The 55,139-nt window shown below is 72.5% G+C and carries 55 protein-coding genes (2 of these 55 cut by a window edge); 20 read left to right on the top strand and 35 right to left on the bottom strand.

All coding sequences use genetic code 11. The features are described 5' to 3' along the window. A protein-coding gene (locus tag ACIQ5Y_RS07080; RefSeq protein WP_403875967.1) for an MFS transporter crosses the window boundary here: on the bottom strand, positions 1–1,350 show its 5' portion. The gene continues 201 nt to the left of window position 1, outside the view; only the first 1,350 of its 1,551 coding nucleotides appear in the window; it begins with the start codon at positions 1,348–1,350; its stop codon lies off the left edge, out of view. Continuing rightward, complete coding sequence (locus ACIQ5Y_RS07075; RefSeq protein WP_403875964.1) at positions 1,350–1,898, bottom strand: TetR/AcrR family transcriptional regulator; 549 nt, start codon at positions 1,896–1,898, stop codon at positions 1,350–1,352. The genes ACIQ5Y_RS07080 and ACIQ5Y_RS07075 overlap by 1 nt, the downstream gene beginning before the upstream one ends. 100 nt (positions 1,899–1,998) lie before the next feature. Here ACIQ5Y_RS07075 and ACIQ5Y_RS07070 point away from each other — a divergent pair, with 100 nt between their 5' ends. Then, complete coding sequence (locus ACIQ5Y_RS07070; protein WP_403876540.1) at positions 1,999–2,514, top strand: HAD domain-containing protein; 516 nt, start codon at positions 1,999–2,001, stop codon at positions 2,512–2,514. 69 nt (positions 2,515–2,583) lie between these two features. Here the strand turns inward: ACIQ5Y_RS07070 and argH are convergent, their stop codons facing one another. Both argH and ACIQ5Y_RS07060 read right to left on the bottom strand, forming a co-directional pair. Continuing rightward, entirely contained in the window at positions 2,584–4,011 is a 1,428-nt protein-coding gene (argH, locus tag ACIQ5Y_RS07065; RefSeq protein ID WP_403875961.1) for an argininosuccinate lyase, read from the bottom strand. Between the two features lie 127 nt (positions 4,012–4,138). After that, entirely contained in the window at positions 4,139–5,341 is a 1,203-nt protein-coding gene (locus tag ACIQ5Y_RS07060; RefSeq protein WP_403875958.1) for an argininosuccinate synthase, read from the bottom strand. Between the two features lie 160 nt (positions 5,342–5,501). On the opposite strand from ACIQ5Y_RS07060, the gene ACIQ5Y_RS07055 reads away from it, so the two are divergent. The 3 genes from ACIQ5Y_RS07055 to ACIQ5Y_RS07045 are packed head-to-tail and all read left to right on the top strand — an operon-like array spanning position 5,502 to position 8,079. Then, a complete protein-coding gene (locus tag ACIQ5Y_RS07055) occupies positions 5,502–6,767 on the top strand; it encodes a HEAT repeat domain-containing protein (protein WP_403875955.1) in 1,266 nt (421 codons plus the stop codon). 28 nt (positions 6,768–6,795) lie between these two features. Then, on the top strand, positions 6,796–7,377 hold the full coding sequence (locus ACIQ5Y_RS07050; protein WP_403875952.1) for a pyridoxamine 5'-phosphate oxidase family protein: 582 nt from the start codon (positions 6,796–6,798) through the stop codon (positions 7,375–7,377). 6 nt (positions 7,378–7,383) lie between these two features. Next, on the top strand, positions 7,384–8,079 hold the full coding sequence (locus ACIQ5Y_RS07045) for a L,D-transpeptidase (RefSeq protein ID WP_403876537.1): 696 nt from the start codon (positions 7,384–7,386) through the stop codon (positions 8,077–8,079). Positions 8,080–8,109: 30 nt separating this feature from the next. Here the strand turns inward: ACIQ5Y_RS07045 and ACIQ5Y_RS07040 are convergent, their stop codons facing one another. From ACIQ5Y_RS07040 to argC, 5 genes are read right to left on the bottom strand one after another with little or no spacing between them, the layout of a single operon-like run. Further along, a complete protein-coding gene (locus tag ACIQ5Y_RS07040; protein WP_403875949.1) occupies positions 8,110–8,646 on the bottom strand; it encodes an arginine repressor in 537 nt (178 codons plus the stop codon). Positions 8,647–8,653: 7 nt separating this feature from the next. Next, the gene (locus tag ACIQ5Y_RS07035) at positions 8,654–9,850 is read right to left on the bottom strand and encodes an acetylornithine transaminase (protein WP_403875946.1); all 1,197 of its coding nucleotides are present in this window, start codon (positions 9,848–9,850) and stop codon (positions 8,654–8,656) included. Further along, the gene (gene argB, locus ACIQ5Y_RS07030) at positions 9,847–10,755 is read right to left on the bottom strand and encodes an acetylglutamate kinase (RefSeq protein WP_403875943.1); all 909 of its coding nucleotides are present in this window, start codon (positions 10,753–10,755) and stop codon (positions 9,847–9,849) included. The genes ACIQ5Y_RS07035 and argB overlap by 4 nt, the downstream gene beginning before the upstream one ends. After that, on the bottom strand, positions 10,752–11,909 hold the full coding sequence (gene argJ / locus ACIQ5Y_RS07025; RefSeq protein ID WP_403875940.1) for a bifunctional glutamate N-acetyltransferase/amino-acid acetyltransferase ArgJ: 1,158 nt from the start codon (positions 11,907–11,909) through the stop codon (positions 10,752–10,754). Before argJ ends, argB begins: the two co-directional genes overlap by 4 nt. Then, on the bottom strand, positions 11,906–12,934 hold the full coding sequence (gene argC, locus ACIQ5Y_RS07020; protein WP_403875937.1) for an N-acetyl-gamma-glutamyl-phosphate reductase: 1,029 nt from the start codon (positions 12,932–12,934) through the stop codon (positions 11,906–11,908). Before argC ends, argJ begins: the two co-directional genes overlap by 4 nt. Positions 12,935–13,019: 85 nt before the next feature. Between argC and ACIQ5Y_RS07015 the strand changes: the two genes are divergently transcribed. Then, a complete protein-coding gene (locus ACIQ5Y_RS07015) occupies positions 13,020–13,418 on the top strand; it encodes a helix-turn-helix domain-containing protein (RefSeq protein WP_403875935.1) in 399 nt (132 codons plus the stop codon). A 97-nt stretch (positions 13,419–13,515) separates the two neighbouring features. After that, complete coding sequence (locus tag ACIQ5Y_RS07010; protein WP_403875932.1) at positions 13,516–13,935, top strand: VOC family protein; 420 nt, start codon at positions 13,516–13,518, stop codon at positions 13,933–13,935. Between the two features lie 156 nt (positions 13,936–14,091). Here the strand turns inward: ACIQ5Y_RS07010 and ACIQ5Y_RS07005 are convergent, their stop codons facing one another. The 4 genes from ACIQ5Y_RS07005 to ACIQ5Y_RS06990 form a co-directional block, all read right to left on the bottom strand. Beyond that, positions 14,092–14,472 (bottom strand): hypothetical protein, encoded by a 381-nt coding sequence (locus tag ACIQ5Y_RS07005; protein ID WP_403875929.1) that lies wholly within the window; start codon positions 14,470–14,472, stop codon positions 14,092–14,094. 70 nt (positions 14,473–14,542) lie between these two features. Next, the gene (locus ACIQ5Y_RS07000) at positions 14,543–15,292 is read right to left on the bottom strand and encodes an N-acetyltransferase (RefSeq protein ID WP_403875926.1); all 750 of its coding nucleotides are present in this window, start codon (positions 15,290–15,292) and stop codon (positions 14,543–14,545) included. Between the two features lie 40 nt (positions 15,293–15,332). Further along, on the bottom strand, positions 15,333–15,908 hold the full coding sequence (locus ACIQ5Y_RS06995) for a histidine phosphatase family protein (protein WP_403875924.1): 576 nt from the start codon (positions 15,906–15,908) through the stop codon (positions 15,333–15,335). A 31-nt stretch (positions 15,909–15,939) separates the two neighbouring features. Continuing rightward, positions 15,940–17,388, bottom strand: coding sequence for a PLP-dependent aminotransferase family protein (locus tag ACIQ5Y_RS06990; protein WP_403875921.1), 1,449 nt, complete (start codon positions 17,386–17,388; stop codon positions 15,940–15,942). Here ACIQ5Y_RS06990 and ACIQ5Y_RS06985 point away from each other — a divergent pair. Together ACIQ5Y_RS06985 and ACIQ5Y_RS06980 are read left to right on the top strand one after the other, a co-directional pair. Beyond that, positions 17,387–18,319, top strand: a complete 933-nt coding sequence (locus tag ACIQ5Y_RS06985) for a DMT family transporter (RefSeq protein ID WP_403875918.1) — start codon at positions 17,387–17,389, stop codon at positions 18,317–18,319. The genes ACIQ5Y_RS06990 and ACIQ5Y_RS06985 overlap by 2 nt on opposite strands. 57 nt (positions 18,320–18,376) lie before the next feature. Continuing rightward, entirely contained in the window at positions 18,377–18,574 is a 198-nt protein-coding gene (locus ACIQ5Y_RS06980; RefSeq protein WP_376659210.1) for a DUF1918 domain-containing protein, read from the top strand. A 1-nt stretch (position 18,575) separates the two neighbouring features. Here the strand turns inward: ACIQ5Y_RS06980 and ACIQ5Y_RS06975 are convergent, their stop codons facing one another. Continuing rightward, entirely contained in the window at positions 18,576–19,835 is a 1,260-nt protein-coding gene (locus ACIQ5Y_RS06975) for a glycoside hydrolase family 10 protein (RefSeq protein WP_403875915.1), read from the bottom strand. A 138-nt stretch (positions 19,836–19,973) separates the two neighbouring features. Between ACIQ5Y_RS06975 and ACIQ5Y_RS06970 the strand changes: the two genes are divergently transcribed. Next, a complete protein-coding gene (locus ACIQ5Y_RS06970; protein ID WP_376659208.1) occupies positions 19,974–20,867 on the top strand; it encodes a 3-hydroxybutyryl-CoA dehydrogenase in 894 nt (297 codons plus the stop codon). A gap of 12 nt (positions 20,868–20,879) precedes the next feature. Here the strand turns inward: ACIQ5Y_RS06970 and ACIQ5Y_RS06965 are convergent, their stop codons facing one another. The 9 genes from ACIQ5Y_RS06965 to infC form a co-directional block, all read right to left on the bottom strand. After that, positions 20,880–21,419, bottom strand: coding sequence for an NUDIX hydrolase (locus tag ACIQ5Y_RS06965; RefSeq protein WP_403875911.1), 540 nt, complete (start codon positions 21,417–21,419; stop codon positions 20,880–20,882). A 53-nt stretch (positions 21,420–21,472) separates the two neighbouring features. Continuing rightward, complete coding sequence (locus ACIQ5Y_RS06960) at positions 21,473–22,813, bottom strand: transcriptional regulator (protein ID WP_403875908.1); 1,341 nt, start codon at positions 22,811–22,813, stop codon at positions 21,473–21,475. 582 nt (positions 22,814–23,395) lie between these two features. After that, entirely contained in the window at positions 23,396–25,924 is a 2,529-nt protein-coding gene (pheT, locus tag ACIQ5Y_RS06955) for a phenylalanine--tRNA ligase subunit beta (protein ID WP_403875905.1), read from the bottom strand. Then, positions 25,924–27,051 (bottom strand): phenylalanine--tRNA ligase subunit alpha, encoded by a 1,128-nt coding sequence (gene pheS, locus ACIQ5Y_RS06950; RefSeq protein WP_403875902.1) that lies wholly within the window; start codon positions 27,049–27,051, stop codon positions 25,924–25,926. The genes pheT and pheS overlap by 1 nt, the downstream gene beginning before the upstream one ends. Positions 27,052–27,198: 147 nt before the next feature. Further along, positions 27,199–28,440, bottom strand: coding sequence for an ATP-binding protein (locus ACIQ5Y_RS06945; RefSeq protein ID WP_403875899.1), 1,242 nt, complete (start codon positions 28,438–28,440; stop codon positions 27,199–27,201). Between the two features lie 54 nt (positions 28,441–28,494). Then, on the bottom strand, positions 28,495–29,355 hold the full coding sequence (locus ACIQ5Y_RS06940) for a TrmH family RNA methyltransferase (protein ID WP_403875895.1): 861 nt from the start codon (positions 29,353–29,355) through the stop codon (positions 28,495–28,497). A gap of 120 nt (positions 29,356–29,475) precedes the next feature. Beyond that, on the bottom strand, positions 29,476–29,862 hold the full coding sequence (gene rplT / locus ACIQ5Y_RS06935) for a 50S ribosomal protein L20 (protein ID WP_030157251.1): 387 nt from the start codon (positions 29,860–29,862) through the stop codon (positions 29,476–29,478). A gap of 103 nt (positions 29,863–29,965) precedes the next feature. Further along, positions 29,966–30,160 (bottom strand): 50S ribosomal protein L35, encoded by a 195-nt coding sequence (rpmI, locus tag ACIQ5Y_RS06930; RefSeq protein WP_030012385.1) that lies wholly within the window; start codon positions 30,158–30,160, stop codon positions 29,966–29,968. A 107-nt stretch (positions 30,161–30,267) separates the two neighbouring features. Then, entirely contained in the window at positions 30,268–30,981 is a 714-nt protein-coding gene (infC, locus tag ACIQ5Y_RS06925) for a translation initiation factor IF-3 (RefSeq protein ID WP_403875890.1), read from the bottom strand. A 325-nt stretch (positions 30,982–31,306) separates the two neighbouring features. Here infC and ACIQ5Y_RS06920 point away from each other — a divergent pair, with 325 nt between their 5' ends. Then, on the top strand, positions 31,307–31,669 hold the full coding sequence (locus ACIQ5Y_RS06920; protein WP_376662463.1) for a DUF1844 domain-containing protein: 363 nt from the start codon (positions 31,307–31,309) through the stop codon (positions 31,667–31,669). An 84-nt stretch (positions 31,670–31,753) separates the two neighbouring features. On the opposite strand, the gene ACIQ5Y_RS06915 is transcribed toward ACIQ5Y_RS06920, so the two are convergent. The 3 genes from ACIQ5Y_RS06915 to ACIQ5Y_RS06905 are packed head-to-tail and all read right to left on the bottom strand — an operon-like array spanning position 31,754 to position 34,516. Beyond that, positions 31,754–32,494, bottom strand: coding sequence for an SseB family protein (locus ACIQ5Y_RS06915; protein ID WP_403875887.1), 741 nt, complete (start codon positions 32,492–32,494; stop codon positions 31,754–31,756). Between the two features lie 40 nt (positions 32,495–32,534). Beyond that, positions 32,535–33,728 carry a type VII secretion-associated serine protease mycosin gene (mycP, locus tag ACIQ5Y_RS06910; protein ID WP_403875884.1) on the bottom strand — a complete coding sequence of 398 codons (1,194 nt, stop codon included), beginning with the start codon at positions 33,726–33,728 and terminating at the stop codon, positions 32,535–32,537. Then, positions 33,725–34,516 (bottom strand): hypothetical protein, encoded by a 792-nt coding sequence (locus tag ACIQ5Y_RS06905; RefSeq protein WP_403875881.1) that lies wholly within the window; start codon positions 34,514–34,516, stop codon positions 33,725–33,727. The genes mycP and ACIQ5Y_RS06905 overlap by 4 nt, the downstream gene beginning before the upstream one ends. Before the next feature lie 128 nt (positions 34,517–34,644). On the opposite strand from ACIQ5Y_RS06905, the gene ACIQ5Y_RS06900 reads away from it, so the two are divergent. Continuing rightward, on the top strand, positions 34,645–35,838 hold the full coding sequence (locus ACIQ5Y_RS06900) for an amino acid deaminase/aldolase (protein WP_403875878.1): 1,194 nt from the start codon (positions 34,645–34,647) through the stop codon (positions 35,836–35,838). Between the two features lie 1,019 nt (positions 35,839–36,857). Here ACIQ5Y_RS06900 and ACIQ5Y_RS06895 read toward each other — a convergent pair. The 4 genes from ACIQ5Y_RS06895 to ACIQ5Y_RS06880 all read right to left on the bottom strand — a co-directional run bounded on the left by ACIQ5Y_RS06895 (position 36,858) and on the right by ACIQ5Y_RS06880 (position 41,779). Further along, on the bottom strand, positions 36,858–38,123 hold the full coding sequence (locus ACIQ5Y_RS06895) for a haloacid dehalogenase-like hydrolase (protein WP_403875875.1): 1,266 nt from the start codon (positions 38,121–38,123) through the stop codon (positions 36,858–36,860). 79 nt (positions 38,124–38,202) lie between these two features. Further along, entirely contained in the window at positions 38,203–38,997 is a 795-nt protein-coding gene (locus tag ACIQ5Y_RS06890; RefSeq protein ID WP_403875872.1) for a 3-oxoacyl-ACP reductase, read from the bottom strand. Positions 38,998–39,002: 5 nt separating this feature from the next. Beyond that, on the bottom strand, positions 39,003–40,382 hold the full coding sequence (locus ACIQ5Y_RS06885) for an aldehyde dehydrogenase family protein (RefSeq protein WP_403875869.1): 1,380 nt from the start codon (positions 40,380–40,382) through the stop codon (positions 39,003–39,005). Between the two features lie 32 nt (positions 40,383–40,414). After that, the gene (locus ACIQ5Y_RS06880) at positions 40,415–41,779 is read right to left on the bottom strand and encodes a glutamine synthetase family protein (protein ID WP_403875867.1); all 1,365 of its coding nucleotides are present in this window, start codon (positions 41,777–41,779) and stop codon (positions 40,415–40,417) included. Between the two features lie 77 nt (positions 41,780–41,856). Between ACIQ5Y_RS06880 and ACIQ5Y_RS06875 the strand changes: the two genes are divergently transcribed. The 4 genes from ACIQ5Y_RS06875 to ACIQ5Y_RS06860 all read left to right on the top strand — a co-directional run bounded on the left by ACIQ5Y_RS06875 (position 41,857) and on the right by ACIQ5Y_RS06860 (position 45,919). Then, complete coding sequence (locus tag ACIQ5Y_RS06875; protein ID WP_403875864.1) at positions 41,857–42,603, top strand: FadR/GntR family transcriptional regulator; 747 nt, start codon at positions 41,857–41,859, stop codon at positions 42,601–42,603. 119 nt (positions 42,604–42,722) lie between these two features. Continuing rightward, a complete protein-coding gene (gene eat, locus ACIQ5Y_RS06870) occupies positions 42,723–44,192 on the top strand; it encodes an ethanolamine permease (protein WP_403875861.1) in 1,470 nt (489 codons plus the stop codon). 44 nt (positions 44,193–44,236) lie between these two features. Further along, positions 44,237–44,944 (top strand): gamma-glutamyl-gamma-aminobutyrate hydrolase family protein, encoded by a 708-nt coding sequence (locus ACIQ5Y_RS06865; RefSeq protein ID WP_403875858.1) that lies wholly within the window; start codon positions 44,237–44,239, stop codon positions 44,942–44,944. Positions 44,945–45,118: 174 nt separating this feature from the next. Beyond that, entirely contained in the window at positions 45,119–45,919 is an 801-nt protein-coding gene (locus tag ACIQ5Y_RS06860; RefSeq protein ID WP_403875855.1) for a hypothetical protein, read from the top strand. A 73-nt stretch (positions 45,920–45,992) separates the two neighbouring features. On the opposite strand, the gene ACIQ5Y_RS06855 is transcribed toward ACIQ5Y_RS06860, so the two are convergent. Next, complete coding sequence (locus tag ACIQ5Y_RS06855; protein WP_403875852.1) at positions 45,993–46,343, bottom strand: hypothetical protein; 351 nt, start codon at positions 46,341–46,343, stop codon at positions 45,993–45,995. Positions 46,344–46,743: 400 nt separating this feature from the next. Beyond that, entirely contained in the window at positions 46,744–47,667 is a 924-nt protein-coding gene (locus tag ACIQ5Y_RS06850; protein WP_403875849.1) for a LysR family transcriptional regulator, read from the bottom strand. Between the two features lie 70 nt (positions 47,668–47,737). Here ACIQ5Y_RS06850 and ACIQ5Y_RS06845 point away from each other — a divergent pair, with 70 nt between their 5' ends. Next, the gene (locus ACIQ5Y_RS06845) at positions 47,738–48,865 is read left to right on the top strand and encodes a TDT family transporter (protein ID WP_403875846.1); all 1,128 of its coding nucleotides are present in this window, start codon (positions 47,738–47,740) and stop codon (positions 48,863–48,865) included. Here the strand turns inward: ACIQ5Y_RS06845 and ACIQ5Y_RS06840 are convergent. Continuing rightward, the gene (locus tag ACIQ5Y_RS06840) at positions 48,855–49,571 is read right to left on the bottom strand and encodes a helical backbone metal receptor (protein ID WP_403875844.1); all 717 of its coding nucleotides are present in this window, start codon (positions 49,569–49,571) and stop codon (positions 48,855–48,857) included. The genes ACIQ5Y_RS06845 and ACIQ5Y_RS06840 overlap by 11 nt on opposite strands. Positions 49,572–49,575: 4 nt before the next feature. Next, positions 49,576–50,178, bottom strand: a complete 603-nt coding sequence (locus ACIQ5Y_RS06835) for a helix-turn-helix domain-containing protein (RefSeq protein WP_403875841.1) — start codon at positions 50,176–50,178, stop codon at positions 49,576–49,578. Between the two features lie 207 nt (positions 50,179–50,385). Here ACIQ5Y_RS06835 and ACIQ5Y_RS06830 point away from each other — a divergent pair, with 207 nt between their 5' ends. From ACIQ5Y_RS06830 to ACIQ5Y_RS06815, 4 genes are all read left to right on the top strand, one after another. Further along, on the top strand, positions 50,386–51,291 hold the full coding sequence (locus tag ACIQ5Y_RS06830; RefSeq protein WP_403876534.1) for a 5'-3' exonuclease H3TH domain-containing protein: 906 nt from the start codon (positions 50,386–50,388) through the stop codon (positions 51,289–51,291). A gap of 49 nt (positions 51,292–51,340) precedes the next feature. Beyond that, complete coding sequence (locus ACIQ5Y_RS06825) at positions 51,341–52,180, top strand: siderophore-interacting protein (RefSeq protein ID WP_403875838.1); 840 nt, start codon at positions 51,341–51,343, stop codon at positions 52,178–52,180. 192 nt (positions 52,181–52,372) lie between these two features. Further along, positions 52,373–53,905, top strand: a complete 1,533-nt coding sequence (locus ACIQ5Y_RS06820; protein WP_403875835.1) for a serine hydrolase — start codon at positions 52,373–52,375, stop codon at positions 53,903–53,905. A 34-nt stretch (positions 53,906–53,939) separates the two neighbouring features. Beyond that, positions 53,940–54,902: an RluA family pseudouridine synthase gene (locus ACIQ5Y_RS06815; RefSeq protein ID WP_403875832.1), complete on the top strand. Its 963-nt coding sequence runs from the start codon at positions 53,940–53,942 to the stop codon at positions 54,900–54,902. A 1-nt stretch (position 54,903) separates the two neighbouring features. Here ACIQ5Y_RS06815 and ACIQ5Y_RS06810 read toward each other — a convergent pair whose 3' ends face one another. Then, a protein-coding gene (locus ACIQ5Y_RS06810) for a helix-turn-helix domain-containing protein (RefSeq protein ID WP_403875829.1) crosses the window boundary here: on the bottom strand, positions 54,904–55,139 show its final stretch. The gene runs 418 nt beyond the window's last position; 236 of the gene's 654 nt are visible here — the last part of the coding sequence; its start codon lies beyond the right edge, outside the window; the stop codon is at positions 54,904–54,906.

Raw genomic sequence — 55,139 nt, 5'->3', positions numbered from 1 at the left:
GTGGGCCGCGTCGGCCACCGGGCCCGCGACGGACGCCGGGGCGGTGAAGCCCTGGTAGACGCCGGTGACGATGGAGCCGAGCAGGGCGATGCCGAGGGCCGCGCCGAGTTCGTACGCCGTCTCGGAGACGGCGGAGGCCGAACCGGCCTGCTCCTTGGGCACGCTGGAGAGGATCACGTCGGCGGTCACGGTGAAGGAGAAGCCGGCGCCGAGACCGACGACGAGCAGGGCCGCGCCCAGCAGCGGGTAGCCGGTCTCCTTGTGGAGCAGGGTCAGTGCGCCGAGGGCCAGGCCGATGGCGGCGAGGCCGCCCGTCACGACGACGCGGACCGAGTACTTGCGGGCGTAGCGGCCCGCGACGAGGCCGGTGACCACCGCGCCGATGGCGGCGGGCAGTTCGGAGAGGCCGGCTTCCAGCGGGTCGCGGCCCTGGACGAGCTGGAGGAACTGCGAGAGGAAGAAGACGAGACCGGAGAGGCCGAAGACGGTGAGCAGGTCGGCGAGGACGGCGCCGGAGAAGCCGCGGTGCCGGAAGAGCCGCATGTCGAGCAGCGGGGACGGCAGGGTGAACTGGCGCCGGACGAAGGCGTACAGGGCCGCCGCGCCGAGCACCGCGGTGGCCACGACCTCCCAGGTCAGGCCGTGCGTGGCGGCTTCCTTGACGGCGTAGACGACACCGATGACACCGACGAGGGACAGGCCGACGCTGACGAGGTCCCAGGGACCGGCGACCGGGTTCTTGGATTCGGGAAGCAGCTTGATGCCGACGATGACCAGGACGATCATCACGGGGAGGTTGATGAGGAAGACCGAGCCCCAGTAGAAGTGCTGGAGCAGGGCTCCGCCGACGACCGGTCCGACGGCGGCGCCGGCGGAGGCGGTCGCGCCCCAGATGCCGATGGCGAGGCTGCGTTCCTTCGGGTCGTGGAAGATGTTGCGGATCAGCGCGAGGGTGGAGGGCATCAGGGTCGCGCCCGCCACGCCGAGCAGGGCCCGGGCGACGATCATCATCTCGGGGCTGGTCGCGCAGGCGTTCAGGACCGAGAGGGCACCGAAGGCGGTGGCGCCGACGAGGAGTAGCTTCTTGCGGCCGATCCGGTCGCCGAGGCTGCCCATCGAGACCAGGAGTCCGGCGATGACGAAGGAGTAGATGTCGCCGATCCACAGCAGCTGGGTGCCGGACGGCCCCAGGTCCTCGGAGAGCGAGGGGGTGGCGAGGCCGAGCACGGTGGCGTCCACCGCGACCAGCAGCACGGCCAGCACGAGTACCGAGAGCGCCAGCCAGCGCCCACGGCCCCCGCTCCGCACCCCCGTCTCCTCGATCAGGCTCGACTGCTTGGTACCGCTCATCACTCCACGCTCCGTTTGACGCCACCGAGCAGCAGCTCGATGATCATGTACTGAAAGTCCTTGGCCGCGACCCGGCCGTCCATGACGGCCCAGGCGCCGGCACCGATGAGGCTGTAGAGGGCCTCGGTGAGCCAGGCGGGGCTCAGGTCGATGCGGATGTCGCCCTCTTCCTGGCCGCGCCGGAAGAGCGCGCCGACCCGGGCATCGAGCCGCGCCCAGCCCTCGTTGACCTGGTCGCCCTCGAACAGCTGGTTCTCGGTGACGAGGAAGGCCAGCAGCTCGGCATTGGGCTCCGATTCGGCGACGAGCCTGCGCAGCGCGTCGATCGCACTGCCCTCGTCGAGGCGGGCGTTGTCGAACGCCACCTCGAACTCTCTGATGCCGAGCTCTTCGAGGGCCCGTACGAGGGCGTCGCGCCCGGCGAAGTGCCGGTGGAGGGTCGCGCGGCCGATTCCGGCGGCGCGGGCGACCTCGTCCATCGTGGCGGTCGATTTCCGGGAGAGCAGGGCCGCCGCATCGCGGAGCACCTGGTCACGATCCATGGCCATGAGACAAGCGTACCCCAAATGAGACGCCCATGTCTCATTCCGAGGAAAAATCAGGCTGCCCCGGGGCAGCCGGAACGGAAGGATGCCGCACATGAAGCCGTTGAAGCCGCTCCTGCTGATCGACGTCGACGGGCCGCTGAACCCGTACGCGGCCAAGCCCCAGCGCCGCCCCGAGGGCTACCGCACCCACCGGATGCGCCCCACGGGCTGGACCGGGGCCGAGAGCGCGAAGCCCCTGCGGGTCTGGCTCAACCACGCCCACGGAGCCGAGCTGCTCGCGCTCGCGGACTCGTACGAGCTGGTCTGGGCCACCACGTGGAAGGACGAGGCGAACGACTGGATAGGCCCGCACCTGGGCCTGCCGAGGCTCCCGTACATCGACTGGCCGGTGATGCACGGCCGGGCGCCGCGCGGCACCTTCTGGAAGACGCAGTACGTCCTGGAGTACGCGGGCACCCGCCCGTTCGCGTGGATCGACGACGACATCACGGCCATGGACCACGAGTACGTCGACCAGCGCCACCCGGCGCGGGCACTGCTCATGCGGATCGACGAGCGGATCGGACTGACGCGCCCCGACTTCGACGCTCTGGCGGAGTGGGCGGAGGGTTGCTAGCGGTCGCGGGAACGCCGGAGGGGCGGCGGAGCCACCCGGCTCCGCCGCCCCTCCGGGCACGTCGTGCCGCTACTGCTTGTGGGCCGACCAGGCGTGCTGGATGACCAGGTCCGCCTTCAGCTCGGTGAGCTGGAGGGCGACGGCGGACGGGGCGGTGCCGCCGCGGCCGTTGCGGGACGCGAGGGCGCCGGGGACGTTGAGGACGCTGCGGACCTCGGGGGTCAGGTGCTCCGAGATCTTCGCGAACTGCTCGTCGGTGAGCTGGTCCAGCTCGATGCCGAGCCCCTCGCACTCCTTGACGCACTCGCCGGCCACCTCGTGCGCCACCCGGAACGGGACGCCCTGCTTGACCAGCCACTCCGCGATGTCGGTGGCGAGCGAGAAGCCCGCCGGGGCCAGCTCCTCCATCCGCTCCCGGTTGACCGTGAGGGTGGCCATCATGCCGGTGAAGGCGGGGAGCAGGACCTCGAGGGTGTCGCAGGAGTCGAAGACCGGCTCCTTGTCCTCCTGGAGGTCGCGGTTGTAGGCCAGGGGCAGCGCCTTGAGGGTCGCGAGGAGACCCGTCAGGTTGCCGATGAGCCGGCCCGACTTGCCGCGCGCCAGCTCGGCGATGTCCGGGTTCTTCTTCTGCGGCATGATCGACGACCCGGTGGAGAAGGCGTCGTGCAGGGTCACGAAGGAGAACTCCTTCGTGTTCCAGATGATGATCTCCTCCGCGATCCGGGAGAGGTTGATCCCGATCATCGCGGTGACGAAGGCGAACTCGGCGACGAAGTCGCGCGAGGCCGTGCCGTCGATGGAGTTGCCGACCGAGCCCCGCTCGAAGCCCAGGTCCGCGGCGACCGCCTCCGGGTCCAGGCCGAGGGAGGAGCCGGCCAGGGCGCCCGAGCCGTACGGGGAGACCGCGGTCCGGGTGTCCCACTGGCGCAGCCGCTCCGCGTCCCGGGACAGGGACTGCACGTGGGCGAGCACGTGGTGGGCGAAGAGCACCGGCTGCGCGTGCTGGAGGTGTGTGCGGCCCGGCATCGCCACGTCCGCGTGGGTCTCGGCGAGGCCGACCAGCGCGTCCTGGAGGTCGGCGATCAGGCCGCCGATGATCCGGGCGTGGTCGCGCAGGTACATCCGGAAGAGGGTGGCCACCTGGTCGTTGCGGGACCGGCCGGCCCGAAGCTTGCCGCCGAGGTCGGCGCCGAGCCGCTCCAGCAGGCCGCGCTCCAGCGCGGTGTGCACGTCCTCGTCGGCGATGGTGCCGGTGAAGGAGCCGTCGGCGACATCGGCTTCGAGCTGGTCCAGCCCGGCGATCATGCGGTCGAGTTCGTCGGCCGTGAGCAGCCCCGCCTTGTGGAGCACGCGGGCGTGGGCGCGGGATCCGGCGATGTCGTAGGGCGCGAGGCGCCAGTCGAAGTGGACCGACGCGGACAGCTTCGCGAGGGCCTCGGCGGGGCCGTCGGCGAACCGGCCGCCCCAGAGCCGGACGTCACCGTTGTTGCTGCTCACAGATACTGCTCCTCAAGACTGCATGGCTTTGACCGCGTTCAGGACTTCGGACGTGCAACCGCCTCCCCGCCGCGGAGGTAACGGGGAGGCGGTCAGGTACTGCTGGGAAGGTCAGCCGAGGTCGGCGTCAGGCTCCGCCTGCCAGATCACGCTTCGCGGCGATCTTCGCCGAGAGGGCGAAGATGTCGATGAAGCCCTGGGCCTTGGACTGGTCGAAGGTGTCGCCCGAGTCGTAGGTCGCCAGGTTGAAGTCGTACAGCGACTCCTCGGACTTCCGGCCGGTCACCACGGCGCGGCCGCCGTGCAGCGTCATCCGGATGTCACCGGTGACGTGCCGGTTGGCCTCGTTGATGAAGCCGTCCAGGGCGCGCTTGAGCGGGGAGAACCACAGGCCGTCGTAGACGAGCTCGCTCCAGCGCTGCTCGACCTGCCGCTTGTAGCGGGCCAGCTCGCGCTCGACGGTGACGCTCTCCAGCTCGGAGTGGGCGGCGATCAGCGCGATGGCACCCGGGGCCTCGTAGACCTCGCGGGACTTGATGCCGACGAGGCGGTCCTCGACCATGTCGATCCGGCCGATGCCCTGGGCGCCGGCGCGCTCGTTGAGCTGCTGGATGGCCTGGAGCACGGTGACGGGCTTGCCGTCGATGGCGACCGGGACGCCCTCCTTGAAGGAGATGACGACCTCGTCGGCCTCGCGCGGGGTGGCCGGGTTCGAGGTGTACTCGTAGATGTCCTCGATCGGGGCGTTCCAGATGTCCTCCAGGAAGCCCGTCTCGACCGCGCGCCCGAAGACGTTCTGGTCGATGGAGTAGGGGGACTTCTTGGTGGTCGCGATCGGCAGGTTCGCCTTCTCGGCGAAGGCGATGGCCTTGTCGCGGGTCATCGCGTAGTCGCGGACCGGGGCGATGCACTTGAGGTGCGGGCCGAGGGCCTGGATGCCGGCCTCGAAGCGGACCTGGTCGTTGCCCTTGCCGGTGCAGCCGTGGGCGACGATCGAGGCGCCGTGCTTGGCGGCGGCGGCGACGAGGTGCTTGACGATGGTCGGCCGGGAGAGGGCGGAGACCAGCGGGTAGCGGTCCATGTAGAGGGCGTTCGCCTTGATCGCCGGGAGGCAGTACTCGTCGGCGAATTCGTCCTTGGCGTCCGCGACCTCGGCCTCGACGGCACCGCAGGCGAGCGCGCGCTTGCGGATGACGTCCAGGTCCTCGCCGCCCTGGCCGACGTCAACGGCAACGGCGATGACCTCGGCGCCCGTCTCCTCGGCGATCCAGCCGATGGCGACGGAGGTGTCCAGACCGCCCGAGTAGGCGAGTACGACGCGCTCGGTCACGGGTTTCTCCTTACGGTGCATCCAATAGGCATAACTATGCATTACTCCGTATGTTTCGTCAATCGAGCCTCGCCGTCTGCTCTGACCAGCAGAAATATCGGAGGTGCCATGGCCACTCCCCTCACTACCCTCGACGTTAAGGACAACAGGGGGAGTACGCATGAGCGCAAGGCGGGAACGGGCGATGCGGGCGGGGCGCGAGAGCGCGGCGCGCCTGATGGACGGCGGGCACCCCGGCCACACTCCGGTCCCGCTCCCCGAGGGCGCGGCCGAAACGTGGATCACCTTCGACCAGGCAGTACGCGACATCCACCGGTTCCGGTACGGCACCTCCTACATCGGCCAGGACGTGGTGGCGCTGTGCCATCCGGACGGCTACGTCCGCGAAGGCGCGCTCCGGTCGCCGGAGCCGGCGCTCGAACTCGTCGCGATCCGCTGCACCGACTGGGTTCCCGCCGTACGGAAACAGGCCCGGCGCGTGCTGCACGCGGTGCTGGACGCCGACCCCGCGGGAACCGTGCTCCGCCTCACCCCGCTCCTGCTGCGGCTGGGCCGCCGCGAGCACGGCGCCTGGGCCCTGGAGCTGCTGCCCGCGGCGCTGCGCGGCGACCGGCTGCGGGCCGAGCTGCGCGAGAGCGCCGACCTGCCGACCCGGCGGTTCGCCGCGCGTCTGTCGCTGGAGAGCGGCGATTTCGGCGCACGGGAACTCGCCCGGCTCGCCTCCGCCGAGCTGGATCCGCCGACCGCCCGGATGTGGGCGGACGCCGCGCTCGCCGCCATGGCCGCCGACGGGCCGGACGACCAGGCCGTCGACTTCCTGCTCGGCGCCCACATCCCGATGGTCCGCGCCACCGGGGTCACCGCCCTGCGCCGAGCCGGCCGGGCCGCCGAGGCCGGGGAGCACCTCACCGACCGCTCGGGGCTGGTCCGGGCCTGCGCCCGCTGGGCGGTCCGTCAGGACGGCGGCGACCCGTACGCGAGCTACCGCGAGCTGGTCACGGACCCGGCCCGGGTCACCCCGTACGCGGTGAGCGGCTTCGCCGAGTGCGCCCGGCGCGAGGACGGCCCGTTGCTGCGCGCCCTGCTGGGGCATCCCGGCGGCCCGGTGCGGGCCGCCGCCGTCGCCGGGCTGCGCCTGCTGGACGCCGACGACGAGCAGCTGCTGCGGCCGCTGCTCGACGACCCCTCGCCGGCCGTGGCCCGCGAGGTCTGCCGGAGCCTGCGCGCCACGGCGGGGCCGCTGCCCGCCGACTGGCTGACGGCGCGGGTCGCCCCCGACCGTCCGACGCACACCCGCCGGGCCGCCTTCCACCTGCTCCGGGACCAGGGCGGCACCGCCGCGCTGCGGGCGGCCGTCACCCTGCTGGACGTGCGGGATCCCGGTCTGCGCCTGCTGGCCGAGGACACCGTAAGGACATGGAACTGACGGGGATCCCTGGCCGATAATCAGGATCATGGGAAAACTCCACGAACGCATAGACGGCCGGCTGCGCAAGTTCATCGAAGAGCAGCCGATCTTCTTCACGGCGACCGCCCCGCTCTCCGGTGACGGGCACATCAACCTGTCTCCCAAGGGTCGCGCCGGAACCCTCGTCGTCATCGACGACCAGACCCTCGCCTACCTCGACTTCGGCGGCAGCGGCGCCGAGACCATCGCCCACGTCCGCGAGAACGGCCGGATCACCCTGATGTGGTGCGCGTTCTCCGGGCCGCCGAACATCGTGCGCATCCACGGCGAGGGCGAGGCGGTCTTCCGCGACGACCCGCGCTGGGAGGAACTGGTCGCCCTGTTCGGCGACGCCGACGGTCCCGCCGCCCGTGCGGTCATCCTGGTCCACGCCCGCCGGATCGCCGACGTGTGCGGGTACGCCATCCCCTTCATGGAGTACCAGGGCGAGCGCACCCTGCACGCGGAGTACTTCGGCCGCAAGACGGACGAGGAGTTCAACGAGTACTGCGAGAAGAAGGAATTCATCGGGACGAGCCTCGACGGCCTGCCTGCGCTCCCCCTCCCCCTTCCGCCCCGTACCGTCTGAGATGTGCTGCGTACCGCTCTCGTCACGGGCTCACTGATCGTCACGGCCCTGCTCCCCCAAGGCCTTCCGGGCCAGGCCCCGCTGCCCGCCCGGCTCGCGGCGACCGGTGGCGGGAGTCAGCTGATCACCGCCGTCGCGCCCGCCGCCGGCTCCACGACCGGGCGGCTCACCTGGTGGGACCGGCGGGCGGGGCTCTGGTTCGAGGCCGGGAGCGCGCCCGCCCGGTTCGGGGCGAACGGCCTGGCCGAGGGTGCGACCCGCACTCAGGGCACCAACACCACGCCGGCGGGGCTCTACGAGCTTCCGTACGCCTTCGGGATCCGCCGCGCGCCGGCCGGCACGGCCTACCGGTACCGGCGGGTGACGGACCGTTCGTGGTGGTGCCAGGACAACGCCTCCACCGCCTACAACCGCTGGGTGGAGCCGCTGCCCGCGGACTGCGCTCCGGGCGAGGCCGAGCACCTGGTGACGTACGAGAAGCAGTACGCGCACGCGCTGCTCATCGCCTTCAACTACGACGAACCGGTGCGCGGCCGGGGCGCGGGCATCTTCCTGCACGTCAACGGCAAGGGCGCGACGGCCGGTTGCGTGTCCGTACCGGAGCGGGCGATGCGGGAGATCCTGCGCTGGGCGGACCCGCGGCGCCGACCGCACATCGCGATCGGCACCGCGTCGGGGGCCCTGGCCGTGACCCGGTACTAGGTACCGGGCACCGGGCTGAAGGGCCCCGGGTCAGCTCTCCTTCTGGGCCAGCCGCAGGAGGTGGTCGGCGAGCGCCTGGCCGCCCTCCGGGTCGCGGCTGATCAGCATCAGGGTGTCGTCGCCCGCGATCGTGCCGAGGATCGCGCGCAGTTCGGCCTGGTCGATCGCCGAGGCGAGGAACTGGGCCGCGCCCGGCGGGGTGCGCAGGACCACGAGGTTGGCGGAGGCCTCCGCCGAGATCAGCAGTTCCCCGGAGAGGCGCCGCATGCGCTCCTCCTTCGCCGACTCTCCCAGCGGTGCCTGCGGGGTGCGGAAACCGCCCTCGCTGGGCACCGCGTAGATCAGCTCGCCACCGGTGTTGCGGATCTTCACCGCGCCCAGCTCGTCGAGGTCGCGGGAGAGCGTCGCCTGGGTGACGCTCAGCCCGTCGTCGGCGAGCAGTTTGGCCAGTTGGCTCTGGGAGCGGACCGGCTGCCGGTTGAGGATGTCCACGATCCGGCGGTGGCGGGCGGTGCGGGTCTGCGGGACGGCCGGGCCGCCGTGCTCGTTGTCCTGCGGCTGACTCATCGTCGTCTCATTCTCCGGATCCGTCCCCATGGGCTGCGTCGAGGATGCCGGGCAGTGCCCGGAGGAACGCGTCCACCTCGGCCTCGGTGAGTACGAACGGCGGCATGAGCCGTACGACGTCGGGGGCGGGCGCGTTGACCAGGAAGCCGGCGTCCTGAGCCGCCTGCTGCACCCGGGGTGCGAGCGGCTCGGTCAGCACGATACCCAGCAGAAGCCCGGAGCCGCGGACGTGGGAGACGAGCGGGTGCCCGGAGGATTCGATTCCGGAACGCAGCCTCTCGCCCCGCTCCTTGACCCGGTCCAGCAGCCCGTCGCCCGCGATGGTGTCGATCACCGCGAGGCCGGCCGCGCAGGCGACCGGGTTGCCGCCGAAGGTGGTGCCGTGCTGACCGGGCTGGAGCAGGTCTGCGGCGGCGCCGAAGGCCGCGACGGCGCCGATCGGCAGGCCGCCACCGAGACCCTTGGCGAGGGTGACGAGGTCGGGCTCCACGCCCTCGTGGGCCTGGTGCTCGAACCACTGGCCGCAGCGGCCGATGCCGGTCTGCACCTCGTCGAGCACGAGCAGGGTGCCGGTGGCCCGGGTGATCTCCCGGGCGGCCGTCAGGTAGCCGGCGGGCGGCACGACGACGCCGTTCTCGCCCTGGATCGGCTCGATGACGACGATCGCGGTCTCCTCGGTGACGGCGGCCCGCAGGGCGTCGACGTCTCCGTACGGGACGTGCGTGACGTCGCCCGGCAGCGGCAGGAAGGGCTCCTGCTTCTTCGGCTGGCCGGTGAGCGCGAGGGCGCCCATGGTCCTGCCGTGGAAGCCGCCGTCGGTGGCGACCATGTGGGTCCGCCCGGTCAGTCGGCCGATCTTGAAGGCCGCTTCGACCGCCTCTGCACCGGAGTTGCAGAAGAACACCTTGCCGGGGCGGCCGAAGAGCTGGAGCAGGCGCTCGCCGAGCGCGATGACCGGCTCTGAGGCGAAGAGGTTGGAGACGTGCCCCAGGCTCTGGATCTGCGTGGTGACGGCCTCGACGATCGCCGGGTGGGCGTGGCCGAGGGCGTTGACCGCGATGCCGCCGACGAAGTCGGTGTACTGCTTGCCGTCCGCGTCCCACACCTGGGCGCCCTCACCGCGCACGAGGGCCAGCGCGGGGGTTCCGTAGTTGTTGGTCAGCGCACCCTGCCAGCGGGTCCGGTAGTCCTCGTTGCCGGTCACTGTGCTCCCCCTTGCCGTCCGTCCGGCACGACCATCGTGCCGATTCCCTCGTCCGTGAAGATCTCCAGCAGGATCGAGTGCTGGACCCGCCCGTCGATCACGCGGGCGGTGCCGACTCCGCCGCGCACCGCGTGCAGGCAGCCCTCCATCTTGGGCACCATGCCGCTGGACAGCTCGGGCAGCAGCTTCTCCAGCTCGCTGACGGTGAGTCGGCTGATGACCTCGTCGCTGTTGGGCCAGTCCGCGTAGAGGCCCTCGACGTCGGTGAGGACCATCAGCGTCTCGGCGCCGAGTGCGGCGGCGAGCGCCGCGGCGGCCGTGTCGGCGTTCACGTTGTACACGTGGTGGTCGTCGGCGCTGCGCGCGATGGAGGAGATGACCGGGATCCGGCCGTCCGCCAGCAGCGCCTCGATCGCGCCCGTGTCTATGGCGGTGATCTCGCCGACCCGCCCGATGTCGACGAGCTCGCCGTCGATCTCGGGGCTGTGCTTGGTGGCGGTGATGGTGTGCGCGTCCTCGCCGGTCAGGCCGACGGCGAGCGGTCCGTGCTGGTTGAGCAGCCCGACCAGCTCGCGCTGGACCCGGCCCGCCAGGACCATCCGTACGACGTCCATGGCATCGGGCGTGGTGACGCGCAGGCCGGCCTTGAACTCGCTGACCAGGCCTTCCTTGTCGAGCTGGGCGTTGATCTGGGGGCCGCCGCCGTGCACCACGACGGGCTTGAGGCCGGCCTGCCGCAGGAAGACCACGTCCTGGGCGAAGGCCGCCTTGAGCTCCTCGTCGATCATGGCGTTGCCGCCGAACTTGATGACGACGATCTTGCCGTTGTGCCGGGTGAGCCACGGCAGGGCCTCGATCAAAATCTCCGCCTTGGGCAGTGCCGTGTGCTTGCGTGCCGTGCTCATGACGAGTACGCCGAGTTCTCGTGGACGTAGTCGGCGGTCAGGTCGTTGGCCCAGATGACCGCGGACTCGGAGCCGGTGGACAGGTCCGCGGTGATGCGGACCTCGCGGTCCTTCATGCTGACCAGATCGCGGTCCTCGCCGACCGAGCCGTTCTTGCAGACCCAGACGTCGTTGATGGCGACGTTCAGCCGGTCCGGGTCGAACGCGGCCTTGGTGGTGCCGATGGCGGAGAGCACCCGGCCCCAGTTCGGGTCCTCGCCGTGGATGGCGCACTTGAGCAGGTTGTTGCGGGCGATGGAGCGGCCGACCTCGACCGCGTCGTCCTCGCTGGCCGCGCCGATGACCTCGATGCGGATGTCCTTGCTGGCGCCCTCGGCGTCGCCGATCAGCTGGCGGGCCAGGTCGTCGCAGACGGTCCGTACGGCCTCCGCGAACTCCTCGTACGCCGGGACCTCGCCGGACGCGCCGGAGGCGAGCAGCAGCACGGTGTCGTTGGTGGACATGCAGCCGTCGGAGTCGACCCGGTCGAAGGTGGTGCGGGTGGCGGCGCGCAGGGCCCGGTCGAGGGTGGCGCTGTCCAGGTCGGCGTCGGTCGTGAGGACGACGAGCATGGTGGCCAGGCCCGGGGCGAGCATGCCCGCGCCCTTGGCCATGCCGCCGACGGTCCAGCCGCCCTGTGAGGCGGTGGCCGTCTTGTGCACGGTGTCGGTGGTCTTGATGGCGATGGCCGCGGCCTCGCCGCCGTCCGCGGACAGGGCGGCCGCGGCGGTCTCGACGCCGGGGAGCAGCTTGTCCATGGGGAGCAGGACGCCGATCAGCCCGGTGGAGGCGACGGCGACCTCACCCGCGTTGACGTCCCCGCCGAGCGTCTCGGCGACCTTCTCGGCGGTGGCGTGGGTGTCCTGGAAGCCCTTGGGGCCGGTGCAGGCGTTGGCGCCGCCGGAGTTCAGGACGACCGCGGAGACGGTGCCGCCGCGCAGGACCTGCTCGGACCAGTGCACGGGCGCGGCCTTGACGCGGTTGGAGGTGAAGACGCCCGCCGCGGCCAGCCGCGGTCCGTTGTTGACCACGAGGGCCAGGTCCGGGTTGCCGTTCGCCTTGATCCCGGCGGCGATGCCCGCCGCCGTGAATCCCTGTGCTGCCGTGACGCTCACGGTGCCACTCCGATCGTGGAAAGACCCAGGCTCTCGTGGAGCCCGAGGGCGATGTTCATGCTCTGTACCGCGCCGCCGGCGGTCCCCTTGGTCAGGTTGTCGATGGCGCTGATCGCGATGATGCGGCCGGCGGACTCGTCGTACGCGACCTGCACGTGGACGGCGTTCGAACCCTGGACGGACTTGGTGGTGGGCCACCGGCCCTCGGGGAGCAGCTGGACGAAGGGCTCGTCCGCGTAGGCCTTCTCGTAGGCGGCACGGAGTGACTCCGCGGTGGTGCCGGGGAGGGCCTTGGCGGAGCAGGTCGCGAGGATTCCGCGCGCCATGGGGACGAGGTTGGGGGTGAAGGAGACGGAGACCCGTTCCCCGGCGAGCGGGGTCAGGTTCTGCACCATCTCGGGGGTGTGGCGGTGGGCGCCGCCGACCCCGTACGGGGTGACCGTGCCCATGACCTCGGAGCCGAGGAGGTTCGTCTTGAGGGCCTTGCCCGCGCCGGAGGTGCCGGTGGCGGCGACGATCACGGCCTCGGGCTCGGCGAGGCGCGCCTGGTAGGCGGGGAACAGCGCGAGGGAGACCGCGGTGGGGAAGCAGCCGGGTACGGCGACGCGCTTGGCGCCGGTGAGGGCGGCGCGGGCGCCCGGCAGCTCGGGCAGGCCGTAGGGCCAGGTCCCGGCGTGCGTGCCGCCGTAGAACTTGTCCCAGTCGGCCGAGTCCTTGAGCCGGTGGTCGGCGCCCATGTCGATGACGAGGACCTCGTCGCCGAGCTGGGCGGCGACGGCGGCGGACTGGCCGTGCGGGAGCGCGAGGAAGACGACATCGTGGCCGGCGAGCACCTCGGGGGTGGTCGCCTCCAGGGTCCGACCGGCGAGCGGACCGAGGTGCGGCTGCAGGTTGCCGAAGAGCTCGCCCGCGTTGGAGTGGCCGGTCAGGGCGCCGATCTCGACCTCGGGGTGGCCCAGGAGCAGGCGCAGGACCTCACCGCCCGCGTATCCACTCGCTCCGGCCACCGCTACACGTACCACCATCGGACCCTCCTCATCGATGGCATGACTATACGTATCGCCGCACGTTTATGCAAAGATCTTTCCGTCGCATGCGATCCTGAGGAGCGTGACATCCCTTGAGGACCTGGTACGGCTGCGCCGCGCGCGAGACACGATGGACCGGGACTACGCAGAGCCTCTGGACGTCCCGGCACTGGCCAGAGTCGCCTTGATGTCGGCCGGGCACTTCTCGCGCAGCTTCCGCGCCGCCTACGGCGAGACGCCTTACAGCTACCTTATGACCCGCCGTGTCGAGCGGGCCAAGGCTCTGTTGCGCCGGGGCGACCTGAGCGTGACGGAGGTCTGCTTCGCGGTCGGCTGTACGTCGCTGGGCTCGTTCAGCTCGCGCTTCACCGAACTGGTCGGCGAGAGCCCGAGCGCGTACCGGGCGCGCGAGCACGGGGCGGGCGCGACGATCCCGGCGTGCGTGGCCAAGATCCACACGCGTCCGGTGCGGAACGGCTGACCAGCCCGGGGCAGACGGGCCCGGTGGCGACCGGCCCGGCGCGGACCGGTCAGGATCGGAGAAGCGGATTCCGGCGCCGTCTCGTAGGTTCGAAGCCATGAACAGCATCAAGCTCTCGCAGTGCTTCATCGCCGTCGACGACCACGACAAGGCGCTCGCCTTCTACCGCGACGTCCTCGGCATGGAGGTCCGCAACGACGTCGGCTTCGAGGGGATGCGCTGGGTGACCGTCGGCTCGCCCGAGCAGCCGGACGTGGAGATCGTCCTCGAACCGCCGCTCGCCGACCCCAACGCCTCACCCACCGACCGGCAGGCGATGGCGGAACTGCTGGCCAAGGGCCTGCTGCGCGGAGTGATCTTCCAGACGGACGACGTGGACGCCACCTTCGAGAAGATCCGTGCGGCGGGCGGCGAGGTCCTCCAGGAGCCGGTCGACCAGCCCTACGGCGTCCGCGACTGCGCCTTCCGCGACCCGGCGGGCAACATGCTCCGCTTCAACCAGCCGCGCACCCGCTAGTGCTCTGACCGGAAAGGTTCACCGCCTCACGACGCCCGGCACGGCACCTCGCCGCGTTGTCGGGCCACGCGAGTACGTCCAGTACGAGCCGTGGCCCTCCGCCTTGCGATGCACCGCACCGGACGCCGTGAACCGGCAAACCTTTCCGTCAGAGCACTAGGCGGTGAAGCCGTAGGCCAGGACCGCCGCCGACAGCAGGAGCCCGGCACCGGCCATCACCTTGGCCGCGGCCGGGCGTTCCCGCGGGTCCGCCCCGGTGGCCAGCAGGAGTTGCAGCGCCGAGGGGAAGAAGAGGAACATCCCCGCCATGGCGCCGACGAACGACCACAGCACCAGGCACGCCACGATGGTGCCCGTGACGTAGACGAAGGCGGACGGCCGGGCGTACAGGAACGACGGCACGGCGACCACCGCGGCGGTCGCGAGGCCCAGGGCGAGGATCCCGGAATCCGCGAACCACACGATCAGCACCGGCAGCGGGGTGAGCGCGGCGCACAGCACGAGGCCGAACTGCCACGGATGAACACGCGCTCCCACAGCGGCCTGCATGACCCACCCCCGGATCCGGCGACTTGAACACGTTCAAGCTACCGCACCCCGTGTCGGGCTACACGAGCGGGTGCCGCACCCAGACGTTCGGTTCCACGTAGACCGCGTAGCCCTGCTCCGGGACGCAGTGGACCGGGGCGAGGGCGCCGGGGACCTGGACCGGGCCCGGCTCGTCGAAGGGCAGGCCGGTCCACTCGCGCCACTGGTCGAGCGAGCCGTTGATCGTCATCGACAGCGGGGCCACCGAGTCGACGACCCCGCCCGCGCGGACGTGGACGCGCAGCCAGGGGTCGTACGGCAGCCCGTCCTCACGCGTCCGGTACGCGTACTCGTGGATCGAGGTGTCCGGCTCGGCGGGCTTCCCGCTCGGCCGGACGGGAGCCACCGCCTCGACGAAGCCCCGGGCGCGGGCGTTCTCCCGCATGGCGGCGAGCATCCGGCCGGACAGGCCCTCGCCCTGCCGGTCGGTGGCCACGCTGATCTCGATCGCACTCACGGTGTCGGGCTCGACCCCGCGCCGCCGGTCGGAGAAGGCCCACATCAGGATGCGGTCCCAGCCCTGGGCGGGCAGCACCCCGTCGCGGCCCGGCGCGTGCTGCGCGAACGGCAGGCTGAAGCCCCGGGCGACCACGGTGTCGCCGTCGGTGGCGATCAGGACGTACTCGGCGAATTCGGCGACCATCCGCGGATACAGCAGCCAGGCCAGCGCGTCGTGCTGGGCGAACTCGGGCCAGGAGTCCTTCATGTCCCAGAGCCGACCCGCGAGTTCGGGGCGCTCCGCCAGGGTGGTGATCTCGATGGTGCTCATCCGGGCAGGCTAGACCGCCCTCCCGAGCGGCTCAACCGCATTACGCCGGGGCCTGGAGCGAGAGGTGCCAGCGCCCGGACCAGCCCGTGAGGGTCATCGTGGACAGCGGGCGGACGTCCACGTTCCAGTACGTCAGCGGGGGCGCCTTCAGCGCGTAGACCAGGGCCGCCCGGACCACCGAGGGTTCCGCCACCGCCACGATCGCGCCCCCGTCGTCCGCCGGCCGGGTGTCGAGCCAGCCGCCGATCCGGGAGATGAACGCGAGCAGGGACTCCCCGCCGTGCGGCGCCGCCCGCGGGTCGGTGAGCCACAGGTCCACCGCGCCCGGTTCGTGGGCGGTCACCTCGGCCAGGGTCAGCCCCCGCCAGCGGCCCATGTCGCACTCGCGCAACGCGGGCTGCGCGAGCGGGGCGTAGCCGAGGGCCTGGCCGGTGGCCCGGCTGCGCGGGGTCGGCGAGCAGTAGCGCAGCTCGGCCGCGCCCAGCCGGGCGAGTCCGGGCGCGGCGTCCGCCACCGCGTGCCAGCCGCGCCCGTCGAGGGGGCGGTCGTCGTCGAAGCGCTCGGCGAGCAGCGAGGAACCACGGGCTGCGGCAACGAGCGAAACCCGAACATGCATGCGGCGATGGTGGGCCCCGCGCCGCACGGGGTCAAGCGTCCTGACCGACCCCACACGGCGGCAGGGCCGTGTGCAGCCGCCGGACCGCCTCGACCAGTTCCCCGGGACCGGACACCCCGGCGAAACTCATCCTGACGTGCGGCCCCGGCGGTTCCGCGCAGAAGTACGGGCGCCCCGGCGACACCGCGACCCCCGCGCGCATGGCCTCCGCCGCGAAGGCGGTGTCGTCGCCGCTCCCCGGCGGCCGCACCCACAACTGGTAGCCGCCGGAGGGCAGGTGCGGCAGCGTCAGCCCGGGCAGTTCCCGCCGCAGCGCTCCGGCCAGCACGTCCCGGCGGTGGCGCAGATCGGCGGCGACGCCGCGCAGGTGGCGGGGCCAGGCGGGGGCGCCCACGAGCTCCAGCGCGGCCTCCTGGAGCGGCCGGGCCACGAAGAAGCTGTCGACGACCTGGATGGCGCGCAGCCGGTCCACGACCGGGCCGCGGGCCGCGATGGCGCCCACCCGCAGGCTCGGCGAGGTGGCCTTGGTCAGGGACCGGACGTGCACCACCACCCCGTCGGCGTCCTCGGCGGCCAGGGTCACGGGCAGCGGCCCGTGGTCCTCGTGGGCCAGGTACCGGGCGTAGTCGTCCTCCACGACGAAGGCGCCGGCGGCCCGCGCGATGCGCAGCACCTCGGCCCGCCGTTCCGGGGCCAGCACGGACCCGGTCGGGTTCTGGAACAGCGGCTGGCATACGAACACCCGCGCGCCGGTGGCTTCGAAGGCGGCGGCCAGCAGCTCCGGCCGGACCCCGTCCGCGTCCACCGGGACCGGCACCGGCCGGCATCCGGAGGCCCGGGCGATGGCCAGCAACCCGGGGTAGGTCGGCGACTCCACGAGGATCGGTGCCCCCGGCGGGGCGAGCGCCCGCAGGGCCGCGGCCAGCGCGCTCTGCCCACCGGCGGTGATCAGTACGTCCGCGGCGACGACCGCGCCGCCGATCTCCCGGGCGAACCAGTCGCGCAGCTCGGGCAGCCCCTCGACGGGTGGCCGGCCCCAGGCCCCGGGGCGGCGCCCGGCCCGGGCCAGGGCGGCCGCCATGGCCCGCTCGGGCTGGAGGGAGGGGTGCAGGTAGCCGCCGTTGAGCTCGATGACCCCGGCCGGTGGCGTGGCCAGCGAGACGAGGACCCCGCCGGCGTCGACGGAGCGCGGGACGATCTCCCCGGCGCCCTCCGCGCTGAGGGCGACCTCCTGCCAGGAGGTGTCCCCGGCCGCGGGCACCGCCGTGCGCGGGCGGGCGCGGAAGACCCCGGAGCCGGGGCGGGTGACGACCAGGCCCTCGGCGGCGAGTTGCGCCAGGGCCCGCGAGACGGTGACCGGGCTGACCCGGTAGCGCTCGACCAGGGCCCGGCTCGACGGGAGCTTTCCACCTACCGAGTAGCGGTTGAGTTCGGACCGCAGCGAATCCGCCAACTCCGCCACACTGCTACGCTCATACATGACAGCACACAATAGCGCTACTCGCCCGACCACGATAGCGGTCACGAGCCCCTTCTCCGGATCTCTGAGCCGCGGCACGATCCTCGCCTCGCTCGGTGTCCTCGCCTTCTCGCTGACCTTCCCCGCCACGGCGTGGGGGCTGCGGAGCTTCGGGCCGTGGTCGCTGGTCTCCCTGCGCAGCGTGCTCGCGGCCCTCATCGCGGCCGGATTCCTGATCGCCCTGCGCGTGCCGCTACCCCGCCGCGAACACCGGCTGGGTCTCGCCGTCGTCGCCGCGGGCGTGGTGGTCGGCTTCCCGATGCTGACCACCCTGGCCCTCCAGACCTCCACGACCTCCCACGCCGCCGTCGTGGTCGGGCTGCTGCCGCTGACCACCGCCGCGCTGTCGGCGCTGCGCACCGGCGCCCGCCCCTCGCGCACCTTCTGGATCGCCGCCGTCGCCGGGGCCGTGGTCGTGCTGGCATTCGTTGCATGTGACAGCACTCTGGGGCAGAGCGGGGGCGCCCTCTCGCTCGGCGACGGCTACCTGTTCGCCGCGCTGCTGGTGTGCGCCGCCGGGTACACCGAGGGTGGCCGCCTCGCGCGGCTGATGCCGGGCTGGCAGGTGATCGGCTGGGCCCTGGTGCTGTGCCTGCCGCTGAGCCTGGCCGGTTCCGCGCTCGGTCTCGCGTACGAGCCGGTGCACCTCACCGGCCAGGGGCTGGCGGGCCTGATCTGGGCCGCGGCGGGCTCCACCTTCCTCGGGCTGTACGTCTGGTACCGCGGCATGGCCGAGATCGGCGCCCCGCGCGCCAGCCAGCTCCAGCTGGCGCAGCCGCTGCTGACGCTGGTCTGGTCCGTCGCGCTGCTCGGCGAGCACCTCTCCCCGGCCGCCCCGGCCGCCGCTTGCGCGGTCCTGGTCTGCATCGCGGTGACCCAGCGGGTCAAATGACCCCGAGTCGACCTAAACTGCTAGCACCGGATCGGACCGCCACCGAGGAGGTCAGTTATGCGAGCGACCGAGGGCGACCAGCTGGTGCAGCACGGCCGGGTCGTGGGACAGCACGACAAGATCGGTGAGATCACTCAGGTACTCGGAGAGAACGGCACCCCTCCCTACCGGGTCCGTTTCCAGGACGGCCACGAGGCAGTCATGTCTCCGGGCCCCGACTGCGTCGTGAAGCACCCGGCGGAGCCCGCACACTGACTCAAGCCGGCGCCGCCGCCGTCGGGTAGTGATCGGCGACCACCCTGGCCATTGCCCCATTGGGGTCCGCGACCACGTTCTTGGCGGAGAACCAGACGTGGCCGCGGACCTGGGGGTACTTCCGCGCGAACGTCACGTGGCGCGACATCTCGCGCGGGTCGCGCCAGGCCTCGGTGGGGCTGTCGGAGCGGCATTGGTAGAGCGCCTCCCCCACGTACAGCCTCACGTTCGTACCCGCCACGGTGCGCGCCCACCAGGGGACGATGTCCGCGTAGTCGGCGGTCGGGTGCCCGATCTGCCAGTACGCCTGGGGCACGACGTAGTCGATCCAACCCTCCTTGACCCACTTGCGGGTGTCCGCGTAGAGGTCGTCGTACGTCGCGACGCCCGCCCGCGTCGGTGAGCCGAGCGGGTCGGTGTCGGAGTTGCGCCAGACCGCGAACGGGCTGACGCCGAACCGGGCCGCGGGCCGCAGCGCCCGCACCCGCTCGGACATCTCGCGGACCAGGGTGTCGGTGTTGTGGCGGCGCCAGGCGGCGCGGGAGGCGAAGTCGCCGCCGTGCTCCTCGTAGGCCTCGTCGTCGTCGAAGTACTCCCCCTCCACCGGGTAGGGGTAGAAGTAGTCGTCCCAGTGCACCCCGTCGACCGGGTACCGGGAGACCGCGTCGAGCATGGCCTCCTGCACGTGGCGCCGCACTTCGGGCATGCCCGGGTTGAAGAAGAGCTTCCCGCCGTACTCCACGGTCCACTCCGGGTTCCGCCTGGCCGGGTGGCCGTCCGCCAGCCGGTCGAGGTCGGTGTGGTTGGCCACGCGGTACGGGTTGAACCAGGCGTGCAGCTGCAGCCCGCGGGCGTGCGCCTCGGTCACGGCCGTGCCCAGCGGGTCCCAGCCCGGGTCCTCCCCCTGCTCCCCGGTCAGCCACTGCGACCAGGGCTCCAGCCGCGAGGGCCACAGCGCGTCGGCGGCCGGCCTCACCTGGAGGACCACCGCGTTGAGCCGCCGCTTGACGGCCGTGTCGAGGAGGGAGATCAGCTCGGCCCGCTGCCGCGCGGCGGACAGCCCGGCCCGGGAGGGCCAGTCCACGTTCGAGACGGTGGCGATCCACATCCCCCGGAACTCGGGCGGCGTCGCCCGGGCCGGGATCCGGCCGGCCGGCGGGGCCGAGGTCCTGGGGGCGGCCGCGGCGCCCGGCCCTGCCGTGGCCGCCGCGATCACCCCCGCCGCTCCCGCCAGCAGTTCCCGTCGACCGATGCGCGCCATGTGACTGCTCCGTTTCACTGAGTGACATTGGACGGTGTGACCCAGCATGCCCGCCCCGGCCCCCCGCCCGGCGCAAGGTCGGGAGTAACGTCGGGGGGCGTGGCGGGCGCCGGAATCGTACGGGGGACCCGCCGACGGATGAGCAGCGAAAGGCACGAAGTGACTGACCTCCCTTCCGACATCACACGGGTCGGCGTAGTGGGCTGTGGCCAGATGGGCGCGGGTATCGCCGAGGTGTGCGCCCGCAGTGGCCTTGAGGTCAAGGTCGCCGAGACCACGGGCGAGGCCCTGGAGATCGGACGTACCCGGCTGTACAACTCGCTGACCAAGGCCGCCGAACGCGGCAAGATCACGGAGGAGGAGCGGGACGCCACCCTGGCCCGCCTCACCTTCACCACCGACCTCGGCGAGTTCGCCGACCGCGACCTGGTCATCGAGGCCGTCGTCGAGAACGAGCAGGTCAAGACCGAGATCTTCCAGATCCTCGACCAGGTGATCACCCGCCCGGACGCGATCCTGGCCTCCAACACCTCCTCGATCCCGCTGGTCAAGCTGGCCGTCGCGACCTCCCGGCCCGACCAGGTCATCGGCATCCACTTCTTCAACCCGGCACCGGTGCAGAAGCTCGTCGAGCTCATCCCCGCGCTGACCACGGGCGACGAAACGGTCAAGCGCGCCGAGGCCCTGGTGCGGGACGTGCTGGGCAAGCACGCCGTCCGCGCCCAGGACCGGTCCGGTTTCGTGGTGAACGCGCTCCTCGTCCCGTACCTGCTGTCGGCGATCCGGATGTTCGAGTCCGGCATCGCCAGCCGCGAGGACATCGACAACGGCATGGAGCTCGGCTGCGCCCACCCGATGGGCCCGCTGAAGCTGTCCGACCTGATCGGCCTGGACACCATCGTCTCCATCGCCGACTCCATGTACGCCGAGTACAAGGAGCCGCTGTACGCCGCTCCCCCGCTGCTCCAGCGCATGGTCGACGCGGGCCGCCTGGGCCGCAAGACGGGCTCCGGTTTCTACCCGTACGGCTGACCCCGCCCGCTCCTAGGGCCGACCGCCCAGCCTGAGGTGATGCAGGAGCAGCAGCCCGGCCGCCATGTTGGCGGCCGGGATCTCGCCGCGCGCGATCATGTCCGGCACGAGCTTCAGCGGGACCCACTCGCGCCGTGAGGACTCGAAGTCGTCCTCGGGATGGCCGACGTACGTGGCGCCGTCCGCCCAGTACAGGTGGTGGCGGGCGTCGGTCAGCCCGTTGGACGGCTCCACGGTCATCAGGTGGTGGAGCGGGCCGGGCCGCCAGCCCGACTCCTCCTCCATCTCGCGGGCCGCCGCCGATTCGACGCTCTCGCCGTCCTCGACCACCCCGGCGGGCAGTTCCCACCCCCAACTGTCCGTGATGAAGCGGTGCCGCCACAGCAGCAGCACCTCGTTCGCCTCGTTGACCGCCGTGGCGACGGCCACCGGGCGCAGCCGGATGACGAAGTGGTCCAGGTGCCGCCCGTCGGGGAGTTCCACGTCGGCCAGGTTCACGTCGAACCAGCGGTTCTTGTACACGGTCTGCTCACTCAGGTTCGTCCACTGCACGGTCTTGCCACCTTCCGCTCGGATCGGTGGCAACATGGCAGCAGTTCGAGCCGTCACAGGGGAACGCGCAGCGCCCCGTCGATGAGCTCCGCGGTCTCCTCCGCCCCGGAACAACCGCTGGTCAGCAGCTGCTCGCGGACCGCCCGCAACCGGTCCCGCAGGCGCAGCGACTCCATCCCCCTGGCCCGGTGCGCCATTTCGGCCGCGGCGGCCACCGCCCGGTCGGCCTCGCCCTGGCGCAGCTGGATCTCGCACAGCATCGCCAGCCGGTGCACCCGCCCCCGGTCGTGCGCGGGCGTGCCGACGGCCGCGGTGGCCTGCTCGTGGGCCGCGGCCAGGTCCCCGAGGCTCAGCAGCGCCTCTGCCACCTGCACGTTGACCAGACCGGGCTGCACGTAGCCCGTCTCGTCCGGCTCGCTGCCCGGCCGGATCCGCTCGGCCGCGGCCTCGGCGTGCCGGATGCATTCCAATGCCGCCGCGGTGTCGCCGAGTTGGGCGTACGCCTTGGCCTGCATCGCGTAGAGGTCGGAGGCCAGCGCCGGGGTGGTGTGCCGGCCGGCGGCGCGCAGCGCGGCCTCGGCGAAGGCGACGGCCTGGCGGTACTCGCGCAGGTGCAGACACTGGTTGACGATCAGCGCGATCACGTACGCCCCGAGTCCCCGGTCCCCGCTCGCCTTCGCCAGCCGCAGCGCCTGGTGGAAGTAGCGCTGGGCGAGCCCGTGCGCGTCGGAGTCGTACGCGCAGATCCCCGCGACCGCCACGAGGGACCCGGTGGCCCGGTGGAGCCGGCGGCCCAGGTCGTCGGAGTAACTCCCGCGCAGCATCGGGGCGGTCTCGGTGCCGAGGAAGCGCACGATCCGGTCCCGGGTGGCCACCCCGCCGGCCCGCCGGTACATCAGCTCGTAGTGCGCGCGGGCCGCCTTGAGGATCTCGATGTGCTCGGGCCCGATCCGGTCGGGACCGTCCCTCGACACGTCGGCGTCCTCGGGCGGGTTCTCCCACTCCCACACCGGGATGACCGCGGGGGTACCGGTGACCGCCTCCGCGGCGAGCAGGTGCGGCCGCGCCTGCCCGTCCGACCGCCACAGGGCGGCGGCCCGGTCCACGAACCCGCTCAGCGGCGAGGCCCCCGGCGGGGCGGCCTGGCCGGGCACCCCGAGCCCGATGTCGTCCAGCCCCACGGGCCTGCGCAGCCGGCCGCCGAGCACCTCGCAGATCAGGTCGGGGACCTGGCCGCGGGGGCGCTGGCCCTTCAACCACCGGGTGACGGCGGTGTGTTCGTAGCGCAGGGCGAGACCGCGGGTGCGGCCCGCCTGGTTCACGTACGCGGCGAGTCCGGCATGGGACATGCCCGCCTCGGAGAGGAGGGCGTCGAGCAGGACATTGGGCTGCATGGGCCGCTCCAAGGGCTCGTCGATCCCAGGCTAGTGGGTGCGGGGTTCACACGGGGTGTGAACCAAGTACGCGCATAAATGCGATACGCACTCTGCCGCGCGGGCCGCGCGGGGCGCTTCACTTAAGGGCCTCGCCAAAGAGGCAGCCCGGGTCGTCGGCTCCCCCTCGTACAGTGCGACGACCCGTCACAGCGCCGCCCGTTCTGCTGTCTGCCCGACACTCCACGGCAGGCGGGCGGCGCCGTCCGGCTCCGCCGGTGCCAGGTTGGTCGCCCGGCCCGGCCGGAGCCGGACCTCTCGGGGCCCGGCCCCCAGACCCCCGCCCCACCAGGTGCGGCCCACTGCCGGGGCTCCGCCCCGGACCCCGCTCCTCAAACGCCGGAGGGGCTGGTTTTGCCTCCTGTCGTCCGACAAGTGCGGCTGGATTGCCCGCAGGGCAATTTCAGCTCGCCGGCGTTTGAGGCGCTGGGGTTCGGGGGCAGCGCCCCCGACAGCGGCGGCGCAGAGGCCCACGAACGGTCACCGGAACGGGTGAGGGGCGTACCCGGAGAACCAGGTACGCCCCTCAAGGGAACTACGGCGCTACGCGCCCCGGAGCACCGCCCCGGTCCGCTCGCCCGCGAGGGCAACGGCCGCGTCACGGGCCGCCGTGGACTCCTCCGCCGTCAGCGTGCGGTCCGCCGCGCGGAACCGCAGCGCGTACGCCAGGGACTTCTTGCCCTCGCCCACCTGCGCACCGGTGAACACGTCGAACAGCCGCAGCGATTCGAGCAGCTCGCCCGCGCCCTTGCGCAGCGCGGCCTCCACCGCCGACGCCGGGACCGACGCGTCCACGATCAGCGCGACGTCCTGGGTCGCCACCGGGAAGGAGGAGATCCGGGGCGCGCGCAGGGCCTCGCCGCCGGCCGCCGCGAGGCGGTCCAGGTCGAGTTCCATCGCGCAGGTGCGGGCCGGCAGGCCCATGGCCTTGACCACGCGCGGGTGCAGTTCACCGGCGTGGCCGATGACCGTCTCCACGCCGTCCAGGGTGACGAGCAGCTCGGCGCACCGGCCCGGGTGCCACGGGCCGTACTGGCCCTGGCGGACCACCAGCTCGGCACCGGCCTCGACGGCCAGCGCACGCGCCGCCTGGACCGCGTCGGCCCAGTCGGCCGGACGGCCCTTGCCCCACCAGCCGGCCTGCTCGCGCGCGCCGGCCAGCACGACCGCGGCGTACCGCGGCTGCGCGGGCAGGGCCGCGTTCAGGGTGGCGATCTCCTCGTCCGTGGGACGACGGTCGACGGGCAGCCGTACGGCGACACCCGGCCGGTCGCCGGCCCGGAAGACGGAACCGGTCTCGAAGAGCGCGAGGTCGTGGCTGCCCCGGCTGTCGTTGCGGCGCAGCGCGCCGAGCAGACCCGGCAGCAGCGTGGTGCGCAGCGCCGGCTCCTCGTCGGAGATCGGGTTGACCAGCTTGACGACCTGGCGGCTCGCGTCGTGCGCCGGGAGCTGGAGCTGGTCGAAGACGCCCTCGCCGATGAACGGGTAGCTCAGCGCCTCGACGTAGCCCGCGCCGGCCAGCGCACGGCCCACCCGGCGGTGCAGCTGCTGCCGGGCGGTCAGACCGCGGCCGGACGGCACCTGCGGGAGGGTCGACGGGAGGTTCCCGTAGCCCTCCAGCCGGATGACCTCTTCGGCGAGGTCGTTGGGCGCGGCGAGGTCGGGCCGCCACGACGGGACGGTGACGACGAGCTCGTCCTGGCCGTAGACGTCGCAGCCGATCTCCTGGAGGCGGCGTACGACGGTCTCGCGGCCGTACTCCATGCCCGCGACCCGGTCCGGGTGGTCCGCGGCCATCGCGATGGTGCGCGGCGCGCCCGGGGCGGTGACCTCGGTGACGCCGGCCTCGGCGGTGCCGCCCGCGAGCAGCACGAGCAGGTCGACGGTCCGCTGCGCGGCCGCGGCGGCGGCCTGCGGGTCGACGCCCCGCTCGAAGCGCTTGGACGCCTCGGAGGACAGCTTCATGCGGCGGGCGGTGCGCGAGATCGACACGGAGTCGAAGTGCGCGGCCTCGACGACCACCTCGGTGGTGCCGGTGACGGCGCCGGTCTCGGGGTCGGTGACGGAGTCGGCGATCTCGGTGTTGGCGCCGCCCATGACACCGGCGAGGCCGATCGGCCCGCTGTCGTCGGTGATCACCAGGTCCTCGGAGTCGAGCGTGCGCTTGACCCCGTCGAGGGTGGTGAACTTCTCGCCCTGCTCGGCCCGGCGGACACCGATGGCGCCGTCGATCCGCGAGCGGTCGTAGGCGTGCAGCGGCTGGCCGAGTTCGAGCATCACGTAGTTGGTGATGTCCACGGCGAGCGAGATCGGGCGCATGCCCGCCTTCTGCAGGCGGCGGGTGAGCCAGATCGGGGAGCGCGCGTCGGGGTCGAGACCGGTGACGGTGCGCGCGGTGAAGCGGTCGCAGCCGGACGGGTCGTCGATCTTGACCGGGTAGCCGTACGAGTTCGGGGCCGGGACGTCGAGCAGCGCCGGGTCGCGCAGCGGCAGGCCGTACGCGGTCGCCGCCTCGCGGGCGACACCGCGCATGGACATGCAGTAGCCGCGGTCCGGGGTGATGTCGATGTCGAGGACCTCGTCGACGAGCTGGAGCAGCTCGATCGCGTCGGTGCCGACCTCGTGCTCGGGCGGGAGCACGATGATGCCGTGCCCGCCGTCGTCGCCCATGCCGAGCTCGTCGCCCGAGCAGATCATGCCGTGCGAGGTGCGGCCGTACGTCTTGCGCGAGGCGATCGCGAAGTCGCCGGGCAGCACGGCGCCGGGCAGGACCACGACGACCTTGTCGCCGACGGTGAAGTTCCGGGCGCCGCAGACGATCTCCTGCGGTTCGCCGGTGCCGTTGGCCTGGCCGACGTCGACCGTGCAGAAGCGGATCGGCTTGCGGAAGCCCTCCAGCTCCTCGATGGTCAGGACCTGACCGACGACCAGGGGGCCCTTGAGGCCGGCGCCGAGCTGCTCGACGGTCTCGACCTCGAGGCCGGCGTCGACGAGCTTGTGGGCCACGTCACGGCCGGTCTCGCCCGCGGGGAGGTCGACGTACTCCCGCAGCCAGGAAAGCGGGACGCGCATCAGATCTCACTCCCGAACGGCCGGGTGAAGCGAACGTCACCCTCGACCATGTCTCGCATGTCTTCAACGTTGTGGCGGAACATCAGCATCCGCTCGATGCCGAACCCGAAGGCGAACCCGCTGTACTTCTCGGGGTCCACACCGCAGGCGACGAGCACCTTGGGGTTGACCATGCCGCAGCCGCCGAGCTCGATCCAGCCCTCGCTGGAACAGGTGCGGCACGGGCGGTCGGGGTTGCCCACCGACTCGCCGCGGCACACGTAGCACTGCATGTCCATCTCGGCGGACGGCTCGGTGAAGGGGAAGAAGTGCGGGCGCAGGCGCGTGGTGGTGCCCTCGCCGAACAGCTCCTGGACCATGTGGTCCATGGTGCCCTTGAGGTCCGCCATGGTCAGGCCCTCGTCCACGGCGAGCAGCTCGACCTGGTGGAAGACGGGGGTGTGCGTCGCGTCGAGCTCGTCGGTGCGGTACACGCGGCCCGGGCAGACGATGTAGACGGGGGGCTTGCGCTCCAGCAGCGAGCGCGCCTGCACCGGGGAGGTGTGGGTGCGCAGCACGACGCCGGACTCGTCGCCCTCGGTGCCCTCGGGCCCCCGGACGAAGAAGGTGTCCTGCATCTGGCGTGCCGGGTGGTCGGGCGTGAAGTTGAGGGCGTCGAAGTTGAACCACTCCGCCTCGACCTCGGGGCCCTCGGCGACCTCGTAGCCCATGCCCACGAAGATGTCCGCGATGCGGTCCATCAGCGTGGTCAGCGGGTGGCGGGCGCCGGCCGGGACGCGGTCGTAAGGCAGCGTGACGTCCACGGCCTCCTCGACCAGCACCCGCTCGTCGCGCTCGGCTTCCAGGGCGACGGTGCGGGCTCCGAACGCCTTGTTCACCGCCCCGCGGGCCTGGCCCATGCGCTTGCCGACCTCGGCCTTGGCCTGGGGCGGCAGGGCGCCGATCTCGCGGTTGGCGAGCGCCAGGGGCGAGCGGTCGCCCATGTGCGCGGTCTTCGCCTCACGCAGCGCGTCGAGGTCGCCGGCGGCCGCGAAGGCGGCGAGCGCCTCGTCCCGCATGCGCTCGATCTCTTCCGGTTTCAGTGCCTCGACCTCGACAGGGTCGTACGACTTGTTCGGTGCCGACATCTCTTCCCGTACTTCCGATGGCTGGCTGGTGGTCCCGTGCGCGACTCGAGAAGTTCGTCACCGGGACACAAAGGTGCCAAAGGACGAGTCTAAAGGCCGCCGGGGGTGAAGGAGCCCGTGGGCCGCCTGGCAGGACTCTCCGCAGGGTTACTGCGTGAGGTAGGCCGGGGCGCTCACGGGCAGGATAAATCGGAATTCGGCGCCGCCGCCGGGGCCGCGGCCGACCGTGATCGTGCCGCCGTGCGCCTCCACGATCCCCTTGACGATGTACAGGCCCAGGCCGGTGCCGCCGCGCTTGCTCCCCCGCCAGAAGCGGGTGAAGACGCGGCTCATCGACTCCTCGGGGATCCCGGGGCCTTCGTCGGTCACGGTGACGGCGGTTCCCTTCTCATGCGGCATCACGTCGATGGTGACCGTTCCCTCGCCGTGCCGCACCGCATTTTCCAGGAGGTTGCCGAGGATCTGGTCGATCTTGTCCGGGTCTGCCCACAGATCGGGCAGCGGGCGGCTGACGCTGACGAGGAACCGCTCCGGTTCCTGTCCGTTGGCGGTCAGCGCCTGTACGTGGCGGCCGATCGCGGTGGCGATGTCCACCGGCTGGCGGCGGACCTCCAGGCGGCCGGAGTCGATCCGGGAGATGTCGAGGAGCTCGGCGATCAGGCGGGTGACCCGGTTGGCGTCGGCGTCGACGGTCTCCAGCATCAGCCGCTTCTGGTCGTCGGTGAACCGCTCCCATTTGGCGAGGAGCGTCGCGGTGAAGCCCTTGACGGAGGTCAGCGGTGAGCGCAGCTCGTGGGCGACCGTGGCGATCAGCTCGGCGTGGCTGCGCTCGGTGCGCCGGCGGGCCTCGGTGCCACGCAGGGTGACGACGAGGCGGCGCAGCGGGCCGGTGGGGTGCGTGCGGACGTAGCCGGCCGACACGAGCACCTCGCGGCCGCCGGGCAGCAGCAGGTTCCGTTCGGGCTGTCCGCGCCGGGTGGCGAGCCCTCCGTACGGATCGGTCAGCGCCCACCAGCGGCGGCCTTCGAGGTCCTCCAGCGGGAGCGCCCGCTCGATGGGGGTTCCGAGCACCTCGTGGGGCGCGATGTCGGTGATGCGGGCGGCGGCCCGGTTGAAGCAGATCACGCGGCCGGTGTCGTCGGCGACGACCAGCCCGTCGGGCAGGTCGTCGGGGTCGATCCCGAAACCCGCCCCGAACTCGGCCCCGGCGGAGGCCTCGGCCCGGCCCGGCCGGGGGGCCGCGGAGCCCGGACCGGGTGCCTGCGGCGGCACGCCGCGCAGCCCGTCGGCGCGGCGGCCGGCGGGGGCGTCCCGGAACCGCTCCTCGGGCGCGTCCGCGGCCCCCGCGGCCCCCGTGGCTCCCGGTGAGCTGTTCGTACCGACGGTCATTCCCCGTACCCCACATCTCCGAGTAGCGCCGTGGGCCCCCGGGCCGCCACAGTACTAGCTGGGGGTCACGGAGCGGCACCCTCCGGGCGCCCGCTGTGCACGCGCGGAGGCGTAGAGGCACACGGCGGCGGCCGTCGCGAGGTTCAGGCTCTCGGCCTTGCCGTGGATCGGGACCCGTACGACGGCGTCCGCGAGCGCCCGCGTCTCCTCGGGCAGGCCCCACGCCTCGTTGCCGAAGACCCAGGCGGAGGGGGTGCCCATGGTGCCGGCGTCCAGCTCGGCGTCCAGGTCGTCCTCTCCGGCCCCGTCGGCCGCGAGGATCCGTACGCCCGCCGCGCGCAGCCCCTCGACGGCCTGTTCCACCGGGACGCCGACGGCCACCGGCAGGTGGAAGAGGGAGCCCACGGAGGCCCGTACGGACTTCGGGTTGTACAGGTCCACGGAGGCGTCGGTCAGGACGACGGCATCGGCACCGGCGGCGTCCGCGCAGCGCAGCACCGTGCCGGCGTTGCCGGGGTCACGGACGTGCGCGAGGACGGCGACCAGCTTGGGTCGGGCCTTGAGGATCTCCTCGAACGGCGAGTCGAGGAAGTGGCAGACACCGACGAGGCCCTGCGGGGTGACGGTCTGCGAGACCTCGGCGAGCACCTCGTCGGAGGCGTAGTGCACGCGCGCGCCGGCCAGCCGGGCGGCTTCGACGATGTCCGCGTAGCGCTCGGCGGCCTCGACGGTGGCGAACAGCTCGATCAGGGTCGACGCGCCCTCGGCTCCGCGGTGCTCGACGGCCTCGCGGACCGCCTGGGGGCCCTCGGCGATGAACCGGCGCTCCTTGGTGCGGAAGTTGCGCCGCGCCAGGCGCCTGGCGGCGGCCACCCGCGGGGATCGGGGGGAGATCAGCTCGGCGGGGTGACCCATGTGTCTGCGGTTCTCTTTCGGGGTTCCGTGGCGGTGTGGTGCCTGCAAAGCACACGGACCCGCAGGCGAATGCCTGCGGGTCCGTGGGGGCCGGCCGCGTGAGAGCGGGCCGGCTAGCCCTTAGGCAGCGACCTTGGGGGCGTTGACGTCGGCCGGGAGGGCCTTCTGCGCGACCTCGACCAGCGCGGCGAACGCGTTGGCGTCGTTGACGGCGAGCTCGGCGAGGATCTTGCGGTCCACCTCGATGTTCGCGGCCTTCAGACCCTGGATGAGGCGGTTGTACGTCATGCCGTTCTGGCGGGCAGCGGCGTTGATGCGCTGGATCCACAGCTGACGGAAGTCGCCCTTGCGCTTCTTGCGGTCGTTGAAGTTGTAGACCAGCGAGTGGGTGACCTGCTCCTTGGCCTTGCGGTACAGGCGCGAACGCTGACCGCGGTAGCCGGAGGCCGCCTCGAGGATCGCCCGGCGCTTCTTGTGGGCGTTTACTGCCCGCTTGACGCGTGCCACTTTTAACTCCTTGTAGCGGGGCCGTGGGTGTCTTCACACGGCCCGGAAATTCGATGGGGTCCCGGTCTGACGTTCATCCGCTCCCGGCTCGGGAGCGGGGACGTCAGATGCCGAGAAGCTTCTTGATCTTCGCGGCGTCGCCGGGAGCCATCTCCGCGTTGCCGGTCAGGCGGCGGGTGACACGGGACGACTTGTGCTCGAGCAGGTGGCGCTTGCCGGCGCGCTCACGGAGCACCTTGCCGGAGCCGGTGACCTTGAAGCGCTTCTTGGTACCGCTGTGCGTCTTGTTCTTCGGCATGGCGCCGTTATCTCCTCGTCGGTGGCGCTCCCTCGCCGGCCCTGATGGGACCGGCGAGCGGGAGCGTCATGTTGTGTCGGGTGATTTCGAGACAGGCTGCCTCGGAATCAGGCCTCGGCGTTCGCCTCGTCGGCGGGCGCCTCGGTGACCTCGGATCCCTCGGTGGCGGACGCCTCGGCCGGAGCGGTCTCCTCGGAAGGAGCCGCCTCGTCGGTGGCGACGACACCCTGGCGCTCGGCCTTGCGGGCGGCCTGCGCCTCGCGGGCTTCGGCCATGGCCTCGGTCTTCTTCTTGTGCGGACCGAGGACCATGATCATGTTTCGGCCGTCCTGCTTCGGGTTCGACTCGATGAAGCCGAGCTCCTCGACGTCCGAAGCGAGACGCTGCAGCAGTCGGTAGCCGAGTTCCGGCCGGGACTGCTCGCGACCACGGAACATGATCGTGATCTTGACCTTGTCGCCCTGCTTGAGGAACCGAACGACGTGACCCTTCTTGGTGTCATAGTCGTGCGGGTCGATCTTCGGCCGGAGCTTCATTTCCTTGATGACCGTGTGCGCCTGGTTCTTGCGCGCCTCACGGGCCTTCATGGCCGACTCGTACTTGAACTTGCCGTAGTCCATGAGCTTGCAGACCGGCGGGCGCGCGGAGGCCGCTACCTCGACCAGGTCGAGGTCGTACTCCTGCGCGAGCTCAAGCGCCTTGGCAAGCGGCACGATGCCGACCTGCTCACCGCTGGGACCGACGAGTCGAACCTCGGGAACGCGAATCCGGTCGTTGATGCGGGGCTCGGTGCTGATGGATCCTCCTCGGTAGCACCACACGACTGCCTGGCAGACAGCCGCTGACGTGTATTTCCGTCAGACCGACCGAGCGGGAGAATGAAAAAAGCCCCGCCGGGCACAGGCAGGGGCTCCAAAGCAACCGGAGCACCATCGCGTGCGAACCGCGGGGCGCAGTATCGGGCAGCTTTCCATCGTCCGTACGGAACGATGGATGCCGCCTGACCGGTGACCTGCCTCCCCGGAGGGTGGTCAGGTGGGAGAATCGGAGCCTCCACTTGTGGGCCGGGCACACAGGTGTCCGGCCGGTCGAACTACATACTAGCACCGTGCCTGGCAAGCCGCTCCACGGCCTATCGTGGTCCGCATGACTGACGCGACGCCTTCCGCTTCCACTCCCGATTACGACGACATGACCCGCGACATCGCGGAGGTTCCGGCCGTCGAGGTCATCACCACGGTGGCCGTGCACCTGCTGAGCGCCGCGGCGGTCAACCTGGGCCTCGACAAGCCGGACTCCGAGCACAAGGACCTCGACGAGGCCCGCAAGCTGATCAACGCCCTGGCCGGCCTGGTGACCGCCAGCGCCACCGAGATCAGCTCCTTCCACGCCGCCCCGCTGCGCGACGGCCTCAAGTCGCTCCAGCTCGCCTTCCGCGAGGCCTCGATCGTCCCGGACGAGCCGGGCCAGGGTCCGGGCGAGAAGTTCACCGGCCCTGTCTACGCCTGATCCCCGCACTCCCCCGCATACGAAGGGGCCGGGCCCGCCGGAACGTTCCGGCGGGCCCGGCCCCTTTCGTCGTCCGTCCCCGGGTCAGCGGCTGAACAGCGGCTGCCCGGGCGGGACCGGCCCGTCGGGCGGCAGCAGCGCCAGGTCCAGGCCGCGCACCAGCCGGGCCCGCAGGGTCTCGTCCGCCGCCAGCGCCCGCGCGACCCGGCGCGCGGCCTCGGGGGCCTCCGCACCCGCGGCCAGCACGACCGCGAGGGTGCCGTCGGCGTCGGCGCCGCCCCGGCCCAGGTGGGCCCGGACCACGGCCGGCTCCGCCGCCACGGCGGCCCGTACGGCCTCCCGTACGGCGGGATCGGCCAGCGGGTCGGCGTCGGTACGGCCCTCGGCGAGCGCGAGCAGCGCGGCGCCGGTCAGCTGGTAGGTGACCGGGCCCGCCAGGTCGAGCACCACGGTGTCGGCCTTCTCGTGCGCGGCGGCCGCCAACGCCTGGTGCAGCGGGACGGCCACCGGCCGGGCCGCCGGGTCCCAGAGCGCGAGCGAGGCGATGGAGGTGAAGGCGGGCAGCGCCCGCCGGTCGCCCGCCCGGAGGGTGGGGACGGCCATGTCGCTGGTCTTCTCGCGCTTGAGGCCCGTCTCCGGGTCGGTCTCGACCTCGCCGAGCACGGCGACGACCGGGACCAGCAGCCGCGCGTCCTTCAGCGCCGCGAGCACCTCGGGCTCCTTGGCCCGGTCCTCGGACCAGGCGGCCAGGGCCGCGGTCAGCCGGGGGTCCGCGGAGCCGTCGTCGTCGGAGAAGCCCGGGTCGGGAATGTTCTTGTTCGCCACTTGTCCCACGTTCGCCTCGTTCGCCACGGTCGGTCCGACCCTACTGTGCGGTGTCCTCGTCCCGCCCCCGGGTGCCCCGGCGCGGGCGGCGGGCCAGTACGCAGGCCAGCGCGAGCAGCGCCGCCCCCAGGGCCGCCGCGGCCGGGGCGCCGAGCCGGGCGGCGCGCTCGGGCGGGCGGACCGGGTCGGGGCCGGAGCCGAACCAGGTCCGCCCGGCCGGGACCGGGGTGGGCACCGGGGCCTGCGGGCGCATCGCCTCCGCCTGCTGCAGGGCGGCGGCCGGGTCCACCATCCCGTGGCCGCGGGAGTCGTCGCGTCCGCCCGCCGGGGAGTCGGAGGCGGTGTCCTCCAGCAGCTTCTTGATCTGGGCCGGGGAGAGTTCCGGGTGGGCGGCCTTGACCAGGGCCACGGCTCCGGAGACGAAGGCCGCCGCGGCGCTGGTGCCCCAGCCCTCGTAGTAGGAGCGGTCCGGGTCGGCGATGACCACGTCCACGCCGGGGGCGCTGACGGTGGCGTACCAGTTCCGGGTGGAGAACTTGGCCTTCTTGCCGCGACGGTCGACGGCGGTCACGGCGATCACGCCCGGGTAGGCGGCCGGGTAGGAGACGCGGTCGCCGTTCTCTCCGCCGTTGCCCGCGGAGGCGACGACGACCACGCCCTTGGAGAGCGCGTACTGGACGGCTTCGTCCTCGCCCGCCTCGTGGTGGGCGGAGTCGCTGTCGTCGCCGAGGGACAGGTTGATCACGTCGGCGCCGTGGTCGGCGGCCCAGCGGATGCCCTCGGCGAGGGCCCCGCCCTTGGACTCGCGGGCCTGGGCGCGGCCCGGGTCCCCTTCCTCCAGGATCACCCGGACCGGGAGGATCTTCGCCTGCGGGGCGACGCCGAGCACGCCCTGGCCCCGGTTGGGGCCGTGCCCGTGGCCCGCGATGATGCTCGCCATCGCGGTGCCGTGGCGGGCCCAGGAGCGGTCGCCCCGGCCGGCGCCCAAGCCGACGAGGTCGGTTCCGGCCTGGACCTGGCCCGCGAGGTCGGGGTGGGAGTCGTCGACCCCCGTGTCGAGGACGGCGACGGTGACCCCGTCGCCGCGGGTGGTGCCCCAGGCCTCCTCCGCGCGCAGCGCCAGCAGGCCCCATTCGCGGTCCCGGATGGTGTCCGCGGCGGCGGTGGGCGCGATGGCGCCGTTCACGAGGAGGGCGGCGAGCGCGACGGCGACCGTACGGCCGGCCGCGCTCATCGGGCCGGCGCCGGGGTGGGCGGGGTGGTGAGCGTGCGCAGGGCGGCCGCGACCCGGCCGGCGAGGCCCTTGGCCTCGTGGCCGAGGCCGGCCCGGGCGGCGGGGCCCGTGGCGTCCTTCTTCATCAGGTCCTCGGCGGGCAGGGGCGTTTCCAGGTGGCGGCCGTCGGCGAAGGCGGACACCGTGTAGAGCACGACGGGGGCGTCGGGGAGCACGGACGCCGTCCAGGCGGCGCGCTGCGCGCCGGCGAAGCCGTAGCCGGGCGGAGCGGTGAACCGCCCGGTGAGCGCGGCCATCGCGGGGGCGTCGGCCGGGGTGAAGACCAGGCCGACGGTGATCAGGGAGCTGCCGGTGGCGTCGGTGTAGGTGGCGCGGAGCACGCGGGTACAGCCGGTGGTGGCCAGCAGCTGCTGCCAGTCGGAGGGGAGGGCTGCGGGGCAGTCGGCGTCGGGGGCCAGAGCGGTGCGGGTCCAGCTGCGGTCGGCGCCGCCGGGGCCGGCCGCGGGACCGGCGAGGACGGGCGGCAGGAGGCTGTCCACGGGAGCGGAGTGCCACAGCGAACGGGCCTTGCCGTAGGCGGCGTTGGCGGAGGGCGCGTGGTGCGTGGCGCGGTGCTCGGACCAGACGGTGAGGCCGGCTCCGGCGAGGAGGCCGGTGCCGAGGGTGGCGCACACCGCCGCGGCCAGTACCCGTGCGGGGCTGCGGCGGGGGTGGCCGGGGTGGCCGGCCGGGGGCTGATCCGGGTCGGGCTCGGCCGTGATCACGGTCCGCGGTGTCGTCGTGGTCATCCGGCGGCTCCGCCCCCCGTTCCGTACGGCTGCCTGCCCGCTACTCTACGGGGTTCGCCCGCCGCCTCCGCTCCGTCGGGGGGCGGATACCCCTACCCACCGGTAGAGACCTCTGGCAAGCTGCCGCCATGTCTTCCGACCGGGCCCGGTACGACCGGGCGACCGCGCATCTCGACGCGCCGCTGGCCATCGTGGATCTCGAGGCGTTCGACGCCAACGCCGACGACCTGGTCCGCCGGGCGGGCGGGAAGCCGGTGCGCGTGGCCAGCAAGTCCGTACGGTGCCGTGCGCTGCTGGAACGGGTACTGGCACGGCCCGGGTTCGCCGGGATCATGTCGTACACCCTGGCGGAGTCGCTCTGGCTGGCCCGGGCGGGCTTCGAGGACGTACTGCTGGCCTATCCGTCCGTGGACCGGGCCGGGTTCGGGGAGCTGGCCGGGGACGCCAAGCTGGCCGGCGCCGTGACGGTGATGGTGGACGATCCCGCGCAGCTGGAGCTCATCGACCGGGCCCGGGACGGCGGCTCCGAGGAGATCCGGGTCTGCCTCGAACTCGACACCGCGCTGCACCTGTTCGGCGGGCGGGTCCGGGTCGGGGCTCGGCGCTCGCCGCTGCGGGAGCCCGCGGAGCTGGCGGAGCTGGCGAGGGTGGTGTCCGAGCGGCCCGGGTTCAGGGTGGTCGGTCTGATGGCGTACGAGGGCCATGTCGCCGGGGTCGGGGACTCGCTGGCCGGGCGGCCGCTGCGCTCGCGCGCGATCCGGCTGATGCAGGGCGCGGCCCGCAAGGAGCTGGCGGCGCGGCGGGCGGCGGTGGTACGGGCCGTGCGGGCCGTGGTGCCGGACCTGGAGTTCGTCAACGGGGGCGGGACGGGCAGCGTCGCGGAGACCGCGGCGGAGGGCGCGGTCACCGAGATCGCCGCCGGGTCGGGGCTGTACCTGCCGCGGCTGTTCGACAACTACACGACGTTCAGCGGGCGTCCGGCGGCCCTGTTCGCGCAGCCGGTGGTCCGGCGGCCCGGGGTGGGCGTGGTGACCGTCCTCGGGGGCGGGTACCCGGCCTCGGGCGCGGCCGGCGCCGACCGCTCACCGGTGCCGTACCTGCCGCAGGGGTTGCGCTACGACCCGCAGGAGGGCGCCGGGGAGGTCCAGACCCCGCTGCTGGGCAGCCCGGCCGACGACCTGCTGATCGGCGACCGGGTCTGGTTCCGGCACGCGAAGGCCGGTGAGCTGTGCGAGCGGTTCGACACCCTGCACTTCGTGGAGGGCGACCGGGTGACGGGCAGCGCGCCGACGTACCGGGGCGAGGGGAAGACCTTCCTCTGAGACTTGATCCGCCAATCATCGCAGGGTGAGTTGCGGGTTGCAGCCGGGGCGGGGGCCAGGCGTTCCGACCGTCAGATTCGGCCCGTGCGCGGTGATGACGTCCCTGGCCACGGTACGGGCGCGGTAGCGCCGGTGCTCGGCGGCCGATGCGGCGCACTCAACCTGACGGGCGCGCATCTGCTGGTAGTTGGCGGACAGACGGTCATGGCGGAACGCCTGCTTCGCAACCCCGTCCGCACGGGCGGCGCGGGCACCGCCGGGGACTGTGACGGTCTTCTCCGGCAGGCCCCTGGATGCCCGGCGCTCGGCCCTGCGGGCCTGCTTCTTCGACAGCCTGTACTGGGCGGGGCCGCGCCCGGCGGGAACGCTCCAGCGCCCGGGCGCGGCCCCGCCGCCTCTTCGCTTCCTTCTCCAGCCGGGCCTCCTCGGCGGCCGTGAGTGTGATCTCGGTTGAGATCGGCTTGCCGTCGGCGGGGGCGAGGCCGGCGGGGAAGGAGACGACCGACAGGTTGGAGACGTTGCCGTCCACCCCGCCTATCCGTTCCAGGGCACCGGACTGCTGCCGCATCTGCCGTACCGCCGGAGAGGCGTAGCCGGGACCGAGGATCATCGGATGTGCCTCATAAGCCCAGCTGCCCGGCGCACTGGCCTTGCGGCGCCGCACGAGGTCCACCTTGTGCCAGCGATCCGGATTCGACAGGAAGTGCTCAACCCGACGGTTTCCGCCACTGTCACCCCCTGCCACCGATCAGCCGGCCCACCCACGGTTGGTGAGTGTCAGACCATGAAGCAGAGAAGGGGCCGCAAGCGAGAACAGCCTTCCTGTCACCCGAACGAGCGTACGAGGCCTGTGGGCCGGGGGTGCTGGTCCGCGACCCGAGCGCTCACGGCCTCCTTACTGGAGAGTCCGGTCCAGCCTGCCTCCGAGGTTCCTGGAAAAGCCGACCGCCGGATGCCATGTCGGCTAACCGTCCAAGACCCACCGCACGCAGCGGGCACTCCGCTCGCTCCCGAGGCCGTCAGCCGTACACGGAGTCCGTCTGGTCCGGGATGACGCTCGCGTCGGAGCGCAGGACCGGGCCCTTGGTGCCGTCGTGGTCGACGTAGCCGGTGGTCGCGCACGGGTACGGCGTCGTCTTCTGCTTCTTGGGGTCGATGAACATGGGGTTGACGATCCAGCGGCCGTCGCCGTTCTCGTAGGCGCGGCACATGAGCTCGTTCTTGTTGCGGTTCAGGACGAGCCGCAGGGCGGTCGCGTCGCGCAGGAACGAGATGTCGGTGTCGGAGTCTCCGGCGGCGAACACCTGGCGGCGGGCGGGCGGCTGGACCTTCTCGGCGTCCGCGCCGCGCACGCCGAAGACCTCCTTGTTGATCCAGCAGCGCTTGCCGTCGATGTACGTGATCATCGTGTCGGCGCCGTCCGGGACGGATCCGCAGCCCTGGAGGCGGGAGGTGAGCTTCCCGCCGCGGGTGGTGGTGTTGCGGATGCCGATGACGTGGTCGGCGTCGATGCCCACGCCCTTGGCCCACACCTCGACGACCGGCTGCGGCGAGGCCGAGGTGATCCAGACGTCGAAGCCGGCCCTGCGCAGGGTGTTGATCAGGTCCTTCTGCTGGTCGTAGTAGCGGACCCAGCCGGTGGCGGTGCCCGTGCCGACCTGCTGGGTGGCTCCGATGGGGGCTGCGAGGTTCTCGGTGCGGGCGGCGGCGGCGAAGCCTCGTACGTCGCGGGCCGTCCAGCCCTGCGTCAGCTGGGCCAGCCAGGAGTACGAGGGCTCGGTGGTGCGGCGGTCCCAGCCGGCGAAGGCGGCGGCGCCGGTGCGGGTCGCGGCGGTGCCGTAGACGGCGTTGATCTCGTCGGCGCAGCCGGCTCCCTGCGGGGTCCCCGTGGGCAGCGGCTCTCCGGTGCGGGCGAGCGGGGTGCAGGCCTCGGCGAGGGCGGTGGCGGCCGCGGGGGTCAGGAAGCGGCTGGTGGCGGACCAGTCGGCCGGGCGGCGGATCCTGCCGTTGCGCAGCAGCCAGTACATGGTCGCGTCGCCGACGTCGTTCTTGACCACGGTGTTGTCCCAGTCGAAGACGGCCACCGGCTTGTGGCGCCGCCCGCCGCAGGCGCCGTACCGGTCGACGAGCTGCTGGAGGCGGGCCTGGTTGTCCCCGTACCAGCCGGGCCCGACGACCGCCGACCGGCGGCAGGAAGTCTGGTCAGCCTCCGCGGGCGCCGCCCAGAGGAGTCCGGAGCCGGTGGCGGCTATGAGGGCGAGGGTGGCGGTTCTGTTTCTTCGCATGCTGCTCCTCATGGTTCGGGATGTGGAACGGCCGGGCGCCTTGCGAGGCGCCCGGCCGGCCGACGGTTACGGGGCTGGTCTACAGCGGGGTGACGTACGCGCCGGAGATGCCGCCGTCGACGAGGAAGTCGGTGGCGTTGATGAAGGAGGAGTCGTCGCTGGCGAGGAACGCGACGGCGGCGGCGATCTCGGTGGGCTCGGCGAAGCGGCCGAGCGGGATGTGAACGAGGCGGCGGGCAGCGCGCTCGGGGTCCTTGGCGAACAGCTCCTGGAGGAGCGGGGTGTTGACGGGTCCCGGGCACAGGGCGTTGACGCGGATGCCCTCGCGGGCGAACTGCACGCCGAGCTCGCGGGACATGGCCAGGACGCCGCCCTTGGAGGCGGTGTAGGAGATCTGGGAGGTGGCGGCGCCCATGATGGCCACGAAGGAGGCGGTGTTGATGATGGAGCCGCGGCCCTGGCGCTGCATGTAGGGCAGGGCGGCCTTGCAGCAGAGGTAGACGGAGGTGAGGTTGACGTCCTGGACCCGCTTCCAGGCCTCCAGGCCGGTGGTGAGGATCGAGTCGTCGTCCGGGGGCGAGATGCCCGCGTTGTTGAAGGCGATGTCGACGGAGCCGTAGGTGTCGAAGGCGGTCTTGAAGAGGGCCTCGACCTCCTCGGGGTCGGTGACGTCGACCTTCACGAAGGTGCCGCCGACCTCTTCGGCCGCGGCCTTGCCGGCGGTCTCGTCGATGTCTCCGCAGACGACGTTGGCTCCCTCGGAGGCCAGCCGGCGGGCGGTGGCGAGGCCGATGCCGCTGCCGGCTCCGGTGATGACGGCGGTGCGGCCGACCAGGCGGCGGCAGACGATCTCTTCGGTCCCTGCAGTGCTCATGTGCTTCAGGCCTCCGTGCTGATGAAGACGTTCTTGGTCTCGGTGAAAGCGGTGAGGGCGTCGGGTCCGAGCTCGCGGCCGAGTCCGGACTGCTTGTAGCCGCCGAAGGGGGTCCAGTAGCGGACGCTGCTGTGCGAGTTGACGGACAGGTTCCCGGCGGCGACGGCGCGCGATACGCGCAGGGCGCGGCCGATGTCGCGGGTCCAGAGGGAGCCGGAGAGGCCGTACTCGGTCGCGTTGGCCAGGCGTACGGCGTCCTCCTCGTCCTCGAAGGGCAGGACGACGGCCACCGGGCCGAAGACCTCCTCGGCGGCCACGGGCGAGGTGGGGGCGACGTCCGTGATCAGGGTCGGCGGGTACCAGAAGCCGGGGCCCTCGGGGGCCTTGCCGCGGATCGCGGTGAGGTCGCCGGTGACGTAGGACCGTACGCGCTCCAGTTGGGCGCGCGAGATGAGCGGCCCCATCTGGGTCTTCTCGTCGAGCGGGTCGCCGACGAGGACGGACTCGATGCCGGGGGCGAGGAGTTCCAGGAACCGGTCGTAGGCGGAGCGCTGTACGAGGATCCGGGTACGGGCGCAGCAGTCCTGGCCGGTGTTGTCGAGGAAGGCCATGGGAGCCGCGGCGGCGGCCGCTTCCAGGTCGGCGTCGGCGAAGACGATGTTGGGGCTCTTGCCGCCGAGTTCGAGGGTGACGCGCTTCACCCGGTCGGCGCACTTGGCCATGATCTGCTTGCCGACGCGGGTGGAGCCGGTGAAGACGATCTTGGCGACACCGGGGTGCTCGACGAGCGCGTCGCCGGCGACCGCTCCGCGACCGGGGAGCACCTGGAAGAGGTGCTCGGGGATCCCGGCTTCGAGGGCGAGTTCGGCGAGGCGCAGGGCCGTGAGGGGGGTGGTCTCGGCGGGCTTGAGGATCACGGCGTTGCCCGCGGCCAGGGCGGGCGCCAGGGCCCAGGCGGCGATCGGCATGGGGAAGTTCCAGGGGGCGATCACCCCGATCACGCCGAGCGGTTCGAGGAAGGTGACGTCGATGCCGCCGGCGACGGGGATCTGGCGGCCGGAGAGGCGTTCCACTCCTCCGGCGGCGAAGTCGAGCAGGTCGCGTACGTTGCCCGCCTCCCAGCGGGCGTTGCCGATGGTGTGGCCGGCTTCGCGGACCTCCAGCAGGGCCAGTTCCTCGATGTTCGCGTCGACGACCGCGGCGAAGCGGCGCAGCAGCCGGGCCCGGTCCGCGGGGGCGGCCGCCGCCCAGGCACGCTGAGCCGCGGCGGCCCGGGCGACGGCGGCGTCGACATCGTCCCGTGTGGCGGCCGGGACGATGGCGACGGTTTCCTCGGTGGCCGGATTCAGGACCTCTAGGTCGTCGGGGGCCAGCGCATCGGACACGTGGGTGCCTCTCTGGTGTCGGTTCTGTGGTCTTACAGGCGTTCGAAGGAGCGGCGCAGCTCCCAGTCGGTCACCGCGGAGTCGTAGGCGTCGAGTTCGACGCGGGCCATGTTGCGGTAGTGGGCGACCACTTCGGGGCCGAAGGCGGCCTTGGCGATCTCGCTGTTCTCCCAGAGTTCGGCGGCCTCGCGCAGGGTCGCGGGGACGTGCGCGTAGTCGGCGGTGTAGGCGTTGCCGGCGCACGCCTCGGGGAGTTCCAGCTGGTTCTCGATGCCGTAGAGCCCGGCCGCGACCAGGCCGGAGACGGCGAGGTAGGGGTTGACGTCGCCGCCGGGGAGGCGGTTCTCGAAGCGCATGGAGCGGCCGTGGCCGACCACGCGGAGCGCGCAGGTCCGGTTGTCCACGCCCCAGGCGACCGCGGTGGGCGCGAAGGATCCCGGCCGGAAACGCTTGTACGAATTGATGTTGGGGGCGTAGAGAAGGGAGAAGTCGCGCAGCGCCGCCAGCTGGCCGGCGAGGAAGTGCCGCATCACCGGCGACATTCCCCCCGGCCCGTCACCGGCCATGGCGTTGCGTCCGTCGGTGTCGTTGAGCGAGAGGTGGATGTGGCAGGAGTTACCCTCGCGCTCGTCGAACTTGGCCATGAAGGTGAGCGAGACGCCTTCCTGGGAGGCGATCTCCTTCGCCCCGGTCTTGTAGACGGAGTGCTGGTCGCAGGTGGTCAGCGCCTCGTCGTAGCGGAAGACGATCTCGTGCTGGCCGAGGTTGCACTCCCCCTTCGCCGACTCGACGATCAGGCCCGCGGCCTGCATCTCGCCCCGGATGCGGCGCAGCAGGGGCTCGACGCGGCCCGTCCCGAGGACGGAGTAGTCGATGTTGTACTGGTTGGCGGGGGTCAGGCCGCGGTAGCCCGCGTCCCAGGCCTGCTCGTAGGTGTCCCGGAAGACCATGAACTCCAGCTCGGTGCCCACCATCGCCGTGTAGCCGAGCTCGGCGAGGCGCTCCAGCTGGCGGCGCAGGATCTGGCGGGGCGCGGCGACGACGGGCGAGCCGTCGTTCCAGGCGAGGTCGGCGAGGACGAAGGCGGAACCCGGGTTCCAGGGGATGCGGCGCAGGGTGGCGAGGTCGGGGTGCATGGCGAAGTCGCCGTAGCCCCGGTCCCAGGAGGACATCTCGTAGCCGTCGACGGTGTTCATGTCGGTGTCGACGGCGAGCAGGTAGTTGCACCCTTCGGTGCCGTGCGCGAGGACCTCGTCGAGGAAGAACTGTGCGGCGAACCGCTTGCCCTGGAGCCGCCCCTGCATGTCGGGGAAGGCCAGGACGACTGTGTCGATCTCACCGCTGGCGACGAGGGCACGGAGCTCCTCGGGCGCGAGCGGCGGCTTGCGGTCTACCACTGGATTCTCTCCTTCGGTGAGCCGAGTGCGCCTAAGGTATTGAACAGAACCATTGCTTGGGAAGGGGAGGAGCCAAGATGACCGACACGGCGAGCGAAGGGGACGCCGCGCGGCGGCTGGATCCCGTGCTGCGACAGGTGCGGGCGGGCAACGGTTTCGAGGAGGCCCTGGAACAGATCCTCCAGGTGGTCCGACTGGGCCTGGTCTCCGGCGGGGAACGGCTGCCGCCCGAGCGCGAGTTGGCGGAGCGGATGGGAATCAGCCGGGTCACGCTGCGCGAGGTGCTGAAGGTGCTCCAGGACCAGGGACTGGTGGAGGCCCGACGCGGCCGGTACGGAGGAACGTTTGTGCTGCCGCGCCCCGACACCCCCGCGGGCGGCGCCGAGGAGGAGCTGCGCCGGCGCGTCGCGGGCGTGGACATCGAGGACGTACTGCGCTTCCGCGAGGTCCTGGAGGTGGGGGCGGCCGGGCTGTGCGCCTCCCAGGGGCTGACCGAGGAGGCCACCGACCGGCTCCTCGGAGCGCTGGCCGCCACCCACGACGCCCCGCTCGCCGACTACCGCCGCCAGGACACCCTCTTCCACCTCACCCTGTGCGAACTGGCCGGGTCCGCGACCCTGACGGCCCAGTACGCGGCCGTCCGGGCCACGGTCAACGACCTGCTGGACTGCATCCCCTTGCTCGTACGGAACCTGGAGCACTCCCAGCAACAGCACACCGCGCTGGTCGAGGCGGTGCTGGACCGGGACGCCGCCGGGGCGCGGGAGATCATGCGCGAGCACTGCTGCGGCACGGCGGCGCTGCTGCGGGGGTTCCTCGCGTGACCCGGCCGGAGAGGGCTTCGTAACGTCCGTTTAACGCAGAGGTCTTGCGCACTCCACTCTCCTGCGGCAAAGGTACGCAGCAAAACCATTGCAGCATTGCCCGCAGGCAGGAGCGCACGATGGCCGACGACGTCGCGGCACGGCTGAAAGCCGTGCCCGGAACACCCGACTCCCCCGAGGGCGGGGACGACTACCTGGAGCGCCGCACGCTGCGCCGGGGCAGCGCCGGCTGGCTGCTGCTGACCGGCCTCGGTGTCGCGTACGTCGTCTCCGGGGACTTCTCCGGCTGGAACGTCGGCCTCGACAAGGGCGGCTTCGGCGGCCTCGCCATCGCCACCGTCCTCATGGGCGCGATGTACGCCTGCCTGGTCTTCTCCCTCGCCGAACTGTCCACCATCCTGCCGACGGCGGGTGGCGGTTACGGTTTCGCCCGCCGCGCGCTGGGCCCCTGGGGCGGCTTCCTCACCGGCACCGCGATCCTCATCGAGTACATCCTGGCCCCGGCGGCGATCGTCATCTTCATCGGCGACTACGTGGAGTCCCTCGGCCTCTTCGGCCTGACCTCGGGCTGGCCGGTCTACCTCGGCTGCTTCGTGATCTTCATCGGCGTGCACCTGTGGGGCGTCGGCGAGGCGCTGCGCTTCAGCCTCGTCGTGACCGCCGTCGCCGTCGCCGCGCTGCTGATCTTCGCGGTGGGCGCCTTCACCGAGTTCAGCGCCGACGGCCTGAACGACATCCCGGTCGACCCGCAGGCGTTCGGCTCGAACTCCTGGCTGCCGCTGGGCGTCCTCGGCATCTGGGCGGCGTTCCCCTTCGGGATGTGGTTCTTCCTCGGGGTGGAAGGCGTCCCACTGGCCGCCGAGGAGGCCAAGGACCCGGTCCGCTCCATGCCGAAGGCGCTCGCGATCTCCATGGGCATCCTCGCCCTGCTGGCCCTCGTCACCTTCTTCGCCGCGACCGGAGCCCAGGGCGCCGACGCCGTCAAGACCGCCGGAAACCCCCTGGTGGTGGCCCTGGAGGGGGACGGCGGCCCGACCGCGCTGAGCCGCTTCGTGAACTACGCGGGCCTCGCCGGCCTGGTGGCCTCCTTCTTCTCCCTCATCTACGCGGGCTCGCGCCAGCTCTTCGCCCTGTCCCGGGCCGGTTACCTGCCCCGTTTCCTGTCCCTGACCTCGAAGCGCAAGGCCCCGTACCTGGGCCTGGTCATCCCCGGCGCGATCGGCTTCGCCCTCGCCGCGGCCACCGGGAACGGCGCGCGCATGCTCAACATCGCCGTCTTCGGCGCCACCATCTCCTACGCGCTGATGGCCCTCTCCCACATCGTGCTGCGCCGCCGGGAGCCCGGCCTGGAGCGCCCCTACCGCACCCCCGGCGGGATCGCCACCTCCTCGGTGGCCTTCGTACTGGCCCTCTCGGCCCTGGTCGCCACCTTCCTGGTGGACAAGGACGCGGCATTCATCGCGCTGGCCGTGTACGCCGTCGCCCTCGCCTACTTCGCGTTCTACAGTCGGCACCACCTCGTGGCCTCGGCCCCCGAGGAGGAGTTCGCGGCTCTGGCAGAAGCCGAGGCGGAACTGACCCGCGACTGAAATCCTGCCCCTACGCCGCTTCTCCCCCATCGGAGGTATGGAACGTGTCCAGGCCGCTCATCGGCATCACCACCTACGTCGAGGAATCCACCCGCTACGGGGTGTGGGACCTCCCGACGTCCCTCGTACCGTCCGGGTACTACGAGCTCGTCCAGGCGTCGGGCGGCGCGGCCGTGCTGCTCCCGCCGGACGAACCCGCGTCGGCGGCGGAGGTGCTGGCCCGGGTGGACGGCCTGATCGTGGCGGGCGGCCCGGACGTGGACCCGGTCCACTACGGGGCGGTCCGCGACCCGCGCACGGGCGCCCCGGCCACCGTCCGCGACCAGTGGGAACTCGCCCTGATCACGGCGGCGCTGGACCTGGACGTCCCCCTGCTGGGCATCTGCCGGGGCATGCAGGCGCTGAACGTGGCCCTGGGCGGCACGCTGATCCAGCACATCGACGGGCACGTGCACACCCCGGGCGTCACGGGCTGGCACCCGGTCCGCCCGGTCGCGGGCACCCGGTACGCGGAGCTCGTCCCCGAGGAAGCGGACGTCCCGACCTACCACCACCAGGCCGTGGACCGGCTGGGCCGCGGCCTGGTCGTATCGGCGTACGCGGTGGACGGCACGGTGGAGGCCATCGAGGACCCCGACCGGTCGAAGTGGGTCGTGGGCGTCCAGTGGCACCCGGAGCGCGACAAGGACACCCGGGTGATGGCCTCCCTCATCGAGGCCGCCACGGCCCGCCGGGCCGTCCCGGTGTCCTGACCCCCACCGCGCGTCCGGGGCCGGGGCCGGCCCCGGGAGCAGGCGGGTGCCGGTCCGCGTAGAGCCGGCGGGCGAGCACGCAACGGCCCGGGGGGCGCGGGCCGTTGCACCCGGCCGGGATCCGGGCCCGGCTCCCGAATGGCACCCGCCCTTCGCTGCGCGCACGCTGGAAGGGTGAGAACCGAGGCAAACGGCACGGCGACCGGCCTGGTCGCCGGGTTCCTGGAGAACCCGGTCGTGGGCATGGCGCCGTGGATCATCTTCTCCCTGCTCGTCGGCCCCGGGCGCTTCGAGATCGCGGTCGTACTGTCCCTGGCCACGGCCGTCGCGCTGGTCGTGGCCGGCCACCTGATCAATCGGGGCCGCTCCTGGAAGCTGCTGGAAGTGGCCGACGTGGTGTTCTTCGCCGCGATGGCCCTCCTCGGGGCGCTGGCGAGCGAGGGCACCCTGCGCTGGCTGGAGACGTACGCGGGCGAGGTCGCGAACCTCTCCCTCACCGTGATCGCCTTCGGCTCGATGGCCGTGCGCATGCCGTTCACGCTCCAGTACGCGCGGGAGGAGGTGGATCCGTCCCTGTGGCACACGCGCACCTTCCTGCGGACCAACTACCTCATCACCGGGGTGTGGGGCCTGGCCTTCCTGGTGGCGGCCATCGCCGGGGCGTACGGGGACCTGGTCCTGCACAACCCGAACAACATCTGGACCGGCTGGATCATCCAGATCCTGGCCATCGTCGCCGCGCTGCGGTTCACCGCCTGGTACCCGGAGGTCGCCCGGTCCCGCGCCCGCGGTGGCACCGGACCGGGCACGGCCTCGCTGCTGCTGCCACTGGCGGGGCTGCTGGTGCCGATCGGCATCGCGGTGCTGGTCTTCGACAACATGTGGTGGCTGGGCCTTGCCCTGATCGTCGCGGGATCGCTCCTGACAAAGGCCCTCCAGTCGCGCGTCGAGCCAAAGACCCGCCCGCAGACGTGACTTGCGGTCCGCGCCCCGTCCCACCGGGTGGGGGCCGGGCCGTGAGCCGGGCACGGCGGTACGGCGGCATCCGTCAGCCGCTGAAGAGGACCGACCGCAGCTTCAGCCGCTCCGAGCCGCGGCCCGTGAGCGGGCGGAGCGTGAAGTAGTCGCCCTCGCAGTCCGGTTCGGTGAACACCGTGGCCGTCGCCGTGGTCCGGTTGCGCGGCGAGTGGGCCGGTTCGCTGGAGGACGGGTCGGCGACCTCGGGCAGCGTGATGCACTCCCCGCCCGGCGGGTTCTCCAGCACCACCCTCAGCGGGCTGCCGTCGAGGCCGACGACGGTGTACTGGAACTGCCCCGTCGCGGCCGAGGCCGACGTCGGGAGGGTCAGGAGCAGCGTGAAGGCGCCGAAGGCGGCGACGGCGGCATGGCGAAGACGCATCAGGGGTTCCCCTCGGGAAAGCAACGAACGTGCGGGAGTCACCTTTCCGGCGAGATACGCCCAGGTCACCCGCCATCCCGTGCCGAATCGATCCCGCATCGCCCGAACGGCCCACCGCAACGTTCCGGCCCCACCGGCGTTCTGGGCACGCCCAATCCAGCCCCACCGACCTCCGAGGCACGCCCAAACCAGCCCCACCGACCTCCGAGGCACGCCCAATCCAGCCCTGCCGGCGTTCTGGGCACGCCCAATCCAGCCCCACCGACCTCCGAGGCACGCCGAATCCAGCCCCGCCGGCGTTTGAGGCGCGGGGTCCGGGGCAGCGCCCCGGCAACGGCGCCGCACCCGCCCCAGCCCCGGCCCCCGGCACGGCCCGGCACGGCCCGGCACGGCCCGGCACCTACAGGCGCCGCCGGGTCAGCGACAGCAGGTCACGCGCCGGGCCCGCCGGGCGGGAGCCCGCCGGCCAGACCGCCCGCAGGGCCCGGCCCAGCGCCGCGCCCAGCACCGGCACCTCCACCAGCCGCCGCGCACCCAGCTCATCGCCCACCGCCAGCTCCGACAGCACGCACGGCCCCGCCCCGCTCAGCGCCGCCGCCTTCACCGCGGTGGTCGAGGCCAGCTCCAGCAGCGGCGCGGCCAGCCCGCCGGCCGAGGCCAACGCGGCGTCCAGTACCTGCCGGGTACCCGACCCCCGCTCGCGCAGGATCAACGGGGTCGAGGCCAGTTCGGCGGCCTCCACCCCCTTCGCGCGCCGCGCCCACGCATGGCCCGGAGCCACCGCGACCACCAGGCGGTCCTGCGCTATCACCACCGAGTCCAGGCCCTCCGGCACCGTCAGCCCCTCCACGAAGCCCAGGTCCGCCTCGTGCGTGAGGACCCGTCGGGCGACCTCCGCCGAGTTCCCGGCGTGCAGGGACACGGCCGTGTCCGGCCGGTCCCCCCGCAGGGCGATCAGCCAGCCCGGCAGCAGGTACTCGGCGATGGTCATGCTCGCCGCCACCCGCAGCCGCGAGTCCCGCCGCCCCCGCAGCGCCTGCGCCCCCGCGTCGAAGGCCTCCGCCGCCTCCACGACCTGCCGGGCCCAGTCCGTGACCAGCGCCCCTTCCGCCGTCAGCGTCGATCCCCGGGGCGAGCGGTCCACCAAAGCCACGCCCAGTCGGGTCTCCATCGCCCGGATCCGGCTGCTCGCGGCCGGCTGCGTGATGCCCAGCTTGCGCGCCGCGCCACTCAGGCTGCCGACCCGCGCAACCGCCAGCAGCAGCTCCAGGGCGCCCAGGTCCGGCACCCGGTGCGCCAGCGGCACCCACTCCTCTTCACCCATAACATCAGTTTATGGCCTTATAGCGAGATGACCTCTGCCACCCGGCCCCACCTGCGACGACGCTGGATGCATGGCCACCACCATCGTGCGACTCCGCACCTTCACCGAAGAACCCGCGCCCCGGGCCCACAAGGCCCCCGCGCTGCGACACCTCGGCCCCAACTGGTACGCGTCCGTCATGGGCACGGCGATCATCGCCAACGCCGGCGCGACCCTCCCGTACCAGCTCCCCGGCCAGCGCGTGGCCTGCCAGATCGTCTGGGCGCTGTCCGCCGTCGCCCTCGCCGTCCTGCTCACCGCCCGCGCCGGCCACTGGCTCCACCACCGCGACCAGGCCCGCGCCCATCTCCTGGACCCCGCCGTCGCCCCCTTCTACGGCTGTCTCTCGATGGCCCTGCTGGCCGTCGGCGGCGGCACCCTGATCGTCGGCAAGGACCTCATCGGCACCGGCGCCGCCGTGGCCGCGGACACCGTGCTCTTCACCGCCGGCACCGCGATCGGCCTGGTCATGGCCGTGGTCGTGCCCTACCTGATGGTGGTCCGGCACAAGGTCGAGGCCTCCCAGGCCTCCCCCGTCTGGCTGCTGCCCGTGGTCTCCCCCATGGTCTCCGCCGCCCTCGGCCCCCTGCTGATCCCCCACCTGCCCGCCGGGCAGCCCCGCGAGGCCATGCTCCTCGCCTGCTACGCCATGTTCGGCGTCAGCCTGCTCGCCACCCTGCTGCTGCTCCCCCTGGTCTTCGGCCGGCTGCTCCTGCACGGCCCCCTGCCCCTGGCACTGACCCCCGCCCTGTTCCTGGTCCTCGGCCCCCTCGGCCAGTCCACCACCGCCGTGAACCAGCTCGCCGACCAGGCCCCCCACGCGATCGACGGCCCCTACGCCGACGCGCTGGGCGCCTTCGCCGTCGTCTACGGGGTGCCCGTGATGGGCTTCGCCCTGCTGTGGCTGGCCCTCGCCGCGTCGATGCTGGTACGGGCCGCCCGCAACGGCATGGGCTTCGCGATGACCTGGTGGGCACTGACCTTCCCCGTCGGCACCTGCGTCACCGGCGCCGCCGGCCTGGCCCGCCACACCGGGCTGGACGCCTTCGCCTGGCTGGCCGCCGCCCTCTTCCTGGGCCTGGTCACCGCCTGGACACTCGCCGCCGGCCACACCCTGCGCGGACTGTTCACCGGCAGGCTGCTGCCCACTACCCGCTGAGCGATTCCGCCAGCACCCGAGGGGCCTCCACCAGCGAAGGCCCGTACCAGGTCAGATGGCGGCCGCTGACCAGCGCGGCCCGGAGGCCCGGAAAGGCCTCCGGGCCGTCCTCGGCGCCGAAGGCGTACGGCTCGTCGGGCAGCACCACCAGATCGCGGCCGCCCGACGCCGACGTCAGCTCGGCGAGCGGCACCTTCGGGTACCGCTCCGGGTGCCCGGCGTAGACGTTGCGCACCCCCAGCCGCAGCAGGAGGTCCCCGGCGAAGGTGTCCCGGCCCAGCACCATCCAGGGCCGCCGCCAGATGGGCACGAACGCCGTCAGGGACCCGACGGGCTCGACCGCCGCCCACGCGGCCTCCGCCCGGTCCAGCCACTCGGGCCGCTCCAGCCCCAGCGCCCCCACCAGTACGCGGTCCAGCTCGCTCAGCGCCTGCGGCAGCTCCCGGATCTCGGTGACCAGCACCTCCACCCCGGCCGCGCGCAGCGCCTCCACGTCCGGGGCCCGGTTCTCCTCCTCGTTGGCGATCACCAGGTCCGGGCGCAGCTCCACGACGGCCCGTACGTCGGGGTTCTTCGTCCCCCCGATCCGTGCCGCGCCCCCCAGGTCCGCCGGGTGCGTGCACCAGTCGGTGACCCCGACCAGCAGTCCCGGCGCGCTCACCGCCACCGCTTCGGTCAGGGAGGGCACGAGCGAGACGACGCGCACCGGCTCAGTGCTCCGGCGAGGGCGGTTCGGAGGTGGCGTGGATGTGGTCGCCGACGGCCACGACCAGCAGCCGGGTGTCCTCGCCGGCGGCCCGCCAGCGGTGGCGCACCCCGCCGGACAGGAACAGCGCGTCGCCGCTCTCCAGCCGGTACGCGCGCCCCTCGGCCTCCACCTGGCAGGCACCGGAAACCACGTACATCAGCTCGTCGTTGCGGTGCTGGTACTCGCGCCCCGCGTCCTGGTCCCCGGTGAACTCCAGCGCGTGCAGCTGGTGGTGACCGCGCACCAGCGGCCGCACGCCCGGGACCGGGGTGAGCCCGGATTCGTCCCCGGCCCGTACGAGGTCCACCGTACGGGCGGTGTCGGAGGCGGCCAGCAGCTCGACGGCGGTGGTCTCCAGCGCGTCCGCGACCCGTTCCAGGGACCGCATGCTGGGCCGCGCCCGCTCGTTCTCTATCTGGCTGAGGAAGGGCACCGACAGCCCGCTGCGCGCCGACACCGCGGCCAGCGTCAGGTGCAGCGCGCGGCGGCGCTTGCGCACGGCCACGCCCACCCGGAGCGGTTCCTTGCCGTCCTTGTAGGCGTCCTTGCCGTCCCTGTCGTTCATGTCGGGGCTGCCCTCCCCTTGTCCGTCGCACATCGGTGTGCTGTAAGCACCTTACGCAGCATCCGCCCCCGGTTTCGCCTGCTCGGGATTCCCGTACGCACCGGGTGCGCGCCCGTTCACCTTCCGTGGTGGAAGCTCCCACCCGGCCCACCGGCCGTATCGCGGCTTTGCGGCATCATCGTCACCGTGACGACGACACGACGCCTGATGCTCCTGGACACCGCCTCCCTCTACTACCGCGCGTACTTCGGTGTGCCGGACTCCGTGAAGGCCCCCGACGGCACCCCCGTCAACGCCGTCCGCGGACTTCTCGACTTCATCGGCCGGCTGGTCCAGGACCACCGCCCCGACGACCTGGTGGCGTGCATGGACGCCGACTGGCGGCCGCACTGGCGGGTGGAGCTGATCCCCTCCTACAAGGCCCACCGCGTCGCCGAGGAGACCGAGAGCGGCCCCGACCTCGAGGAGACCCCCGACACCCTCGCCCCGCAGGTCCCCATCATCGAGACCGCGCTGGACGCCTTCGGCATCGCCCGGGTGGGCGTCGCCGGGTACGAGGCGGACGACGTGATCGGCACCCTAACGGCCCGCGCTAGTGGCCCGGTGGACATCGTCACGGGCGACCGCGACCTCTACCAGCTCGTGGACGACGCCCGGCAGCGGCGGGTGCTGTACCCCCTCAAGGGCGTGGGCACCCTCCAGGTGACGGACGAGGCGTGGCTGCGCGAGAAGTACGGGGTGGACGGCCCCGGCTACGCGGACCTGGCGCTGCTGCGCGGGGACCCGAGCGACGGCCTGCCCGGAGTTCCGGGCATCGGCGAGAAGACGGCGGCCAAGCTGCTCGACGCCTACGGGGACCTGGCCGGGATCATCGCCGCGATCGACGACCCGAAGTCGAAGCTGACCCCCACCCAGCGCAAGCGGTTGGACGAGTCCCGGCCGTACCTGGCGGTGGCCCCGAAGGTGGTCCGGGCGGCCTCCGACGTCCCGCTCCCGGCCTTCGACCCGGCCCTCCCGAAGGCACCCGCACAACCCGAACTGGTGGGGGCGCTAGCCCATCGGTGGGGCCTGGGCGGCGCAGTTGAACGGCTGAGCGGCGCATTGCACGCCTGAGGTGCTAACTTAGGTAAGGCTAAGTTTCTGGGGAGTCAGGGGAGACACCGTGGCACAAGGACGCGCCCGCACCGTCGGCACCGCAGCCGTCGTACGCACCGAGCGGCTGACGCCGCACATGGTGCGCGTCGTGCTGGGCGGTGAGGGCCTGGAGGGCTTCGGCGCGGGCGAGTTCACCGACCATTACGTGAAACTCCTCTTCCCCCCGCAGGGCGTGACCTACCCCGAGCCGTGGGACCTGGAGCGGATCCGTGCCGAATACCCGCGCGAGCAGTGGCCGCGCCAGCGCGCGTACACCGTGCGGCGCTGGGACGCGGCGCGGCGGGAGCTGACCCTCGACTTCGTCGTCCACGGCGACGAGGGCCTGGCGGGCCCCTGGGCGGAGCGGGCCCGGCCCGGTGAACCCGTACGGTTCCTGGGCCCGGGCGGCGCCTACGCCCCCGCCCCGGCGGCCGGCTGGCACCTCCTGGTGGGTGACGAGAGCGCACTGCCCGCCATCGCGGCGGCGATGGAGCGGATGCCGGCGGGCGCGCGGGTGCACGCCTTCGTGGAGATCGAGGGCCCGGCCGACGAGCAGGAGATCGCCACCCCGGACGGCGTCGTCCCGGTCTGGATCCACCGCGGCGACCGCCCGGTCGGCGCGGCGCTGGTGGAGGCGGTCAGGGCACTGCGCTTCCCCTCCCCGGACGTCCACGCCTTCGTCCACGGCGAGGCGGGCTTCGTCAAGGACCTCCGGCACCTGCTGCGCCTGGAACGCGGCGTCCCGCGCGAACGCCTGTCGATCTCGGGCTACTGGCGCCTGGGCGAGACGGACGAGGGCTGGCGTGCGATCAAGCGCGACTGGAACGCCGCGGTGGAAGCCGAACAGGAACACGCCACCGCAGCCTGACGCCTCCCGGCGAGGCCCCGCCCACATCCAGCCCCGCCGGCGTTCGAGGCACGGGGGTCCGGGGGCGGCGCCCCCGGCAACGGCGCCGCACCCGCCCACCCTCCCGCGGCGGCGCCCCGGCAACGGCGCCGAGCGGGACGACGAGTGCGGCCAGCGCGAGCGCCAACGGCGGACCGGCGGGACAATGAGCCCATGCGTACGCTCCGCGCACTCGGGGCAGCAGGGACGGCCGTGCTCCTCGCCACGGGAGCGGCCACCGCACCCAGCCCTCCCCCGCCCCCGAAACCGCAGATCAGCGACGAGGCCGTCGACACAGCCGTCGACCACCTCGACCAGACCGTCGCGGACATGATGCGCCGCACCGGCGTCCCCGGCGTCTCCGTGGCCGTCGTCCACGACGACGAGGTCGTCTACCTCAAGGGCTTCGGCGTCCGCCGCACCGACGAAACCGCGAAGGTCGACCCCGACACCGTCTTCCAGATCGCCTCCGTCTCCAAGCCGGTCTCCTCCACCGTCGTCGCCGGCGCCCTCACCAGCCCCGGCGAGTGGGGCCACCGCACCACGCTCCCCGGGTTCTCCCTGAAGGACCCCTGGGTCTCCGACCACGTGACGACCGCCGACCTGTTCTCCCACCGCAGCGGCCTGCCCGACCACGCGGGCGACCTCCTCGAAGACCTCGGCTACGACCAGGCGTACATCCTCGACCACATGCGCCTCGAACCCCTGACCCCCTTCCGCGCGAGTTACGCCTACACCAACTTCGGCCTGACCGCCGCCGCCGAGGCCGTCGCCCGCGCCAAGGGCTCCAGTTGGCAGAAGCTGTCCGAGGACGTCCTGTTCAAGCCCGCCGGGATGACCAGCACCAGCACCGAGTTCTCCGCGTTCGAGCAGGCCCCGAACCACGCCGCCACCCACGTCAAGAACCCGGACGGCACCTGGAGCCCCCGTTACGTCCGCGACCCCGACGCCCAGGCGCCTGCCGGAGGCGTGAGCTCCTCCGCCCGCGACATGTCCCGCTGGCTGCGGCTCCAGCTCGCCGGCGGCACCCTCGACGGGAAGCGGATCATCCCGGCCGACACCCTCGCCGCCACCCACCTCCCGCAGATCCTGTCGCAGCCGCCCACCCCGCCCGCCAACCACACCGGCTTCTACGGCCTGGGCTGGAACGTCTCCTACGACGACGCGGGCCGGCTGCGCCTGAGCCACTCCGGCGGCTTCGAGCTCGGCGCCAACACCAACGTCACCATGCTCCCGCTGGAGCAGCTCGGCATCGTCGTCCTCACCAACGGCGCGCCGGTCGGCGTCCCCGACGCCATCGCCCTGTCGTTCTTCGACTTCGCCCAGCACGGCAAGGCCACCACCGACTGGCTCCCCCTGATGGCAGCCGTGTACGAGCAGGGGGACTTCGCGCTCCGCTCCCCCACCGACTACGCCCACCCGCCCGCCGGAGCCAAGCCCGCCCAGGACAGCGCCGCGTACACCGGCACCTACGACAACCCGTACTACGGCAAGGCCACCGTCACCGCCGACGACTCCGGCGCGCTCACCCTCTCCCTCGGCCCGAAGCCCCAGCGCTATCCGCTCGCGCACTACGACGGCAACACCTTCAGCTTCGAGACCAGGGGCGAGAACGCGGTCGGCCGCACCGGGGTGTTCTTCTCCGACGGCACCCTCCGCGTCGAATACCTCGACGCCAACCACCTGGGCACCTTCACACAGCGGTAGGGGCGGCCCGCCCGCCGCGCATAGCCTGTCCCCGATGAGACGCAAAGCCCAGGTACCGCCCTCGCCCCTCCCCCAGCGCGCCGGAATCGACCCGGTGCGCCTGCGGCTGCCACCCGACCCGGACGGGCACTGGCCCGATCTCGGCGCCTACCTGACCGCCCGCTACGCCGGCACCCGCGGCGCGGACTCCATGGCGCGCCTGCTGGCCGCCGGCCGGGTCCTCGGCCCGGGCGGGCGGGTCCTGAGCGCGGGGGACCCGTACGAGCCCGGCGGGTACCTGTGGTTCCACCGGGACGTGGAGCCCGAACCGGCCGTGCCCTTCGCCGTACGCGTCGTACACCGCGATCCGCACCTGCTGGTCGTGGACAAGCCGCACTTCCTGGCGACCACCCCGCGCGGCAGCCACATCACCCAGACCGCCCTGGCCCGGCTCCGCGAGGAGCTGGACCTGCCCGAGCTCAGCCCGGCGCACCGGCTGGACCGGCTGACCGCGGGCCTGGTCATGTTCAGCATCCGGCCCGAGGACCGCGGCGCCTACCAGCTCCTGTTCCAGCGGCGCGAGGTCCACAAGGAGTACGAGGCCCTCGCGGCCCACGATCCGGCGCTGGACTTCCCCCGCACGGTCCGCAGCCGGATCGAGAAGACGCGCGGGGTCATCGCGGCGGTCGAGGTCCCGGGCGGCGAGCCGAACGCCGAGAGCCTGATCGAACTCACCGCCACCCGCGGCGGCCTGGCCCGCTACCGGCTGACCCCGCACACCGGCCGCACCCACCAGCTGCGGGTGCACATGAACGCCTTGGGCCTGCCCATCCTGGGCGATCCGGTGTACCCGCGGGTCACGGACCCGGCCCCGGACGACTACCGCCGCCCGCTGCAGCTCCTGGCCCGGGTACTGGACTTCACCGACCCCGTCACCGGGACCGCCCACCGCTTCGAGAGCGGCCGTGAACTCCAGGCCTGGACCGACCGGGCCGGCTGGGAAGCCGGCACCCGGTGACCTACGGAGAGCGGACGCCCGCGATCCGCAACGCCGCGTCGGCGGTGGCCTCCGCGAAGACCGTCACGAGCCGATCCGGATCGGAGCGGTGTATCAGCATGACGCCCTCGATGAGCCCGAACACGAGATCGTTGCGCAGGTCCAACCCGGCCTTGTCACCGGCCAGTTCGTCCCCGACGGACGTGCCGTCGAGCAACGTCCGGTAGGCGTCCCTGAGTTCCTCGCGCATCCGACGGA

It is taken from the genome of Streptomyces sp. NPDC096339 (assembly GCF_044762985.1).
Classification (GTDB): Bacteria; Actinomycetota; Actinomycetes; order Streptomycetales; family Streptomycetaceae; genus Streptomyces.
Note: the sequence above shows the minus strand (reverse complement) of the source record. Positions and strands in the feature narration are given on the sequence as shown.

What these genes read in the sequence shown, in the direction of transcription:
- ACIQ5Y_RS07075 (WP_403875964.1), bottom strand. Translation starts at nt 1,898, where the DNA reads ATGGCCATGGATCGTGACCAGGTGCTCCGCGATGCGGCGGCCCTGCTC.
- ACIQ5Y_RS07055 (WP_403875955.1), top strand. Translation starts at nt 5,502, where the DNA reads ATGAGCGCAAGGCGGGAACGGGCGATGCGGGCGGGGCGCGAGAGCGCG.
- ACIQ5Y_RS07050 (WP_403875952.1), top strand. Translation starts at nt 6,796, where the DNA reads ATGGGAAAACTCCACGAACGCATAGACGGCCGGCTGCGCAAGTTCATC.
- ACIQ5Y_RS07040 (WP_403875949.1), bottom strand. Translation starts at nt 8,646, where the DNA reads ATGAGTCAGCCGCAGGACAACGAGCACGGCGGCCCGGCCGTCCCGCAG.
- argB (WP_403875943.1), bottom strand. Translation starts at nt 10,755, where the DNA reads ATGAGCACGGCACGCAAGCACACGGCACTGCCCAAGGCGGAGATTTTG.
- argC (WP_403875937.1), bottom strand. Translation starts at nt 12,934, where the DNA reads ATGGTGGTACGTGTAGCGGTGGCCGGAGCGAGTGGATACGCGGGCGGT.
- ACIQ5Y_RS07010 (WP_403875932.1), top strand. Translation starts at nt 13,516, where the DNA reads ATGAACAGCATCAAGCTCTCGCAGTGCTTCATCGCCGTCGACGACCAC.
- ACIQ5Y_RS07000 (WP_403875926.1), bottom strand. Translation starts at nt 15,292, where the DNA reads ATGAGCACCATCGAGATCACCACCCTGGCGGAGCGCCCCGAACTCGCG.
- ACIQ5Y_RS06995 (WP_403875924.1), bottom strand. Translation starts at nt 15,908, where the DNA reads ATGCATGTTCGGGTTTCGCTCGTTGCCGCAGCCCGTGGTTCCTCGCTG.
- ACIQ5Y_RS06985 (WP_403875918.1), top strand. Translation starts at nt 17,387, where the DNA reads ATGACAGCACACAATAGCGCTACTCGCCCGACCACGATAGCGGTCACG.
- ACIQ5Y_RS06990 (WP_403875921.1), bottom strand. Translation starts at nt 17,388, where the DNA reads ATGTATGAGCGTAGCAGTGTGGCGGAGTTGGCGGATTCGCTGCGGTCC.
- ACIQ5Y_RS06980 (WP_376659210.1), top strand. Translation starts at nt 18,377, where the DNA reads ATGCGAGCGACCGAGGGCGACCAGCTGGTGCAGCACGGCCGGGTCGTG.
- ACIQ5Y_RS06975 (WP_403875915.1), bottom strand. Translation starts at nt 19,835, where the DNA reads ATGGCGCGCATCGGTCGACGGGAACTGCTGGCGGGAGCGGCGGGGGTG.
- ACIQ5Y_RS06970 (WP_376659208.1), top strand. Translation starts at nt 19,974, where the DNA reads ATGAGCAGCGAAAGGCACGAAGTGACTGACCTCCCTTCCGACATCACA.
- ACIQ5Y_RS06960 (WP_403875908.1), bottom strand. Translation starts at nt 22,813, where the DNA reads ATGCAGCCCAATGTCCTGCTCGACGCCCTCCTCTCCGAGGCGGGCATG.
- pheT (WP_403875905.1), bottom strand. Translation starts at nt 25,924, where the DNA reads ATGCGCGTCCCGCTTTCCTGGCTGCGGGAGTACGTCGACCTCCCCGCG.
- pheS (WP_403875902.1), bottom strand. Translation starts at nt 27,051, where the DNA reads ATGTCGGCACCGAACAAGTCGTACGACCCTGTCGAGGTCGAGGCACTG.
- ACIQ5Y_RS06945 (WP_403875899.1), bottom strand. Translation starts at nt 28,440, where the DNA reads ATGACCGTCGGTACGAACAGCTCACCGGGAGCCACGGGGGCCGCGGGG.
- ACIQ5Y_RS06940 (WP_403875895.1), bottom strand. Translation starts at nt 29,355, where the DNA reads ATGGGTCACCCCGCCGAGCTGATCTCCCCCCGATCCCCGCGGGTGGCC.
- rpmI (WP_030012385.1), bottom strand. Translation starts at nt 30,160, where the DNA reads ATGCCGAAGAACAAGACGCACAGCGGTACCAAGAAGCGCTTCAAGGTC.
- ACIQ5Y_RS06920 (WP_376662463.1), top strand. Translation starts at nt 31,307, where the DNA reads ATGACTGACGCGACGCCTTCCGCTTCCACTCCCGATTACGACGACATG.
- mycP (WP_403875884.1), bottom strand. Translation starts at nt 33,728, where the DNA reads ATGAGCGCGGCCGGCCGTACGGTCGCCGTCGCGCTCGCCGCCCTCCTC.
- ACIQ5Y_RS06905 (WP_403875881.1), bottom strand. Translation starts at nt 34,516, where the DNA reads ATGACCACGACGACACCGCGGACCGTGATCACGGCCGAGCCCGACCCG.
- ACIQ5Y_RS06900 (WP_403875878.1), top strand. Translation starts at nt 34,645, where the DNA reads ATGTCTTCCGACCGGGCCCGGTACGACCGGGCGACCGCGCATCTCGAC.
- ACIQ5Y_RS06895 (WP_403875875.1), bottom strand. Translation starts at nt 38,123, where the DNA reads ATGCGAAGAAACAGAACCGCCACCCTCGCCCTCATAGCCGCCACCGGC.
- ACIQ5Y_RS06890 (WP_403875872.1), bottom strand. Translation starts at nt 38,997, where the DNA reads ATGAGCACTGCAGGGACCGAAGAGATCGTCTGCCGCCGCCTGGTCGGC.
- ACIQ5Y_RS06875 (WP_403875864.1), top strand. Translation starts at nt 41,857, where the DNA reads ATGACCGACACGGCGAGCGAAGGGGACGCCGCGCGGCGGCTGGATCCC.
- eat (WP_403875861.1), top strand. Translation starts at nt 42,723, where the DNA reads ATGGCCGACGACGTCGCGGCACGGCTGAAAGCCGTGCCCGGAACACCC.
- ACIQ5Y_RS06855 (WP_403875852.1), bottom strand. Translation starts at nt 46,343, where the DNA reads ATGCGTCTTCGCCATGCCGCCGTCGCCGCCTTCGGCGCCTTCACGCTG.
- ACIQ5Y_RS06850 (WP_403875849.1), bottom strand. Translation starts at nt 47,667, where the DNA reads ATGGGTGAAGAGGAGTGGGTGCCGCTGGCGCACCGGGTGCCGGACCTG.
- ACIQ5Y_RS06845 (WP_403875846.1), top strand. Translation starts at nt 47,738, where the DNA reads ATGGCCACCACCATCGTGCGACTCCGCACCTTCACCGAAGAACCCGCG.
- ACIQ5Y_RS06835 (WP_403875841.1), bottom strand. Translation starts at nt 50,178, where the DNA reads ATGAACGACAGGGACGGCAAGGACGCCTACAAGGACGGCAAGGAACCG.
- ACIQ5Y_RS06830 (WP_403876534.1), top strand. Translation starts at nt 50,386, where the DNA reads ATGCTCCTGGACACCGCCTCCCTCTACTACCGCGCGTACTTCGGTGTG.
- ACIQ5Y_RS06820 (WP_403875835.1), top strand. Translation starts at nt 52,373, where the DNA reads ATGCGTACGCTCCGCGCACTCGGGGCAGCAGGGACGGCCGTGCTCCTC.
- ACIQ5Y_RS06815 (WP_403875832.1), top strand. Translation starts at nt 53,940, where the DNA reads ATGAGACGCAAAGCCCAGGTACCGCCCTCGCCCCTCCCCCAGCGCGCC.